Source organism: Paenibacillus sp. FW101-FHT12H11, from assembly GCF_058790355.1.
Genome location: NZ_JBYTCO010000003.1, coordinates 727532 through 785202, shown reverse-complemented (window position 1 = coordinate 785202; position 57671 = coordinate 727532). Strand labels below are relative to the sequence as shown.

General features: G+C 47.4%; 42 protein-coding genes (2 of these 42 running past the window's edge). 6 read left to right on the top strand and 36 right to left on the bottom strand.

What is annotated here, in order from left to right; genetic code table 11:
- The 10 genes from AC3WTJ_RS13440 to AC3WTJ_RS13395 all read right to left on the bottom strand — a co-directional run.
- Window positions 1–3455, bottom strand: partial view of a discoidin domain-containing protein gene (locus AC3WTJ_RS13440; protein ID WP_492522177.1) — the 5' portion only. It extends 1714 nt beyond the left edge of the window; the window shows 3455 of its 5169 coding nt (coding positions 1–3455); its start codon is at window positions 3453–3455; its stop codon lies off the left edge, out of view.
- Window positions 3456–3521: 66 nt separating this feature from the next.
- Entirely contained in the window at window positions 3522–4370 is an 849-nt protein-coding gene (locus tag AC3WTJ_RS13435) for a carbohydrate ABC transporter permease (RefSeq protein ID WP_492522176.1), read from the bottom strand.
- A gap of 13 nt (window positions 4371–4383) precedes the next feature.
- Window positions 4384–5337, bottom strand: coding sequence for a carbohydrate ABC transporter permease (locus AC3WTJ_RS13430; protein ID WP_492522175.1), 954 nt, complete (start codon window positions 5335–5337; stop codon window positions 4384–4386).
- An 82-nt stretch (window positions 5338–5419) separates the two neighbouring features.
- Window positions 5420–6808 carry an ABC transporter substrate-binding protein gene (locus AC3WTJ_RS13425; protein ID WP_492522174.1) on the bottom strand — a complete coding sequence of 463 codons (1389 nt, stop codon included), beginning with the start codon at window positions 6806–6808 and terminating at the stop codon, window positions 5420–5422.
- A gap of 222 nt (window positions 6809–7030) precedes the next feature.
- A complete protein-coding gene (locus tag AC3WTJ_RS13420; protein WP_492522173.1) occupies window positions 7031–8305 on the bottom strand; it encodes an ABC transporter substrate-binding protein in 1275 nt (424 codons plus the stop codon).
- Between the two features lie 28 nt (window positions 8306–8333).
- Entirely contained in the window at window positions 8334–9323 is a 990-nt protein-coding gene (locus tag AC3WTJ_RS13415) for a substrate-binding domain-containing protein (protein ID WP_492522172.1), read from the bottom strand.
- On the bottom strand, window positions 9313–11109 hold the full coding sequence (locus AC3WTJ_RS13410; RefSeq protein WP_492522171.1) for a cache domain-containing sensor histidine kinase: 1797 nt from the start codon (window positions 11107–11109) through the stop codon (window positions 9313–9315). The genes AC3WTJ_RS13415 and AC3WTJ_RS13410 overlap by 11 nt, the downstream gene beginning before the upstream one ends.
- On the bottom strand, window positions 11106–12728 hold the full coding sequence (locus tag AC3WTJ_RS13405) for a response regulator (RefSeq protein ID WP_492522170.1): 1623 nt from the start codon (window positions 12726–12728) through the stop codon (window positions 11106–11108). The genes AC3WTJ_RS13410 and AC3WTJ_RS13405 overlap by 4 nt, the downstream gene beginning before the upstream one ends.
- A gap of 313 nt (window positions 12729–13041) precedes the next feature.
- On the bottom strand, window positions 13042–14253 hold the full coding sequence (locus AC3WTJ_RS13400; protein ID WP_492522169.1) for an MFS transporter: 1212 nt from the start codon (window positions 14251–14253) through the stop codon (window positions 13042–13044).
- Window positions 14254–14305: 52 nt separating this feature from the next.
- Window positions 14306–15487: a glycosyltransferase WbsX family protein gene (locus AC3WTJ_RS13395; protein ID WP_492522168.1), complete on the bottom strand. Its 1182-nt coding sequence runs from the start codon at window positions 15485–15487 to the stop codon at window positions 14306–14308.
- 139 nt (window positions 15488–15626) lie between these two features.
- On the opposite strand from AC3WTJ_RS13395, the gene AC3WTJ_RS13390 reads away from it, so the two are divergent.
- Window positions 15627–16565 carry a helix-turn-helix domain-containing protein gene (locus AC3WTJ_RS13390; protein ID WP_492522167.1) on the top strand — a complete coding sequence of 313 codons (939 nt, stop codon included), beginning with the start codon at window positions 15627–15629 and terminating at the stop codon, window positions 16563–16565.
- A 54-nt stretch (window positions 16566–16619) separates the two neighbouring features.
- Here AC3WTJ_RS13390 and AC3WTJ_RS13385 read toward each other — a convergent pair whose 3' ends face one another.
- The 13 genes from AC3WTJ_RS13385 to AC3WTJ_RS13325 form a co-directional block, all read right to left on the bottom strand.
- The gene (locus AC3WTJ_RS13385) at window positions 16620–17738 is read right to left on the bottom strand and encodes a PepSY-associated TM helix domain-containing protein (protein ID WP_492522166.1); all 1119 of its coding nucleotides are present in this window, start codon (window positions 17736–17738) and stop codon (window positions 16620–16622) included.
- 20 nt (window positions 17739–17758) lie between these two features.
- A complete protein-coding gene (locus AC3WTJ_RS13380; RefSeq protein WP_492522165.1) occupies window positions 17759–18592 on the bottom strand; it encodes a beta propeller repeat protein in 834 nt (277 codons plus the stop codon).
- 17 nt (window positions 18593–18609) lie between these two features.
- A complete protein-coding gene (locus AC3WTJ_RS13375) occupies window positions 18610–19311 on the bottom strand; it encodes a hypothetical protein (RefSeq protein ID WP_492522164.1) in 702 nt (233 codons plus the stop codon).
- 171 nt (window positions 19312–19482) lie between these two features.
- Entirely contained in the window at window positions 19483–19950 is a 468-nt protein-coding gene (locus AC3WTJ_RS13370; RefSeq protein ID WP_492522163.1) for an SRPBCC family protein, read from the bottom strand.
- Window positions 19931–20794 (bottom strand): sugar phosphate isomerase/epimerase family protein, encoded by an 864-nt coding sequence (locus AC3WTJ_RS13365; protein ID WP_492522162.1) that lies wholly within the window; start codon window positions 20792–20794, stop codon window positions 19931–19933. The genes AC3WTJ_RS13370 and AC3WTJ_RS13365 overlap by 20 nt, the downstream gene beginning before the upstream one ends.
- Before the next feature lie 22 nt (window positions 20795–20816).
- A complete protein-coding gene (locus AC3WTJ_RS13360; protein ID WP_492522161.1) occupies window positions 20817–21776 on the bottom strand; it encodes an acetylxylan esterase in 960 nt (319 codons plus the stop codon).
- Window positions 21777–22180: 404 nt separating this feature from the next.
- On the bottom strand, window positions 22181–23917 hold the full coding sequence (locus AC3WTJ_RS13355; RefSeq protein ID WP_492522160.1) for an AAA family ATPase: 1737 nt from the start codon (window positions 23915–23917) through the stop codon (window positions 22181–22183).
- Between the two features lie 49 nt (window positions 23918–23966).
- Window positions 23967–24257 carry a hypothetical protein gene (locus AC3WTJ_RS13350; protein WP_145655719.1) on the bottom strand — a complete coding sequence of 97 codons (291 nt, stop codon included), beginning with the start codon at window positions 24255–24257 and terminating at the stop codon, window positions 23967–23969.
- A 339-nt stretch (window positions 24258–24596) separates the two neighbouring features.
- A complete protein-coding gene (locus AC3WTJ_RS13345; RefSeq protein WP_492522159.1) occupies window positions 24597–24914 on the bottom strand; it encodes an NIPSNAP family protein in 318 nt (105 codons plus the stop codon).
- A gap of 56 nt (window positions 24915–24970) precedes the next feature.
- Complete coding sequence (locus AC3WTJ_RS13340) at window positions 24971–25714, bottom strand: SDR family NAD(P)-dependent oxidoreductase (protein WP_492522158.1); 744 nt, start codon at window positions 25712–25714, stop codon at window positions 24971–24973.
- A gap of 725 nt (window positions 25715–26439) precedes the next feature.
- Window positions 26440–27606: a YbfB/YjiJ family MFS transporter gene (locus AC3WTJ_RS13335; RefSeq protein WP_492522157.1), complete on the bottom strand. Its 1167-nt coding sequence runs from the start codon at window positions 27604–27606 to the stop codon at window positions 26440–26442.
- A gap of 523 nt (window positions 27607–28129) precedes the next feature.
- Window positions 28130–29281, bottom strand: a complete 1152-nt coding sequence (locus AC3WTJ_RS13330) for a glycoside hydrolase family 88 protein (RefSeq protein WP_492522156.1) — start codon at window positions 29279–29281, stop codon at window positions 28130–28132.
- A 49-nt stretch (window positions 29282–29330) separates the two neighbouring features.
- The gene (locus AC3WTJ_RS13325) at window positions 29331–31838 is read right to left on the bottom strand and encodes a glycoside hydrolase family 2 TIM barrel-domain containing protein (protein WP_492522155.1); all 2508 of its coding nucleotides are present in this window, start codon (window positions 31836–31838) and stop codon (window positions 29331–29333) included.
- A gap of 121 nt (window positions 31839–31959) precedes the next feature.
- On the opposite strand from AC3WTJ_RS13325, the gene AC3WTJ_RS13320 reads away from it, so the two are divergent.
- Entirely contained in the window at window positions 31960–32874 is a 915-nt protein-coding gene (locus AC3WTJ_RS13320; protein WP_492522154.1) for a helix-turn-helix domain-containing protein, read from the top strand.
- A gap of 195 nt (window positions 32875–33069) precedes the next feature.
- Here the strand turns inward: AC3WTJ_RS13320 and AC3WTJ_RS13315 are convergent, their stop codons facing one another.
- The 10 genes from AC3WTJ_RS13315 to AC3WTJ_RS13270 all read right to left on the bottom strand — a co-directional run bounded on the left by AC3WTJ_RS13315 (window position 33070) and on the right by AC3WTJ_RS13270 (window position 44935).
- Window positions 33070–33396, bottom strand: a complete 327-nt coding sequence (locus tag AC3WTJ_RS13315; protein WP_492522153.1) for a hypothetical protein — start codon at window positions 33394–33396, stop codon at window positions 33070–33072.
- 20 nt (window positions 33397–33416) lie between these two features.
- Complete coding sequence (locus AC3WTJ_RS13310) at window positions 33417–34115, bottom strand: pirin family protein (protein ID WP_492522152.1); 699 nt, start codon at window positions 34113–34115, stop codon at window positions 33417–33419.
- A gap of 28 nt (window positions 34116–34143) precedes the next feature.
- Window positions 34144–34557: a DoxX family protein gene (locus tag AC3WTJ_RS13305; protein WP_492522151.1), complete on the bottom strand. Its 414-nt coding sequence runs from the start codon at window positions 34555–34557 to the stop codon at window positions 34144–34146.
- A gap of 108 nt (window positions 34558–34665) precedes the next feature.
- Entirely contained in the window at window positions 34666–35556 is an 891-nt protein-coding gene (locus tag AC3WTJ_RS13300) for a GDSL-type esterase/lipase family protein (RefSeq protein ID WP_492522150.1), read from the bottom strand.
- Window positions 35557–35640: 84 nt separating this feature from the next.
- A complete protein-coding gene (locus AC3WTJ_RS13295) occupies window positions 35641–37317 on the bottom strand; it encodes an extracellular solute-binding protein (RefSeq protein ID WP_492522149.1) in 1677 nt (558 codons plus the stop codon).
- Between the two features lie 117 nt (window positions 37318–37434).
- Complete coding sequence (locus tag AC3WTJ_RS13290) at window positions 37435–38331, bottom strand: carbohydrate ABC transporter permease (protein ID WP_492522148.1); 897 nt, start codon at window positions 38329–38331, stop codon at window positions 37435–37437.
- Window positions 38332–38349: 18 nt separating this feature from the next.
- Window positions 38350–39246, bottom strand: coding sequence for an ABC transporter permease (locus AC3WTJ_RS13285; protein ID WP_309491892.1), 897 nt, complete (start codon window positions 39244–39246; stop codon window positions 38350–38352).
- Between the two features lie 233 nt (window positions 39247–39479).
- Window positions 39480–41609 carry a helix-turn-helix domain-containing protein gene (locus AC3WTJ_RS13280; RefSeq protein WP_492522147.1) on the bottom strand — a complete coding sequence of 710 codons (2130 nt, stop codon included), beginning with the start codon at window positions 41607–41609 and terminating at the stop codon, window positions 39480–39482.
- A gap of 371 nt (window positions 41610–41980) precedes the next feature.
- Window positions 41981–43573 carry an ATP-binding protein gene (locus AC3WTJ_RS13275; RefSeq protein ID WP_492522146.1) on the bottom strand — a complete coding sequence of 531 codons (1593 nt, stop codon included), beginning with the start codon at window positions 43571–43573 and terminating at the stop codon, window positions 41981–41983.
- 255 nt (window positions 43574–43828) lie between these two features.
- Window positions 43829–44935, bottom strand: a complete 1107-nt coding sequence (locus AC3WTJ_RS13270) for a glycoside hydrolase family 172 protein (RefSeq protein ID WP_492522145.1) — start codon at window positions 44933–44935, stop codon at window positions 43829–43831.
- 121 nt (window positions 44936–45056) lie between these two features.
- Between AC3WTJ_RS13270 and AC3WTJ_RS13265 the strand changes: the two genes are divergently transcribed.
- A complete protein-coding gene (locus AC3WTJ_RS13265; protein WP_492522144.1) occupies window positions 45057–45920 on the top strand; it encodes a helix-turn-helix transcriptional regulator in 864 nt (287 codons plus the stop codon).
- A gap of 273 nt (window positions 45921–46193) precedes the next feature.
- Here AC3WTJ_RS13265 and AC3WTJ_RS13260 read toward each other — a convergent pair whose 3' ends face one another.
- Both AC3WTJ_RS13260 and AC3WTJ_RS13255 read right to left on the bottom strand, forming a co-directional pair.
- A complete protein-coding gene (locus AC3WTJ_RS13260) occupies window positions 46194–47480 on the bottom strand; it encodes a Gfo/Idh/MocA family protein (protein ID WP_492522143.1) in 1287 nt (428 codons plus the stop codon).
- A 38-nt stretch (window positions 47481–47518) separates the two neighbouring features.
- On the bottom strand, window positions 47519–50221 hold the full coding sequence (locus AC3WTJ_RS13255; protein ID WP_492522142.1) for a family 78 glycoside hydrolase catalytic domain: 2703 nt from the start codon (window positions 50219–50221) through the stop codon (window positions 47519–47521).
- A gap of 353 nt (window positions 50222–50574) precedes the next feature.
- On the opposite strand from AC3WTJ_RS13255, the gene AC3WTJ_RS13250 reads away from it, so the two are divergent.
- The 3 genes from AC3WTJ_RS13250 to AC3WTJ_RS13240 are packed head-to-tail and all read left to right on the top strand — an operon-like array spanning window position 50575 to window position 56137.
- The gene (locus tag AC3WTJ_RS13250; protein ID WP_492522141.1) at window positions 50575–51534 is read left to right on the top strand and encodes an OmpL47-type beta-barrel domain-containing protein; all 960 of its coding nucleotides are present in this window, start codon (window positions 50575–50577) and stop codon (window positions 51532–51534) included.
- A gap of 21 nt (window positions 51535–51555) precedes the next feature.
- On the top strand, window positions 51556–53496 hold the full coding sequence (locus tag AC3WTJ_RS13245) for a hypothetical protein (RefSeq protein WP_492522140.1): 1941 nt from the start codon (window positions 51556–51558) through the stop codon (window positions 53494–53496).
- A 16-nt stretch (window positions 53497–53512) separates the two neighbouring features.
- Entirely contained in the window at window positions 53513–56137 is a 2625-nt protein-coding gene (locus AC3WTJ_RS13240; RefSeq protein WP_492522139.1) for an Ig-like domain-containing protein, read from the top strand.
- Between the two features lie 71 nt (window positions 56138–56208).
- On the opposite strand, the gene AC3WTJ_RS13235 is transcribed toward AC3WTJ_RS13240, so the two are convergent.
- Window positions 56209–57671, bottom strand: partial view of a hypothetical protein gene (locus AC3WTJ_RS13235; RefSeq protein ID WP_492522138.1) — the 3' portion only. Its footprint extends 706 nt past the window's final position; the window shows 1463 of its 2169 coding nt (coding positions 707–2169); its start codon lies off the right edge, out of view; its stop codon occupies window positions 56209–56211.

The following is a 57671-nucleotide window of genomic DNA, read 5'->3' as shown; positions in this document are numbered from 1 at the left end:
TTTAGAACTTGAATCCAATTGCTGCTCCCCGCTTCACGGACTTCCAGCTTGTATTTGTACACTTTATCGCTTTGTCCGAACGCGATCTCCAGCCCTTGAATGGCATGCATGCTGCCCAAATCAGCGGACCATACGTGGTTAGCGTTCGCATCACCCGCCACCCACATCGTATCCATTTGGCCATCGTTGGCGTTACTTGCCGCGAAGGATGGATCTGAGCTGTCTGCCGATGCCGGTTTACCTTTCAAAATATCTCCCAAGGTTGGCGGTGCCTGCGGCGTTTCATACACATCAAGTTCAGATGCTGAGGCGAACCCGCCTACGGCGACTACAGCCTCTAATTTCACATAGCGGGCGTCAACCGCTTCGAATTGAACATACTTTTTGATATTATTTCGAGTCCAAGAACCCGAACTAATTTTTGTAAAATTTGTGCCGTCGGTGCTGACATACAGATTATAGGTTTGAATTGTGCCATTCCCAGCGTCAGTACGCGGTGCATAACGGAATTGGCTAATGTTGCGCACCTTGCCCAAATCAACAATAATCGATTGCGGTAATTTGTCAGAGCCGTCCCATTTCGTGTGCCAGACGGAGTTGGCGTCGCCATCAATGGCTTTGGACGCTTCGCTGCCCGGCTGGAAACTTAACGCTGAAGCCTTCAGCTGAGTTTTCGGAATCGCCAGAGGTACAGGCACTGTCCCATCCCGGTACACATTCAGCTCAGCCGCTGCCGCAAAACCATTAACGCCGGCTGTTGCTTCCAATCTGACATATTGCGCTTCGGCGGTAGGGAACGTCACGGTTTTCTCCTGCTTATCCGCCGTCCATGTGCCGTTGGTTACCTTCGTATAATTGGTTCCATCTGTACTCACATAGATGTTATAAGCTGTAATAATGCCATCCGTGCCCAGATACTGTCTTGGCAGGTACTTCAGTTTATTCACAGAGAATTTCGTGCCTAAATTCAGTGTAATGGACTGTGGCAATGGTGCGCTGCCGTCCAGTTTCGTACTCCACACTGTTTCCGTGCTTCCGTCAAGTGCATTCGCCAAAGGAGAAGTCGCATCTGTACTTGTTGCTGTTGCCACAATGTCTCCTTGCGGGATTTTCGTTGGATCGTTATCCGGTTCCGGCAGTGTGATGACCGCTGCATCGGTCAATGGTGTCGTATCCGCTTCAAAGCCGGCTACTTTCAATTCAAATCCTTGATTCGACGGCATATCCGGCGTTTTCACATAGAGGATGCCGCCTTTGTCTGCCGCATCATAGTACCAGCCGCTTGCTGATGCCCCCAACTCCGTTTTACTTGCACGCTCCGTATAAGCGGAACCGCCAACAGCCACACCAGCCGGTTTCATGTGCATGTGAATTTGGAATTGATTGGTGCGTGCCGCCAGCTTGCCGTTATAATCGCCAACGCTTGCTCCTACTTGAACCTTCAAATCACCGGTTCCAGCTTCCGGAGCAACGGAAGTAATCAACGTTTTCGCAAATTTGCCATTGCGGTGTTCTCTCGTTACCCCATCATCCTCGTACATCGTGAAAGATGAAGTTTTGTAAGGATAGATATCGTACGTAATCGGATTAGGCGGCACTTGGCCGTCATATAGCGTTTCCGGATACATAGGGATAATGGCGCCGGCTTTGACGAGCAATGGCACACGGCTCAACGGAGCGCTGTATTCGTCCAGCATTTTGGAACCGTAATGCTCCGCACCCGTCCAGTAGTCGATCCATTTGCCTTTTGGCAAGTAAATCCCATTTCTAACGGTCGTATCTTTGTAAACCGGTGCTACGAGCAGGGACTGCCCGGACATGAATTGATACTGTGTTAATGTATTTTTCGTATTCGGATCGTTCGGGAATTCATAAACCATCCCTCTCGTGAACGGCGCTCCCGATTCATAAGCTTCATTCAGATAGGTGTAAAAATAAGGCGTTAAACGCTGTCTAAGTTTTAAAATATCACGGTTATAGCTTGTATAAGGCTCCCCATAGCGCCATGGCTGTTTATCTACGGATGCCCAACCGGACATGCTCATCAGAATTGGTGTAAACGCTTTCCATTGCAAATCGCGGACATAGGTCTGCGCGCTGCCGCCGAAAATCCCATCCACATCACCGGTTGCGTACGTCATGCCTGACAAACCGGCGCCGATCATCGAAGGAATGTGGAAGCGGATGTATTCCCAGTTCCCGGATTGATCGCCGGACCAAACGGTTGAATAGCGCTGTGTGCCTGCCCATCCGCCAACGGACCATACAAATCCGCGAGAATCGGAGTTGCTCTCAACGCCTTGATGCGCCTGCTTCGTTGCATCCAGCGCAAAGTCGTACCCAGGTCCGACCCAAGCTACGTCCAGCTTATTCAAACGCGTACCGGCCACGCCTACTTCGGTGGCGATATTCGCAAGACCGTTTTGCGTCCACAAGCCGGTGTAAAAGCCCAAATCATGAAGCTGCGCTACAGTGCTCGGCAGCTGCACATACCCGCAGCCATAACCGTCGTTCGGCAGCAGCCAACCGCCCGGCATGTCATTGTCGCGGAAGCCTTGCGCCACCTTCAGAACATCCGGCGTCGTCAGCTTATTCGGCTTGTTCGCACCGGTATTGCTTGTGTTGTAACAATCCGCATCCCCCATGCTCATTCCCCATCTAGGAATCAGCGAAGGTTTGCCTGTCAAATCGGTATAACCGTTCAAGATATCCTTCATCGTATCGCCGTAAAAATAGTACGCATCAAAACGATTTTCATTGTGCGTCAATTGTGCGGGACTGCCGAAATCGTAGGTACCGTCTTGGAACGTATTCCGCAGTGCGCCATAACCAGCTGTGCTCAAATAAAACGGAGATGGATTGGAGACCGTACCACTGCCCCAATCGCCAAAGTTTTTGGCGATCTTGATCGTCTTATCCCGGTGAGAGAAAAATCCATTTTGCATGCCTCCGCCGTAGTAGTATTCATCAGTACCTCTGACAAGCTTCTGAGTTGTAGAGGATGAGCTGTAGTTTAACGGCGACTCCTCTTGCCAAACAACGGTCGCGTTGTCGCTTTTGTACATCGCGAATTTCAGCGGGCTTTTGTAAGCACGTAAAACGAATTTACCTGTTGTGATTTTGTAGTAGCTGCCCTCATCTGTCCAATCCACAGCGACCGGGCCGAAATCTTCCTTAACCACGATTGGCTCTTTGGGTGCTGACGAGCTTCTGCCCGCTAGCGTTTGAAAATTCCCGCCTACACCAAGCCAGATTCGAACCATGTCGTCGCGATTAAAAATGACCTTCACCTTATCGGAGCCCGATGTGATGGTGAACGTCTTCGCGTCCGTCTTCTCGAAGTTCGTGATGTCGCCAACCGCTGCCGCATGTGTCGTGGTCCCGCCCAAGAAGATGATGGCTACGACGAACATCAGGCAAAAAACAAAACCGAATGCGTGTTTAAGCGTCTTCACTTCCTACACTCTCCTCTTCATTTTCAACCTCATATGGCTAAACGACCGAGGGATACCATGTTGCTGCTAACCCTTTAATGCCCCAGCCGTAATTCCTCCTGTAATCTGCTTTTGAAAAATGCTATAGAATACAATGGTCGGCCCCATGGAGATAATCAGCGCTGCAAAAAGGGGGCCCCACTCCGTTCTGTACTGCATTTCCCCCTGCATAACCGCAATGGCTACCGGGATCGTATATTTGGTTGGATCATTAATCAGTACAAGCGCGAACACATATTCATTCCAAATATTCAGCACCGTAATGATCGCTACGGACATCAATCCCGGTTTGGCAAGCGGAAGCATAATCCGGAAGAAGATGCCATAATGAGAAGCCCCGTCAATCGCAGCTGCTTCTTCAAGTTCGCTTGGCAGCGATTTAAAAAAACTGACGAGGACAAAAACCGCAAACGGCACGGCAGTAACCATGTAGACTAACATGAGACCGAATAAATTATTCGTTAGATGAAGATCATTCAGCAAAAAGAACAAGGGAATGATCCCCAGAAACGTTGGTATCATCATGTAGGAAAGGTACGAATAGTACAGTAAACCGTTTCCTCGAAAGGTAAAGCGGGCAATGACATAAGCGGTCGTAGCTGACAAGAGGACACCCAGGACTGTGCTGACTACGGTCACAACAAGGGAGTTCATAAAATTTTGGCCAAAATGATATTTTCCCCATACGAACGAAAAATTCGACCAGAGTAAAGGGAAGTTTGGCAAGTCCCACGGTTTGCCAATAAAGAACTGCTGATTATCTTTCAAGGAACTAAAAATGGTCCAGAGCAGCGGATACAAAATGCAAATGGACCAAGCGATCAGACACACTTTGAAAAACACGCGAAATGCCGGATTCATCATACGTTGACTCATAACCATTACTCCTCTACGTTAATTCAATGGTTTCTCTCTTCATTAGTCTCTGCAGGGTTGCTGTCGTGATTAAAGAAAGAACCAGAATGAGAACGCCAATCGCAGACGCATAGCTGAATTTGCCGAACTTGAAGGCATTCAAATACAGATAGGAGCCCATAACCTGTGTGGCATTATCAACTCCGCCTTCAAAGGTCATGATCGTCACGATGACGAACGAGCCGTTCAGTGTCGTCATCACAATCCAGACCACGGATGTCTTGATCTGCTCCCACGAAAGAGGAAGAGTAATGAGCCAAAATTGCTCCCACTGCGAGGCGCCGTCGATGTCTGCGGATTCAAACAAGGATGACGGAATGCTAAGAATACCTGCGACGAGCAAAATGATGGTAAATCCGATCCCTGCCCAGATGGAAGGCGGCAGAAGCGCGAATATCGACCATTTATCGCCTAACCAAGCGAAATCGAACTTTTTATCCGTAAATAAAGAGATAAAGGAATTCAGAAATCCCAGGTTCGGATTATACACATACCGCCAGAGAACCCCTACAACAACGACGGAGAGCACATTGGGCAAAAAGAAAATGATCCGATAGAAGCCTGAACCTCTGATGTTGAGCCGAGTAAGCGCTACCGCGAAGAACATGGACAAAACCATAAAGCCAATGACTTTACCGACGACTAGAATGTAGTCGTTTCGAATGGTTTTCAAGATCACACTGTCATGGACCATATCATAAAAATTGCCGAGACCAATAAAATTATAGGTCTCCGAACCGCCCGACCAATCAAACAAGCTTAGATAAATGCCTTTGAACATCGGGTAGACGGTAAAAATGAGATAAAGTAGCAAAGTCGGAAGGATAAAGGAAAGAATGAACATATTCCGCTTCATCTTCGCAGTTCCGGTTCTACCACTCATTTTCCGATCCATTGGGCCAGCTGCCGCTGTCTTTCTCTCTTTCATACTTCCCTCCTATCTAAGATTCTGACTGATAAGTGGTAAGATGGCATGCTTCCCTGCTTATCAGCCAGATCTTTATGGTGACTTATTTCTTTTCTTTGGAGCGAATTTTGTCTGTCGCTTCTTCCATACGATCCGCCCACTGCTGAGGCGTAATTTCACCTTTGGTAAGCGCGATCGTTGCATTGTTTCTCGCTGTTACCAGCTCTTCTGGGATCACGATTTCAGGTGCAACAACGGTGTTCGGAGAGTTATAGAACTTGGCTGCTTCTTTGGTTAAAGCCGGTGCATTCGTACCTTCCAGATCTGCTTTAATGTTGGAAGGAGCTTTGGAAAGCTCTGCCCATGCTTTACTTTGCTTTTCAGTGAAAATGAATTGCATGAAGGCTTTGGCTGCGTCAGGATTTTTCGCTTTTTTCGCGATCGCCACTGTGGAGGTGTAAGGGTTCGCTACGAACTTGCCGCCTTTGTCTTGGCCGATGGAAGGCAGGAATCCGAACTCGAATCCAGCTGGAATATCCTTGGCCATCTCGCTTTCAACCCAGATGCCTGTCGGGATAAATGCTGCTTTATGCTGCAGCCATTGGGACTGGGAATCCGTGTGATTCAGCGCCGGAGACCCTTTGTCGATAAGCCCTTTGTCTCTCATTTCCACGATTTTGGCGAGTGACTTCATGACCGGTTCGCTCTTCCAAACCCCTTTTTCAAGACCATTAATTTTCTTGAAAATTGAAGTATCGTAGTTGTTCATAGCGATAATCGTCGGGTCCAATAATCCCCCATTGATGTAGTAAGGGTACACCCCTGTATGAATGTAATCGCTCATTTGACCGTCAGCTTTAATTTTCTCTCCTAAAGCCATGAAGCTTTCGAAGTCAGCAGGTGCTTGCCATCCCTTGCTTTTAAATAATGCTTTATCGTAGAACGTGCCCCATGATCCAAAAACAAGCGGTACAGCAAAGGCTTTGCCTGGTTTATACTCTTCCGGCTGAGCGATCAATAGATCGAGAATCTTTTTGCCATCTACGTTTTTGGCATCCTTCAGCCAGTCCGTAATATCCATAAGCTGATCGTCCGTTACCATTTGCCTTGTGTTAGAGCCAGCTCCGTCGATGTAAACAAAATCGGGCGGGTTGCCTTGCAGCCAACGGGGCTTCATTTGATCATTAATTTTCGCTCCTGCGGATTCTTTAATCTTCAGGTTCGGATTTTGTTTTTGGAAATCGGCAATGGCTTGTTTCCACCAAGCGTCGCCATAGCCGCCGACAAAATATTGAATTTCAAAGTCACCGGCAAGCTTCGTTCCCTCCGGTTTGGCGCTGTCAGCCGGCTTCGCGCTTTCTACAGGCTTAACGCTTTCAGCTGGTTTCACAGATGCCATAGTCGTATTCGCGTTATTACTTCCGCAGGCCGTTATCAGCAGCACCGTCGATAACACCATACCCCAAGTCATTGCTTTTTTTGGCTTCATCATCGTATAGACCTCCCAAGAGTTTTGCGGAGCAAACGTGCAGGAAAGCGTCCGCTTCTGGTATTTGCAATTCCTTTACACACTTTAATCATAGTAATTTCCAGCCTATACAACCATTGAATTTAGTACTGTAAATAGGTGAAAATGTACTGTCTTTTCTTTGTTTTTGGACGACGAAACAAAAGCCAGGAATCATTTCCTGACTTTTGTGCAACATGTATAAAATTAGCGGCTCTTCTCGAGCGCGATATGCTGCAGCCTGTCAAGTGCCTGTTTGGGCGTCATTTGTCCAAGCAGCACCGTCTGCCCCATATTTCTAGTTGCGTTAAGGACCGCAGACCACGCCGGATGATTAATCGGGTAGAACTTCGCATGTTTAATCGCATTTAAATTTTGTTTTATCAAGGTATCATCTGCCGCCATTTTATCCCCCACTGTCCGAATCGTAGGCAGAAATCCCTCCCTGAGAACAAATTCTTCATACCTGGCATCTTCATAAATAAAATCAAGAAATTTAGACAACGCGTCCTTATTGGTATGATCGGTTTTGAACGACATCCATACATCCTGTACGCCAAGCACCATAGGCGTCTGGCCTTCTTTAACAGGGATCGGCCCTTTGGCCCATTTTAATCCGGGGAACTCCTGCGGTACGACAGCCTCGAAATAATTACCCGAGATCAGCATCCCTAGTTTGCCGTTCCCTAGAATTCGTTGTTTTTCATCACGCGTCGTAATCGCCGGCTCTGGATCCGTCAAGCCCTTGTCATACAAGCTCTTGAGGAATGTCAATCCTTCCACATTTTCGCGTGAATTGATTGTCCATTCGCCATCCTTCATCCAGCCTCCTCCGGCACCGTAGAAGAAATAGGAGAGGTAAGCCCAGATTTCATTATCCGTCAGGTCGACGCCAAAACCGTCCACTTGCTTCCTGTCTTTGATGAGGCGTGCTCCTTCTTCTAGACCCGTCCATGTTGTAGGAGGCTCCGTCAGACCGACATCATTGAAAATATCTTTGTTATAATACAATTCCCGGAGTGTTGTTACATAAGGAACCGTATATTGCACGCCATTCATCTTGCTGCTGTCCATCAGATAGGGGTAAAAGTTATCCTTCAATCCCGGGGAGATAAGTTCATCCATGTTGTTGAGAAGTCCATCTTTCGCGAAATGTGCGTAAATGTTCGTGAGCAGTAAATCCGGAGGTTGATTGCGGCTAATCATTGTATTGTAGGCACTGTCCAGAATGTCCCAATTGATAACCTGCAGCTCCACCTTGATAGTGGGATACTTGACTTCGAATTCCTTCACGACATTTTCAAAATAAGGTCTCGTAGACGCGCTATATTCAGGGGCCACAAACGAAATAGTCGCTTGAGCCTCATGATCGGTGGAGACTGGAAGGCGCGCATCTCTCCACATACATCCCGTTACCAGCGTGGTCGTCATTTGAAGGAGTATTAGCAAAGATACTTTTGTACGTCTATGTAAGTTTCTCACCGGTTCGACTCACCCTTCCGTTCTACCCCTATTTTTCTACCAATGGAAAGAGAAGCTCTTGATTTTCCTGCGTATACATGTTTTCTTTCGTGATAACAACAGCATCTATATTCACCTTTGGATTCACTTTAATCCCGTTTAAAGCTTGTACAGCCGTTTCCAGGGACAAATACCCCATATTAAATGGCTTTTGAACGATCGTTGCCTGTAAACTGCCTTCCTCCAATAGTTTGATCTGGTAAATGGAGCTGTCGAAGCCGACGATGTTAATTTGATTTAACCTTTGCTTCTCCTTCACAACCCTGGCTGCTCCCAGAGCGGCAGTTTCACTCAAGCCAGCAATCCCTCGGATGTCCGGATACTGTGCAAGCAGATTTTTCACACTGTCATAAGCACCATCTTCCGTCCCGTCAAATGCATAATTTCCAGCGTATTCAACTCCCGGAAAGTCAGCGATCGCGTCTTTAAAGCCGTCCTCACGATCCTTTTCGACCATGGAGCCTTTACGGCTGCTGAGTGTCATAACACGGTATAAGCTTCCGTTCTGCCCACCGGCCAATATCTTGCCAGCCTTTCTTCCCGCTTCGATATTGTCAGTAGCAATAAGACTTGCTTCTACGTGCGTTTGAATCGGGGAGTCAATCAGAATCACCTTGATGCCGGCCGCTCTTATTTTATCCACCGTTGGCGTAAGTCTTTCGTAATCGGTCGCTGCCAGGATCATCGCATCAGGTTTCTTCGCAAGAGCCTCGTCCAAATTACGAATTTGGCCAGCTGTGTCCGTTTCCGATAACGGCCCCGTAATATCAATGTTGACAGCCAACTCCTTGGCTGCCGCCTTTACCCCTGAACTCACCATCTGCCAGTAATCCGAGCGAATATTGTTCGTTTTCAATACGACGGCGATCTCAAACTTTCTCTGATTCGTAATGCGCAGCATCTCCACACTGTAGACCACTAAGAAGCCAATCACAATGACGAGCAGCACGGCCAAAAACACGGGCTTTTTAAGAACCATCTAGCGCTCCTTTCTGGACACATTTGGGAAGCACAATCGTAACCTCCGTCCCCTCCCACTTCTCACTGCGAAAACTTAAACCGAACTCATGGCCAAAAAGTTTAATGCGTTCATGAACATTGCTAACCCCAATCCCTCGGACGATGCCATCTTTCATTTTCAAAATCTGATCCAGCTTCTCCGGCTCCATGCCGACCCCATTATCCGCAACCACAAAAACAATCGTATCCCCGTCTTCTTTCCCCGTTATGTGAACCAAACCAGGCTCCAAGCTATTTTTAATGCCATGATAAATCGCATTTTCAACAATGGGCTGCAAAATAATTTTGGGGATATGAATATCAAGAATCCCGGGATCTACGTCGATTTGAAAATCAAGCTTATCCTTGTAGCGTAACGTTTGAATCAATAAATAGTTGGTGATATGTTCAATTTCCACTCGAACGGGCACGGTTTCATTATTTTTATTAATAATCGCGCGAAACAGCTTAGCTAACGATGAAGTCATCAGAACGACCTCCTCGTGTTTTTTTCGCTCCGCCATCCAGATAATCGAATCCAGTGTATTGTATAAAAAATGAGGATTAATCTGCGCTTCCAGCAGCTTCATTTCGCTTTTGCGTTTGCTTTCTTCGTTTTGAATGATTTGATTCATCAAATCTTTGATACGGCCAACCATGATATTGAAAGTCTGACCCAATTGTCCGATTTCATTCCCGCTCCGAAATTCCGAACGGATGCTGAAATCTCCTTTTTCCACTTGTTTCATGCTGCTCTGAAGAAGTTTGATCGGTCTGGATAGATGGCGAGAGATGAAAAAGGAGAGGTATAACGCGATGACTAAAGCTAGAATCGTCCATAAAAAATAAGACAAATTAATTTGATTCTGATTGGCGATCAGCTCACTGGCATAGGCGACCCCCACGATTTTCCAGCCAAAATGTGTTTCTTGGATCGTATAGATCCGTTTCTTGTTCCCTTCCCCCGTAACAAAGCTGCCGCTGCCGGACTGCTTCACCTGATCGATCATCTCCGTCTTGAGATTACTGTTAATCAGCTTCTGCTGGGGGTGGTACACGAGGCTTCCATCCTTGTCGATGATGAACACATATCCTCTTTTGCCCAAATTAATATGGCTGCATATTTCATTCAAGACACTCAAATTGAGATCAACAAGGAAAATACCTTCTCCCGTTATACCGTCTGCACTCTTTAACTCCCGGCTGAGTGATACCACCCAACGATACTCGTTTTGGATAAGGTTCTGGACATGCGGTGCAGAGATGACGGATTTGCCGCCTTCCGCTTTCGCGTTTTTGTACCACGGCTGTTCCTCGAACCCGGAGTTCGTATTCAAACTTGTAATCCTTCGGTCAGAAACAAAACGGTTGTTATAGCCAAAAACCATGATCGAGGCAATATCTTTGCGTGTAATTAAAATCGATTGAAATAAATCCGAGATTCGTTTCTCATACGGTCTGCGTTCCTCTTCGCTAATGAAGCCGTTTCCCGTTATATAATACTTCACATCTTTGTTCGTGGAGGCCAGCATAGAGATATCTTCCATGTTGGTTATGTAGGATTGAATGTTGATATTAACCTGTTGAATAATTTCAGCTATGTAGTGCTTGGAATTCATTTCTACCGCGTCAGCCGAGAGTTGATAGGAAATATAACTTGTAATCGTTATCAAAAATAAAATCAAGCAAGAAAAGACGACAGAAATACTGGATTGGATGCTTCTGAATTTAAAAAGAAACATGCCGACATCCTTTTCTTTTCTCATTGGATTTTCTCCCTTAACAGCTTATCTCGGAACTCCTTAGGGGATGTTCCCGTGTTTTTCTTGAACAACACACTAAAGTATTGCGGATCGGAATAACCTACTCTCGCCCCAACTTCATAGGATTTCAGCACCGTATGCTGCAGCAAATCCTTTGCTTTTTCAATGCGGACCCGCGTTACATATTCCATGATCGTCTGCTCTTTGTGCTGCTTGAAAACGGTGCTGAAATAGCTTCGGCTCAAATGCACATGGCGGCAGAGGTCATCGACCGTGAGATTCTCTTCGGAATAGTGCTCGTCGATATATTCGGTTACGCTGCGAACTTGCATTTTCGTCTGATCGTTTCTTTGCTCCGAAATATACGAAATGGCTTCCCTGCAAATCGACTTCAGCCAAGCTTCAATTTCATCCAGCGTTTTGAACCGATTAATATCTTTGATCACCATATCATGGCCTTGAAAATGCGCACTGTCATGTCCAGCAAGCTCGTGAATAGTGGTCATAATGGCAATAACTATCGCCTGAATTTGGAGATAACAAGCTCCTATCGGCATTAAAGATGCCTTTAAATTGTTTATTAACTGCCCCGTCAATAGGTGGGCTTCCTCGAACGTCCCCGTTTTGATTAGCGTTGCAAACCTGCGATTCCACTCGATATCCAGCTGTTGTGCCGGTTTCTTGACGCCTTCCATGTCCTGGATGGAAATAACCTTATTTTTCCCATGCAAAAACCGGTAATCCAGTGCAGAAATCGCTCCGTTATAAGATTGCGGGAGCTCATGGAAAGATCTGCACAACGTGCCTACACCTACAGTGACCGTGAATTTCAAGTATTTCTCCATGCAAAAACGGATCACTTCCGATACATGAAGCGCAGTTCCATAAGTCCCTTCTTCCGCTTCACCGGAGAAAATAACAACCATTCGCTCTTCCCTCGTCCGAAAAACGATGGCATTTTTCCCCTCCGTCACTTCTTGCACAATATTGAAGGCTGCGGATCGGAAAAGCTCCGGATCGTTTTGCCATTTCTCTTTCTTGATATCGTCAAAGTCGTCGATGTCAATCGCAACAACCAGATAAGGCGGGGCAATTGGTGGCAAGCTGAAATACGCGAATCTCTCTTGTACCCGGTCATCCCGCATTGTACCGCCCACTAACTGCTCAAGAAACCGTTCTCTTAACAAAGGCAAACTTTGATGAAGCTGCATCTTCAGGAGTGAAAGATTCTCACGATTTTCAGCTTCCTTATCCATCTCATCTTTGACTTTATCCAGCAGGAGGCGAAGTTCGTTTGCCGTTATTGGTTTGACGATATAATCATGCACCTTCAAGCGCAGCGCTTTCTGGGCATAATCGAATTCGTCATGACCCGTTAGAATAATCACCTTCATATAAGGATAATTCAAGTGGATCTGCCTGGTTAATTCAATTCCGTCCATAAAAGGCATGCAGATATCCGACAAAACGAGATCTGGCCGAAGTTCTGCGATGGCTTCCAACGCTTCGCTGCCATTTCGGTAGTCTCCAATACATTCAAAGCCGTGCCGCTCCCAATCGATGCTCTCTTTGATGCCTTCTCTGACTTCCGCTTCATCATCAACGATCACGATTTTATACATCGTATACACCCCTGTCTCTACATAAAAAAACGGATTTCCGATCATGTCAGGAATCCGGCCACAGCTATGGATGCTTCATTTCCTAATATTATACAAGTCTTTACTTGTACCGGAAAGGAGTCTAATTTGTATGATTTTGTCGATCTATCACAATAAATGTGCGACTATCCAAGCGGAAGCAAGTGAACACACAAAATCAAGCCTTATTTTTACTTATTTGTGCACGATTTTTACCTTGGTCAAGAAAAACCCTGACGGATTAAATCCGCCAGGGTTTGGTGTTAGCAGGTTCTATTAATTCTAACGCTCAAGCTCACTTCGTCAACGATGGACTCGGCACATTCTGCTTCCTCCGCAGCCAAACGACGAGCCCGAATACAACCACAGTCGCCATAGACACCCATGAGCTGTATAGAAAAACTTGTCTCATCCCGTAAGCAGCGCTCATGATTCCACCGAAGAAGCTGCCGATGATACGGGCGGCTCCAAGGCTGAGCAAGCCATTCAGCGTCTGACCGCTGGCTTTCCACTCGGCAGGCACTTCACGGTTAATGAATGTCGCCAAGGTCACAGACAATACGATGAAAATCACACCATGCAGCGCCTGTACCGGCAAAATCCAATGCGGTTGGTCAATGATGGAAAATAAGAACCACCGAATGCCAGACGCGAGTGCGGCAATGATCAAAATCATCGAGATCGAAACGCGCTTGAAGATCCAGCCGGAAAACAGCAGGAACGGCAGCTCGCTCATCGATGAAATGACCATCGACCAGCCGAGCAGCAAGCTATCGGCCCCCATTTCCTTGAAGTAAATGGGGAAAAAGGCATAATAATAGCCCAGTGTAACTTGTACAATGAAATTAATGCCCAAATAAAACATCAGCTTGCCATTGCGGAAAAGCTCGCGAAACCGTTTGCCGGTTACGTTGGCCTGACGGCTCGCCGCTGGCGGAAAACACCATAGCAGCAGCAACCCCGCAAGCATAGTTCCTGCATAGACAGGGAACATGGAGTTAATATGCGATTTGGCGACGATCCCGAACACCAGCGACATCGTGGCGAAACCGATGGTCCCCCCAAGGCGGATCCAACCAAAATTCCATTTAGGACGCCGGTCCAATTCTTCCAGTGTAATCGCATCGCTTAACGCGAAAATAGACGTTTGAAAAAACATAAACACGCAAATTAATATAAGCAAATAAATGAACTGATGTGAAAGCGGGAAAAACATAATGGAAATGCCGCTCCCGATCAAAAGCAAAGCAAGCACACTATTTTTGGTTTTGGAACGATCACCAAGCGCTCCCCAGATCGGTTGGCCTAACATGGCAACGAGCGGTCCAAGGCTGAGCAGCATGCCGATTTGCTCCTGAGAAAATTTGACGTTATACAGGTAGACCGGTAAAAATGTGCCGTATACCGCATTCCCCATATAAATAACTGCGTAAAACAACATAAATGCGTAAAGTCTCGTTGTAAGCCCCTTCTTTCCTTCTAGAAATATAAATAGCCAGCCCTCCAAGATGAAGGGCCAGCTCCGACTTAAGGTTATTAAAACTGTACGACAAGTCCACTTAGCGTTCAAGTGTTTTTTTCGTAGAGGCTCCTTCTTCCTCTTGCGCCCTGCCGCCGAATACATCTCGGATCGCTTCCAAATAGGCCATTCCGTTGATCGTATCCGGCTCCAAATAGCTGCCCTCCGTCCATTCGTTCCACGCATTGATGGTGAAGATGGGAGGTTGCGTCATGCCGCGATCAAGAAATGCTTTGACACCCTCCAAGGCTAGCTTAAACGCTTGCGGTGTATTCCCAGCGAGGGTTGCCATGTAGGGATACCCCAAATCTTCAAAAGTTTCCGATTGCACCGTTCGCGGAGAGGAGTCCCAGCCCATCGTTACATTCGGATAATAAGGCAGCTTGTAGTCTGCCGTGAACTTCTCATAATCAAGCTGCGACTTCTCTTGAATGGCTGCATAATCGGTCTTCGGGAACAGATCCAGAGGTTGATGATGAATCCATACATACGAAGAAATACTGTCCAGACCAAGCTGTTCCAGCACCTCATGGATATTCGCAATCTTTTGCTCCGTAGGCAGAATTTGCAGCCCCCAAACGACGACATTTAGGTGCAGCTCCCCTAATCCGGCCGCCCGTACTCTTTCACGGAACTCTTGTAAAATTCGCGCCGTTTCCGCAATTCCGCCTAAACCACGAATCAGGCTGTGAATTTCGTAGAACGAGACATAAAGCCCTTCATTTACTCGCCAATAGGAAGGATGTGAAAAGTAGTTCTGAATCATATGGTTCGTCGCTTCAACGAAGCCTTTCTCACTGATTTGGCCTTCGGCCTGCACGTTGTAAGGTCGGCTGCGCTGAGCGGGATGAATGTCGATCCAATCATGGTTCGCCCACATCAGGGCAAATTTCAACCGGTCATTATTCGGGGCTTGCAGGAATCCTTCATCCAGCGCTCGCTGCAAGAAGGGGCCATCCTCATACCAGTACCAATCAAAGATGAATGCGGTAAGGCCATGATCGGCCGCTGCTGCTATTTTACGAGCCATGACAGCCGGATCCGCTTCATCCTCGTAACCCCATAAAGGCACTTTGGGCTGCTGATGGCCGGGGAATTTAGGCTCCGCACGTTTCACAAGTTCCCATTCCGTCCATCCTTCTCCGTGCCACACATCATTTCGCTTATCCCGATGGTAATTGGGAAAATAATAGGCTGCTGCTTCGTAAGTCGCCATCGTCATCGCTCACCTCTCCGACCATCCCATAGTCTCGAAACCTGTCTATATTGTATAATTGAAGCAATCTTGCAACCACTTACAAAACAGACCTGCCTACCACCATTTCGGACATCGTCCCAAGAAATGAGGGAGTTGAATGACCATGCCAAGAAAGCTGGGTTCCTATTCTGCCGCCGAATACATCGAAGAGAACGGATTTCTCTATGTGAATGAAGTGAAAGAAACCCAATGGCTGCTAGAGCATGTTCACGATTTCATAGAGATCGTTGTTGTGCTTGACGGCAAAGGCATCCAATATATCGATAGCCAGCCTATGCACGTTCAGGAAGGGGATGTCTTCGCCCTGCCCATCGGTGTTTCTCACGTTTTTCGTCCTTCGCCGGCCAAGGGTGCCGCCCCACTGATCGTCCGCAATATCATGATTCGCTCGGAATGGCTCGAACATCTGAAGATTTGCCTTCCCGATTTATCCATCAAGCAATTGATCGATTGGTTGATTGGTAAGGGGAATCACACCGACTCCCTGCAGCGCTGGGCCAAAGCAACCGATCACCTGGGCACCATTCGCAGGATTAGTGAAAGCATGCAGGACATTCTGGCCAAACGAGATGCAGCTTATTTAACGCAGGCCATGGCCTTGGTTACTGAACTGCTCGTATTGTTAATTCGCTGCAGCGAATGGCGGTTTGCCCCTATCTTGGCGCACATCAGTGACGCCAATAAGGAGCCATTGCCCCTTCCCCCAACTAGAAGCTCAAACCGCAACGTTGAACAATTCCTTGATTATCTTACTCATGCGATGCCGGGTGACTATACGTTACCGATGTTAGCTGAGAAATTCCAGCTGAGCGAGCGCCAGATTCTGCGGATTTGCCACCGGCATCTGGGAACCAGCTACATGCGATTCGTTCAAAAGCAAAGAATAACGCATAGCTGCCGCCTTCTGGCATCTCCGGATTTGAAAATCTATGAAGTGATGCACGCTTCAGGCTTTCAGAATGCCGATTATTTTAACCGGCTGTTCAAAAGGCACACCGGCCTAACCCCAAGCGCCTATCGCAAATGGCTCCTGCATCAATGAGAAATCCCCCTGCCAACGGAATCGTTGAGAGGGGGATTTTGTATGTAGGTCGTGTTATGCCGCCGCCGTAGCCGCAGTTTGCTGTTTTTTATTACGTTTGCGTCCGCGCGCCTTAAGCTGCCAAATGACGATTCCCGTAATCATCAGGAAAAGGGGCATCATGCCAAACACAAAAGCAATCAGTTTCGTCGTTTCTCCACCCCAGGTAGCAAAATGAAGACCTTTGCGCCAAGTATTGTAGAGGTTGATGATCAGATGCGGGTTCGTTTTGTATAAAACAGATCCATTAGATGCATCCATATATACCGTGCTATTGCTGCCGCTAGAAGCTCCGAGGCCTTCTTTTAAGCCGATTTGATACGATTGACCGGGTTTCTGGGGAAACGTAATTTTAATCAATTTACTGCTCGGATAGGCTTGGTTGATGAGGTCCACGACACGGTTTACAGGAAGCGGAGTCCCGTCCTTGCTTTTGGACTGCAGGGCGCTTGCCGGAATTTCTTCCTTCGCTTTAAATCCGACGATGGTTGGAATCGACTTTTCAAAAGCATTGACAACCCCCGTAAGCGCAGCAAACAGCAGAACAGGAATCGAAATAATACCAATTACCTTATGTAGGCTCATATTGTGCAGCAGCTTGCTTCGATTGCTAATAATTTTAAAACCAGAGGCCATTCTACGAATGCCCGGCCACCACAGATAAGCGCCTGACAGCAAAATGAGAATCAGTCCAATCCCTAAATATCCTACAACGGAAGCGGCATTCGCTTTACCGATGACCGAGGTTAGCAAGAAATAACGATGCAAATTATAGATCGTTGCGAACGGCTCCTTGCGCTCCTCCAACACTTTTCCAAAGGCTTCGCCCGTGCCTGGATCCGCATAAATCAAACGGCCGTCCTTGCCTTCCTTGGACAGATGAACATGATAAAAACCATCCGCTTTCGTCATATCAATCCAATCCGTTTTAAAAGCCGGATTCAAAGCATCCGCGTGTTTCTGAATCTCCGCCACTCCGACATCACCCGGTGTAGGCGATTGGCCGATTGGATACATCCAGCTTTCCACCTCAGGCTCAACCATGATCAGACTACCCGTCGTGCAGGTTGTGACAATGAAGAGCCCCAATACTAAACTAAGGATTAAATGAATCCTTAAAACAACCTTGCGCATCACTATACTCCCCTATCTCCCTATAAAATGGTCTGAAATGCCGATTTATGCTCATTTTTATATTTAATCCCGGCTTGCAGCGTGGAGATCATCATGATACCTCTCCAAATCAGCAAATCGGTCACTTCAGCTTGCACATTATAGGAATGCAGCAGGATGCGCCCTTTTAAATCTATCAACTTATAGATCCCTGTATTGGCACATACGTACACATCTCCTTGATACGAGACTAACCGGTTCAAATGCATCCCTTCAAAACGTATTTGATGGAAACCGCCCATCTTATTGCCCATCACCAAACCACCACGAGAGGTTGTGCCTATCAACTTTTGGTTGAAGACAGCCAAACTGGTCACCGCTTGATTCAGCTGAAGGTCGCACCAGTCCCCTGTCAATAAATCATAGAATGCGACGCCATCTTCATAGCCAAGGAATAGAAAGTGAGGAGTTACCAACATGTCGAACGTTTTCTTGTTGTGGTAGGCAAGTGGCTGCCACTTGCCTTCACTGCCGCAAAGGAGCCCTTTGGAGGTCAGCACAAAACGATCCCCCCAGCCGATTACCCTGTAGCAGGGATCGACGACAGAGGTTTGTTTCCAAACCTCATCTTCCAGCACATATAAACCACAATTCGTAGAGGCGTATAATTGAGAATCCACCCAGTCCAAGCGGTGAATATGCAGATGATCAGGCAAACCTTGGGAAGCATTCTCCCAGGAGCGAAGAGGCGTGAATTGAAAGACACCCTTTCCATCTGTTCCCGCGTACAGAACCCCTTCGTTTGAAGCGGTCAATGTTGTGAAACGCAGCGGCAATAAATCATTGCTGGACTGCCAAAATCGGTTGCTATCCATGAAGCTCCCCCTACTTTTTACATGACTAACCGGCCTGAGCAGCACGGAAAGTTATCATTTTGCATATAGACTTCTGAAACAAGTTTTAAATAGTCCATGGAGCTGCTTACATCCATATCCTCCGGATTCATCCGGTATTGCTTGCCATTCATCAAATTCCACACTTGCAGACGCTCCGGCAATTTGCCAAACGCTTTATAGCAATATACGACTGTCATATGGAAAAACATCTGCACCGCTGCCTCGTTTTCTTCCATCATATATTTATGAATGGCGAACGAATCTTTCGTCGGCTCCATGACTTGCATAATCATCGACAAACCCAAGTTAAGTTCTTCCACCCACACATTGCTGCTTTCAAAAAGCATCAGCGGGCATTCCACTGCATTTGGCCCGGTAAGCGCTTTGTACAGATGCATAAGCACGCTCCGCTTAACATCTACATAGAATCCAAGTGAATCAAACTTGCGAAATTTATTCGTCCAGCGACGCTCAAATAAGTTCATTAAGGTCAGAAACGTTCGAGATTTGAGCGGCAGCGAGTACCATTCGTTAATCGCGTGATAGGCGGCATATTGTGTAAGCTGTTTCCAATCCGGTTCATCCGGCCGGGCCTTGCTGATCACTTGCGTATGGCTCCGAATCCAACGCTCCAGTTGATAATCAGCGAGCACTTGCATGGTTCCCATGCCCATTCCGACTTCATTTGCGTTAATCATATGTATGGGACACCCCCGTGATGTGGTTGATAGCTCGAACTAATTGATAATGATTTTCAATTTCACTTAATATATCAAATGATAATGTTTCTCAATATAACTGTCAAGATATCTGCAAAAAAAAGTAAAAGGGAATCCCCAGCCCCTTATCGCGGCTTGCGGGATTCCCTTTTATTTCTCCTTCATTGCTTTCTCAGCTTCAGACTTGATATACAGGTTCCTCTGCAATAAAAAGTCACGCATATAAGCTTCCAAAAACCATTTGTCCGCTAATTTCCCCAGAACGCCCAGCGGAGAAGAATACTCAAAAATATCAATCATCCGCGTTTTTCCGCCTTCGGCCGGGATAAACTCGTGGGTATGTTTGAAATGTTTGAAAGCACCGCGGACTTGTTCATCAACAAAATAAGATGGGCGCTGCATTTCCGTTATTTTCGCGGTCAGCTTCTGTTTGATCCCAAAATGAATCGCTTCCCACGTCACAGTCTCTCCCAGTTCGATCAGTCCGCTTGTGCGGCCTGCTATCGGTCTTTCTCTGGTCTGAGCGGTTGACTTCGCATGGATATCGATGCTTCTGGCCAAGTCAAAGATGACTTCTGCCGGTGCGTGAATGAACAGTTCAATTCGAATGGACGGCATGCCATAATTCCTCTGCAATTTTTTTGAAAACGAGCGCTTGCTCCCACCGATTGGAGATCTCCTTCCCATCTTCTCCGACCATCGCGTAGGAAGCCGGTCCCAGCTCACACACAAACGGGAATGAATCCCCTTCGGCAGCTGTTTGCGCCCAATGTCTCATCCCTTCACGCCACCACCCGGCAAAATATTGCACCATGGGATGCTCGCCACGCTCCCCGATATCCACCTGAACTTGGTTGCCGTTCGATACTCGGGCATGAATGCTTGAAGTGCGCTGGAGCAGTTTGGCAAATAAACCTTCTGTCACCGGATCAACCCCTTCTTCGCCAATGGCTGAACCGACGATGTAGTGAGACAGATCGTTCGTTAGTCGCAGTTTCGGAAGCGCCTCAACATAGTCTGCTGTCCGAAGCAGATCTTGAGTCACACGTCCGCGGTGCGTTTCAACGAGGAAAGGGATGCCTACTTCCTCGGCTTGCTGAATGAGACTATTCAACCCGGAGATGGCTTCGATACCGACCGTATATTGATCCAGCACTTGCGCGTTGATATACCGGGCTCCGAATTGTTTGCTCGCGTGCAGGAATACCCTGATATCCTCTCCTGCACGCGGGAAGGGAACCATTTGTACCCCAAAACTAAAACTATACTCCTGCAGCAAACGATGCCATTTATCCGCTTCTTCCCCTTGGGGTAATCTTCCTAAAATACCGGTAAAGCCGGCTTCCGCCAGCTTCTCAAATTTCTGTTCCATGGACCATTCGGTCTCACCGTTTCCTAGTCCCGACATCGCCCACCAGGATTGTTGAACATCTAATCGTAAATGGCTGTTAACTGTCATCATTTTCGCCTCCAACAAACTCGATTCACTCACTAAAGCATTCTTGCAAAAAGCGAATAACTTTTCTGTGATGCTCTTCGCTCGTTTCGTGCCCCGAGAATGGATAATCGTAGATAAGTTTTGAACAAGTCAACCGGTTATAGGCGGCATATATCGTATCCGGCATGCAGACGGTATCCTTCCAACCGGCCGACATCAGCACAGGAGCCTGAATACGATGAGCAAGGTTCACGATGTCGAAATAAGCCAATGACTCCAGAGCCTGTCCCAACTTATCCGGATGGCGCTTCAAGTAGTTGGCAATCTCGGTAAGGGAGCCTGTGGAATGCAGAATGCCATAATCCAAATGGCACATATTCGGAATGTCGGCAACGACTGCCTTGACATGAGTGCTGAGTGCTCCGGCGAGCAGCGCCATGCCGCCGCCCTGGCTAGCGCCGACAACTGCGATTCGGTCGGCGTCGATTTCAGGCTGCTGCCGTGCGGCATCCACGGCGCGAACGACATCCAGCGCAAGCGCCATATAATAGCTGCGCTCCTTGGTGAGCAGGTTCTGCGAAACCCAGCCTTTTGCCGAACCGGCATCATCCTGAAGGTGATTGCCTGTTTCTCCTGTTTGGCCTCTGGCGTCAACGGCCAGAACAGCATAGCCGAGCAGCAGCCAGACGGCATACCGCTCAGGAAGGCCTCTGTCTCCGGTGTAACCGGGGAACATGACGACACAAGGCGGCTTCTGGCTTACACCCAGACTATCAGGGACGAGAAACCACGCGTGAATTGGCGTGCCGTCATGTCCGAGATAGGTCAGCTTGTCCATCCGTACAGAAGGAAAGAACGGGGATTGCTGTTCCCTTCGGATCGATAAAGGCTGCCGGGATGCCGCTTCGAGCGTGCTGCTCCAAAAAGTATCGATGCTGTTCCTATCAAGCGTTGGTGCTGGAGCGTATTGTTCCAGTTCTCTTTTGCGTTTCGTGAAAACATTCATTTTATGACATCCTCTCCAGATCGACAGGGTTCCTCTTCATGCTACCTCTCTTGAGTGATTATGTATATAGGTGTGGTGTGGCACGACTGTGATGCGCTGTAATCTCCCTCGCTCCAAGCGCCGCTAAAAATTCAGTCTTGCTGGTTGGTCAACGATACACCTTTGAGGAACCACAGGTCGTTATTCCAACTGATTCAGCCCGTTTCCGCGTTCAAGCGGAACTACAGGGCTTTATTTGACTGCCAAATCCGGTTTTCTTTAAGAAAACGAACAAATAACAGCCCATTGTTCCTCTCCACGCGAAAAAGAGCCTATTTCGATGAAATAGCGCCCTGTCGTTCCCTCTTTGTCAGGGAGTAGCAAAAATGCCCCAGCGGTACCAACCTTCCGCTGGGACAACTCATTTATTCGGAATCCTTGGATTCTTCCTCATTCTTTTCGAGCAATTTTGCCGGTGTCTCTTTGCTCGGCGCATTGAGTACCGGTGGCTTCACATCAGGCATAATAGGACGACTATGCCCATACAGCTGCACGAAGATTTCTTCAATCTCATCTCCGGTCAAGTCACCGCGCTGCAGCAACTGTTCCGCAATGGCATGAACGAAACTGTCGTATTCCTTGACGAGTTTCTTCACTTCGAGCATCTGATCTTTCAGCAGTTCATTAATTTTAGGTCGGAGCGCCTTCAAACCTTCAGCATGGGAGCCGACAGCGAGAAAACTGAACAGTTCATCGCCCATCCCAACCATGCCCAAGTATGAACCTGCCAGCAATGTTGCCTGCTGGAGATCCGAAGTTACTCCGTTCAATTTCTTGTTCAGGAACTCCTCTTCCACGGCACGAGCGGCCAGACAGACTTGAATTTCCGCTAAAATCTCGCTGTCGCTTCGGTTATAACGCTCATGCGTCGGTTTGGTCGCAGCCAGTCCGAGCGCACCGCCACGGCGAATAATCGTCACCTTCCACACGCGTTCGTGCGGCTTGAGCAGGAACTGCGCCACCGCATGGCCAGCCTCGTGGTAAGCCACATTCCGCTTCTCATCGTCTCTCATCGAACGAAGCGGCTGTTTGAGCCCCCACTCGTAGGTCTCCATCGCAGCTCGAAAATCTTCGTAACTAGCCACTTGGGCGCCACGCTGATGCGCAATGACTACGGCTTCGTTCACGATATGCTTGATCTGTGCGGGGCTGTACCCGATGGAGTCGAGTCCCGCCGCTTCCGCAGTAAGCGAAGCGTCCGTTTTCACTTTTTTCAAGTAATACTGGAAGATGTCTACCCGCCCGTCATAGTCGGGAACATCGACCCACAGCTGCCGGTCGAATCGACCCGGCCGCAGCAAAGCGGAGTCTAAGACATCAGGCAGGTTCGTTGCCGCAACCGTCAGCACCGCTGGACGCTCCGCCTTTTTGCGGCGCAGCCCCAACGAACGGAGCAGCTTGGCGATTTTAGAACTGTCGATATTCGGCGGGTCCATCTGCAAAAGCAGCTCATTGAGCAGGCCGGAGCCTCCGCCCATGCCCATCATTCCCATCATGCCTGCGCCAGCGCCTCCTTGGCGGCTCATGCCGATCGCATCGATCTCGTCAATGAAGATAATGCAGGCGCCGTACACTCTCGCGAGCTTCCGCGCCTTCCGGAAGATACCCATTACTTTCAGGTTCCCTACGCCGAAGAACATGTTCTGAAAGCTCGGAGCTGAAGCGTAAGCGAAAGGCACTTGCGCTTCGTTGGCAATTACCTGAGCCAAGTAAGATTTTCCGGTGCCGGGAGGCCCGCATAACAGCAATCCACGGATTGCCTCCCCACCCATCTCCTTGAACTCCTTGACCCCTTTGAGCAGGGTCACAATCCGCTTCGCATTCTCAACAATTTCGGGGTTCCCCCGATAATCGTCCCAGGTTGCGCCGGTCTCGCCTGGCAATATCCAGTAGGTGCGTCCCCTGGCAAGAAACCAGAAGAGTGCTACGAACTGGATGATCATGAATAGTACTGCGAATAACAACTGGAATAACAAGCTGGCGATGGTTAACGCGGCATTCCAATAGGTCGGCCCTCCAACGAACAAAACTAAACCGATGATAACGAGGGCTGCTAGCCAGAGGATGAATTTTCGCCACCTAATCCACTGATATCTCCTCATGGCTTCACTTCCTTTCCTGGGACCAACTTAAAGAAGGCCCGCTAGTTATTTATTGGAAAATTCTTTTGATATCCAATAAATATTTGAGAATGACAGCGAGCCCACAGATGAAATAAAAAATCACAAGAATCCAACCTGTGGGATCGATTGAAACTAAATTTACAAGCACATTCAAAGGTAAAACATAATAGAGGACATCTTTTAAATAACCTAGTACAAATGTAACATCGAATGCTCCTTCCCAGAACATTTTGAAGAAGGAAATTAGAAAATGGATAATCATTAGCCCGAATATGGCCCATAATGTGTAAATCATCCAGCCCGCAACTGTTAATATCATTTTTCACCACCACCTTCCTACATCGTATGCTAGGAATACTGACAGGTGAAAATGATATGAGATTCAGTTTCGACACTAGATTAAAACCAATATATTCTATTTATTTCATATTAAGACCGAGTGCGGTTTAAAATCAAGCACAATGTTAAGAGGGCTCCATTTCAGAGTATGCGGATGAAAAAATTGGAATTTCACTATAAGAAATAACAGTAAACATGTACATAAATGTTACCATTTCTTCGGTTGATTTCCATCATTGGATGAGGGATGGACGAACGCAGAAAAGGTCAACCAGACATCCCGGTTGACCTACGATTTCATGTTTTGCCATGGACTTCTTTACTCGAAGAAAGACGCTTTTTTCATGTAGACGACTTCTATTTTCTCATGCAGCGGTCCGTTTACTTCAGATTTTGACTTAAGCTCTAACCACTCCGGATCTTCGAAAAAGGCTTGGAAGTTCCGTTCACGAGAAGCCATGTCCGCATGCTCCAGTACGTAATACAACCGCTCTTTGGATTCGTCCGCGTCTACCCAGAAATTCGTTACCTTCATCTCATGTTTAGCAAAAATGCTAATCGTACCATCCCGAAACCGATTCAAAATAGCTTCCATTTTCCCGGGAGTCACATCGTAGATCCGCAGTTCATATAGCATAATCCATCCCCCTATATCATTCAGTATTTGTCTTGGTGCAGAAAATTATTTACAGCTTACCACTGCCCAGCATTTTGGCCGCCATCGACATGAAGAATCTCGCCTGTTACGAATTGTGCTGTTTCCAGATAAACAATAGCGTCAACAATATCCTGAGCCTCGCCCATTCGGCCTACAGGGTGCAATTGAGCCAAATAATCATGGGTCTCAACCGCATGCATCGGCGTTTTCGTAACCCCTGGAGCGACAGCATTCACACGAATCCCCTTGTCCGCATACTCAATCGCCAGTGATTTCGTGGCAGCGTTCAATCCTCCTTTGGAAAGTGCAGCAAGGACGGACGGCACAGTTTTAATCGGCTGCTCGGCAGCTCCGCTTGCCGTAATGTTGACGATATGGCCGGAACCTGCTTTCTGCATTACCGAGAGCACACGTTGGGTAACATGGAAAAATCCTTCCACATTGGTCGCTAGAACCGATCCAAATTCGTCTTCCGTAATTTCCGTGAATGGCTTAGCAATAAAGATACCTGCGTTATTTACGAGTGTGTCGATACGTCCAAAGCGAGCAAGCGTTTCGCTGATTAAACGTTCAGCTGTTTGAGGATCTGAAATGTCGCCAGCCACATATCCGATTTTAGCCCCCGTTGGATCAACCTCTCTTGCTGTTTCTGCCAGCTCTTGTTCGCGGCGCCCATTGATAACTACGTTAGCTCCTCGTTTAACAAATTCCATTGCGGCTGCTTTCCCAATACCACTGCTTCCACCTGTAATGACTACTGTTTTGTTTTGAAAATCCATGAGTATATTCTCCTTTGTATACCTATTAAAAGGTAGGTATTATTTAAAAAAAAGATCTGCTGAGCTGATCTACTCCTTCATCATATAACAAGACGGATATCCTGAATAATATAGATTCGTGATACCCAGTATCTCAAATACATATAGCTAAACGAAAAACGTCGTACTATAACTTTTGTAAATTGAAAAAAATAGAAAATTCGCAACTCCCCCTTACCGCGTTGCACTTGGTTTTGAAATACCAGTCGCAAGGTTGGCACTGAGCAGATTGGTAACTTGACGCGAGGCGGTCATACAGATGGGGATGGTCACTTAGCGCAGGAGGGCTCCGTTAGAATTCATTCAATCGCAGCCTTCAATAATGGCCAATTTCTTCTCAGCGTAGAAAACAGAATAGAGCGGTTTTCACGCTATTCTGATTGAATACATTGTATTTTTTGCAATGAAGAGCTGTGTGGTGGGATTTTAAGCAGTTTTATATTGTAGAAAGTGCAATATAACATTGTGCGAGGACCCGCCGCCAGGGGAGGGAATATCGACACTTGACGCAAGGCCAGCACGCAGAGCGGAGTTGTCAATTGGCGCGTGGCGGCCAAACGCCAAGCTATGATTGCTTAGACCGAGATGCTCATTCCTCGCTTAACTCCGCTTATCCAAACCAAAAAACTTATATGTAAAAAAACCGCGATAAATCGCGGTTACAATGGCATCATTTCATTTTCCCATTACCGAATCAGTTTGAGCTGTATCCGATCAGCCTTGCCAATGCCCAGCGGCAGACTCACCGCGCCCAAGAGGACGATGAGAGCAGCTCCAATTAAAGCGGATAAGTAGCTGCCATTTCCCGAAATCAGATGACCAGCAACAAGGGGTCCGATGATTTGCCCCAAGCCGAAAAAGGTGGTTAACAGCCCAATTATTTTCCGGTTATTCTGCGGATACAAATCTTTGGCAAAAGAAACGGTCAACATCGTGATTCCCATAAAAGTTGCCCCGAACAGAAAGGCGCCGACAAATACGGCCGTTGATGAATGAATAAGCACCGGAATCGCGATGCCAACGGATTGTAAGATCATAGAGACGGTCAATGTCCACTTTTTTCCCCATCGGGTAGCTAACTTCGACCACAAGAGGCATGAAGGCGCTCCAGCGATACCAACCAAAATCCAGCTGAGTGATGCGATATTGGGAAGGTTGGAAACCGTCTTAGCGTACGCTACAAGGTAAGTCCCCGTAACAATATAGCCCAAGCCTTCCAATCCGTATGCAATCGTTAACCATATCAATATCCGACGAACCCCTGACAATTGCTCGTTACGAGGCGACTGAGCCATTTTCGCTCCGGAATGCTTGTCCCGCAGCAAGTACCAGGCTGCCAAACCCAGGAGCAGACTAATCAAGCCCAATCCCTTCCATACTTCAATCCAATCGCCGGTCTTAGCAAGCAGCGGAACAGTGACTCCGGTCAAAAGAATGCCCGCCCCCACACCACCATAAAATATGCCAGCTTGGAGCTGCGATAAGCGATCCATAACCATGCTGGAGGCGATGACAAACACAACCGCGCTGGCAAGACCCGACAAAAAACGGAGCAAGAGCCAGATCTCAAGAGTGTGGAATTCCCCCATTCCCCAAGTCGTTACAATGCTGGCGATTAACCCTACAAATAACAGTCTTGAACGATTATTCACTTGAACCAGGGTCAGAAGAAACGCGCCAATCAAATACCCCAAATAATTGCTTGAAGCCAGATAACCCGCTCCGGCTGGTGAGAACAGATGGTTTTCCATCATCATCGGCAGGATGGGGGTAAAGGCGAATCTTCCGATTCCCATCGCTACCATCATTGCCGCAATACCTCCTATAAGAACAATAACCGTGTTTCTTTTCATTACGCGTTCCTCCTTTATTATTTGTGGACCGCGTAACCATGATACTTTGATTTTTGCTCTTCTGCATAATACAGAATAATGATGTGAAATATCTTGAATTCAGATATCCATTGGAGGAGATAACTTCTCCTCCGCAGTTTAACTTGTTGATAGCCCGGTAGGAGCGAATTTTGGGGAGTGAAGAACGCCAGCGCAGCTAAAAATATCAGCTTTATTGAGACGCTTGGTGGAAAAGGGAACCTCTTACTTGAGTTAAGCTAACAAACGGTACACCTTTAAGGAACTACTGGTCGCTATTCTTGCAAATTAAACCGTTTTCGCGTTCAAGCGGAACTACAGGGCCTTATTTGGCTGCTCATCCTGTTTTCTTTAAGAAAACGGACAAAATAGCAGCCCATAGGAGGCTGTCGATTAACTGATCATAACTTCGGGGAGTGCTTAACCCTAATAAAATGTTAAAAGCCGTCAGGGAACTTCCCTGACAGCTGCTTTTACTCATGTATGTTGGGAAAAGATCTATCCCCTAGAAAATCCGCTGCTTCCAACCCAGCAGCTTGGCGATTGCCTCAACGTAATAGTAGTCGCCGTAGATAAGTGATACATTAATGTTTTGCCCGGCCGGTTTGTTGCCAGTGCCTTCTAGCAAAATAGCCTGATGCTCCGGCTGATCCCATGTCCCGTAATTCTGTGTAAGCGACAGCAGGATGCGCTCCGCGGCACGGCGGTATATATTGCCTTCAACGGCCGGCAAGAAGTCTGCCAGCTCAATCAACCCCGATGCGGCGCAAGTAGCAGCCGATGTATCCCTAGGCTCAGCATCCAGTGATTCAGCCGCGCGGAAATCCCAATGAGCAACATGATCTTCCGGCAGGCACGCCAGGAAATAATTCGCTACACGCTGTGCCGCACGCAAGTAACGCACTTCTCCCGTGTAACGGTAGACGTTCGCGAGACCATTCAGCGCCCAGGAAGCTCCGCGGCTCCAGGCTGACTGCGGCCCTGCCCCTTGGCCGCCTAAGGATTCAATCAACTCTCCCGTCTTCGGATTGAAGCTAAGGATATGATTCACAGAACCGTCTTCGCGGATAAATTTATCAACAACCGTATCCGCATGGGCTCTGCCGATTTGCTCAAAACGCGGGTCGCCCGTCATTTCCGCCGCCCAGAACAGGATGGATAAGTTCATGGTGGAGTCGACAATAGACCAGCCGATTTTCTCCTGATTCCATGCACGAAGGAAGCTGCCTGCCAGGTTAAACCGGCCTGCCAAGAAATTAGCCGCCTGCAAGCCACGGCGCAAACCATCGCTGTCGCCAGTCAATTTATGCTTGATAACCGCTGTAGGCAAATATTGAAAGCCAACATCATGATGAAAATTGTTGGTCCGAATGCTAGCTTGCTCCAGCTTTTCATCCCAGCGCCATGCGGCTTCCTTATAATGTTCTTTCCCTGTCAGATCATGAAGAATCCAAAGAATTCCGGGCCAGAAGCCGGATGTCCACCAATCGATCCGCATGTCATCGTACAGTCCATCTTCTTTGGCTACATGCGGTGATTTGTCTCCAAGCTGCTCAATCATACGATCGACTTTTACCTGCAGCGCTTCCCAGACTTGGGGTAAAATTTCTTCAAACTTTTGGGCGCTATTCCATGTTGCTGTTTCGTTCACACTCATCGTTATAACCTCCTATTAATTGGTTTCAACTCTTCAACCGTTCAACCGTTCAACCCTTCACTACAACTACCTGAGTAACGGTAGGCATTCCCTCACAAGCCGCGCTGATAACAGATGTATACGGGCGCTGCCCATCACGACCGGACTTTGAAATCAAAGACGAAGCCGGGCCACCTGCACTTACAAAATCCGTCACCGTAATCCCAGCCGGCAAACCGCCATACGGATCTACATAAATCCCCGCACGGCCTGATGCTAATTGTGTAAGCCTCGAGCCGCGAATCGTGCCTAGATTGTCCAGCAGTTTGCCGTCACCGGCTAATCCAAAACGTACAAAGGACGCTGCATCCGGGCAAAATACACCTGCCGCATCATAGGCGAGTACTTCTGCGTATATCCTGCCGTCTTCAAGCGTTGTTGTCGTCAGCTCCAGCTGCGCCGGCTCGCCCCATGTCTCCGTTTGATAATGGAAACTCAGCTCGTCGCTCACTGTAACCCCGCCACGAACCGCTTCTGCGCGCAGGTGGTTTTCACCAACATGCAATGCCGTCTCCCAACGCAAGCCTGCGCATGGGAAATTTTGCGAGTCGCGGCGCTTCACGCCAAGGCTTTCGCCATTGAGGAACAACTCTACTTCCTCCGCATTGGAATACACCTTGATCATCTTCCGCTCGCCTTCGGCTCCCCAGCGTACCGGCATGGTATGACCATATAAGCGCACCATCGGTTTCTCAGACCAATAGGATTGAAAAACATAATAAGCCTCTTTCGGCGTCAGATCCCGCTCAACAATCCCTTTCATATTCAAATAAGGAATCGGCGAATCCGGCCGCACCGGCGTGGAGAAATCCTTAAACGACCACTGTGCCGCTCCCGTCAACCAGCTCATATTCTCTTGCGATTTCAAGTACCAATCGATCATTTCGCAGAAATAGGTCTCTGACCAGTCGCCGTCACGAGATACACGTGGCTCACCGCCGGTCAGCAAGTAATCCCCGTCCCGCTCGTCTGTCTCCCCTTCGGATTGTTTCATAAAAGTAAAGCCCGTGTAGGTTTCCTCAACATGCCGGGTCGGCAAATTATCTGCGCCCCATTCCATATGGAAGAAGGAGTCCACATTCTCGAAAGCTGTTTTACTGCTTGTCTCATAGTCCGTATAGACACCGCGGTACCAACCGGCCCAAATCGAAGGCGAATAAACATCAACGATATCCTTGCAAAACTCACAGCGGCGAATCGACGTTAATCGGCTCGGGTCGAGCTTATGCGAGAGTTCATGCAATTCCTTCATGAAGGCGCGGATTTCCTGCTGATCGAAGTAATCGAAATCGCATTCCCAATCATTCTCATTCCCAAGACCCCATAGGATAATCGAAGGGTGGTTGTAATGCTGTTCAATCATTGCTGTGAGCATGTCGGTGCACTGCTGACGGTATTCCGGCCCGCCAAGGCCTCCGCGGCACCAAGGAATTTCTTCCCAGACGAGGAGCCCAAGTTCATCGCATAAGTCAAGCACGATTCGCGACTGTTGATAGTGGCCGAGGCGAATAAAATTAGCGCCCATGTCCTTGATCAACTGCATTTCTTCACGAATCAAATCCTCGCTCATCGCTGCGCCTACGCCTGCATGATCCTCATGGCGATGCGTTCCTCGCAGCAGAAGCCGTTCGCCATTAAGCTTAAACGGTCCCCGTTTGACAAACTCGAAGCTGCGGAAACCAAATGGCTCCGTCAACACCGATTCGCCATCTTCACAAACCAGCGCCACCGAACAGTGATATAAGTTCGGTTCGGACACCGACCATAGCTTCGGCCCAGGTACTTCCAAAGCTGCGAGCTCTTTCTCCCCCTGCCATGCCGGTAAAGTCACTTCGGACTGCCCGATAACCAAGCCATCCTGCTGCGTTACCTTAATCGTTAAAGTAACATTTCCGGCTATGGCATCCGGATTATAGAGCTTCGCCCGCACTTTGACTTTCCCGTTATTCGCTTTTCCACCAACAATCGCATCTAAATCAGTCTGAACATGTACGTTGGACAAGGAAATCTGCGGCACATACACAAGGTTCAAATAGCGATACACGCCGCCATATAGATTGAAATCGCTTGCATCAGAAGGAATCGTCTCTAACTCCCTGCTGTTATCACACGCAATCGCCACCGGAACTTGCCCTGCGTAACGCTCTATTCCCTTAGCCCGCTTCACAGCCTCCGTAATGTCCACGGTAAATTCATCGTAACCGCCCAGATGCGAATCTACTTTCTCTGTGTACACATAAACATCCGTACGCTGCCCGGCACCTTCAAAATGCAGCAAGGTCCTCCCCTTCGGATATGGGTTATCGACCTCTAACCGGCTTCGGTACCAGCCTTGTCCTTGATAATACTTGCTGTCCGGGTCCATTACATCATACCCATTGTAGGTGTGGGGAAGCGTGACTGTTTCCCACGGCACATTATAGTGATTTTGCAGCTTATCTGACCGCCAAACCTCCCAAGCACCTCCTAAGGATCCACGGTAATGCTCCCAATTTTCGTTTAACCTGCGCTTTTTCATGAACGAGTCGTTCCTCCTCTAGCTGCTCCATTACCTATCCTCATCGTACCAAAAAAAAAGCGAATAATGTGTAGCCCTCTTATGATAAAATGTTGTTAGATTACGATGAGGAGTTTTCGTTATGAAGCTAATGAACTACATGAATTTAAATGTTCATCCAGTGCAACTATCATTTTTTAAAAATAGAACGCATGAGTTTGAGGAAATCTTTCACGCTCACCAGGGGATGGAACTTCTTATCGTCCATGAAGGCAGAGGCATCGCCATAATTGAGCAACAAATCGTTGAAATGACGCCGGGGGCTATTTTTTGCTTTCGACCGTTTCAGCTGCATCGACTTCGTATGTATAACCTTCCGCAGGAAAGTTATGTCCGCTCGCTTTTCGTGCTTGAGCCGGCGGTCTTAGAGGCAGCGCTTGCCGCCTTTCCTTCGCTGCAAGAATTTTTGCACAAATTGTGGAAAGATCCGTTATCTCCGCAATCATTCCAGTGTTCGGATCTTACGGCACTCGAACAATTATTCCGCCTTTATGCGCCTAGAATCGAGGCCGCTATTGATCAAGGCACAGAAAGGCTGCTTGAAGAGCAGCTGCTTTTCCTAACGGCATTTATCCACCAAGTGCGCACAGGGTTTGAGACGACCATCACCTCTCAAACAGACCTTCCACAGGTGCATCCGCGCAAAAGCTCAACAACGGCTGAACGCATGCTCTCTTGGATCGAAGAGAATTACAGCAAGCCGTTCAAGCTGGAAGATTTAGCGCAGGCCGTTCATCTTACTCCGAACCACGTGTCGGCAACTTTCCGGCAATCGATCGGCAGTACGATTACCGAGTACTTGACCGCCAGACGTATTCGCCAGGCTTGCTGGCTGCTCAAAACAACCGACATGTCTGTTCAAGACATTGGGGAAGCCGTCGGGCTGGGCAATTTCTCCTACTTTTGCCAGCTGTTCAAAAAACATGTCGGCTACACGCCTTACACGTTTAAAGGCATGCATCGTTACGAGGATCTCGCTTCATTAACTCAAGAGTAGCTGCTCTTGGGGCGCTATCGGATTGGTTCCAATGGATGAATTCCAATGGGATACGTTAATCGCGGCGCTAAAGCGGCGGAAATGGCAGTTAGCAAATGACAACTGGGGTTCTCTTGATAAATCAAAAAAAACTGTCACCAAAGCAGAAAATTCTACTTTTGCGACAGCTTTCTTCTATATATATGGTTTTACTTTTCACATATCAAACTCATCAGGCACATAATCGATTCGGGACTGAGCCCTGATCGTCAATTGCTCAAGCCCGTCTACATATTCTACCGGCCCCTCTTTGACGTAAAACCAAATCTTCCGTGTCGGTTGATCGTCAAACTCCTGAAAAAGAAAAACATTAAGCTCACGCTTCCACTTCAGCAGCTCCTCGACAGCCGCGCTCTTCGGTGTAGATACCGTGATCCGCCAGCCATCACCATCCGGAAGGACATTATAACGAAGCGCATCTGTTTCCGAATGAATAAAGGTACGGCCTCCGACGGCATGTTTAACAATGAGTACTTCTTTCATTACATCCCTCCTCAGCACCATTATGGAAGGTCGATCAACATGAAAAAGGCATCTTTCTCTGCCTCAACCATGAGATTGGATTCGGACTCAATGCGAGCCGTATCTCCTGCACTAAGCTGTTTTCCGTTCACCGTAACTTGCCCTTCGATGGCAAACATAAACACTCGACGCCCTTCCTTTTGCTCAAAAGACAGCGTATTTCCTTGATCAAGCCGACTTAAGTAAAGCGTCAAGTCTTGATTGATCATCACCGCTTGCTCGGATCCTTCCGGCGTCACTACGGGCAGCAGCGCGTTTCGCAATTGCTCAGCGTCGTAGCGGCGGGTTTCGTACGTTGGAAACAGCCCAAGCTCACGCGGCTCAAACCAAAGCTGGAGAAACCGAGTCGACTCAGTTTTGGATGCATTAAATTCCGCATGCACGATTCCCGTGCCAGCGCTCATCCGCTGCACTTCGCCTGCAGAAGTAATCTCCGAGTTGCCGAGATTATCCGAGTGCTGAACAGCTCCTTCAAGGACAATCGTAACAATTTCCATGTCACTGTGAGGATGGGCGCCAAATCCTCTGCCCGGCGCAACAACATCATCGTTGCATACACGCATAACCCCAAATTCGGTATTATTCGAGTCATAAAACTCTCCGAAAGAGAAACTTAATCGGCTTTGAAGCCATCCTGCATTGACTTGATAACGGTTCTCTGCCTCATAAATCTGAATCATAGGATCCCTCCGTTTTAAAGTTAAATGCTTATAGCGCTGTTGATTGACCTTTATTAAATAGCGAATCTATGGCAAGCCGTTGGCTTCCGTTGATTAGCAAATATACCGCCATGCCGATTAAAGCAAGATCAAGCTCGTATCCTGCCATTTGGCCATTTCCCAGGAATCCGACAGCCAGCTTCACTTTGAAAGTTGCAATCAGCAGGATAATTGCCAATATGGCGGACACAATACGTGTACCTAGTCCTAGAATCAGAGCAATCCCGCCTACCAATTCGATAGATGCCACGACATAAGCCAAAGATCCGGGAATGCCGATGCTTTCAAACCAACCTGCAATATTGCCGATTCCACCTTGGAATTTGGCAACACCATGGGATAAAAAGATAATTCCGAGCAGCACTCTTAATAGTAATGCCCCCAATTGCTGATAATTCTTCACTTTACATACTTCCCCTTCCAAAGCTAACTTTTTTAAAGTATTGAACTTTATGTTCGTATAATATCGTTATAGACTTACTTTTGTCAAGCAACTAAATAAAACCACCATCTAGTACATAGAAAGGTGGTTTTTAATTTGCTCTGCCAGCTTATCGCCTACTAGCAATGCCTCATCCAGAGGTAAAGCTGTTGCTTTGTTCGGATTGGAATGTCCGATATGTTCTTTCCAGGCTGCACTTAGCACTTTTTGGCGCTGCCAAACAAGCTGATAGAAAGGCGAGCACTCCGGTTGCCTGACGAACCGCGGCGTTGTTTTACAACGCACTTGAAATAAATGACGGAGAAGCGTTTCGGCGATGACCCAATGCCCGTCAGCGTGTGGATGAATTCCGTCTCCTGAACGGTAGTCCGGATCGTTCATTCGCGCTTTTTCCCTGGCTTGCAGCAGCGGATCATAAATATTCACCACTTCATCAGCGATCCCCTCCTGCCGAAGCAGCCAGTGCGTATACGTTCTAAGGACATCGTTGTAATGTTCATAGGGAGTTAAGTAGCTGTATGCTTGTTCATGATGGCAATCAGCAAGAAGTGTTTCTTGTCTAATTGCGGATGAATCAAATGGAGGTGGCGTCATCACGATCGCCTTGGCACCGCTTGAATGCACGATCCGAATGGCTTCAAGCAGCCCTTTTTGATAAGCTGAAAATCTTTCCTGGGAAAAAGGCGAATAGATCCCGTCATTCATGCCGTAACCTAATACGACCCAATCGGGCTTACTTATTAGCAGCGCACGTTCAATCCGTTCATGCACACAAGGCCGCGCAAATGGATGATCCCCCTCTGTTAAACCTGAAGCTGTCTCACTAGGCACACCTATGTTGATTAATGTGATCCCCTGTCCAGGGGAGTGTTGAAACAAAATTGCCTCCAAAAAAGCAATAAACGTTCCATCAGCCGTTATGCTATCTCCCAGGAATAGGATTCTCTTGTCTTCCGTCATTAAATGATCCCTCCAGTCGTCATTCAAAAATGAGGCTATCCGACAGATCATTCCTGACCTATCTCGATAGCCCCATCTCACGCCTTATTTTTTAATTGCTGCCGTATCGTACGCTTTTTGAAGAATTTCAAGATATCTGCCTAGCTTCAGATTGTCGAGCCCTTTCACGTATGCGTCCCAATCCTTGTTCAAATCTTTGTTCCCCGTAATAAACTGGAGCGCGCTTTGCTCGATATAGTTCTTGATGTTGGTTTGAAGAATGCTCGCCTCATCGGTCAGCGCCGGATCGATCCAAATCGCCCACATCGGGAACAGCTCTTTCGGTTCATGCCCTTGGTACAGCAGTGTCGCGTCATACAATCTGCGTTCGTAATTGGCGGAATCGTAAACATCCGTGCCTTGTACGATGCTATCGCGATATTCTTTCGGCTGGTAAAAATGGCCCATGCCGCTCCATCCCGCATTGCGAGGCGGCTGCCCATCAATCGCGGGAATCGTCGCGATTTGTGGTGCAACCCCTTTGCCCAGCGCCACTTCGCCTTCCTTCGGCTTTCTCCAGTCAATGCCTTCCATACCGGATGCCGCATTCGTTTGACCTTCCATTGTGAACATATAGTCGACCATTTTGATTAAAGTAACTTGTGCTTCTTGGCTCGCTTTATTGGTGATGACAAACTTCGCCCCAGGAATCAAGCCGCCTCCATCATGTGTGGACAATGAACCGTGGGGTCCTGTAAGAGGTGGAACCGGGTTATAATCGGCTGAGTTTTTATTGCCTTTATCAATATTAACGAAGATGGCTGGATGCATCCCCGCGCCTGCACCAAGAATCTGCCCTGAACCGTTCTCCCCAATTTTCTTAAAAGCTTCCGCATTTTGAGTAAACGCACCGGGATCGATCAGACCCTCGTCATATAAGGATTTAATATACGTAAGTCCTTCTTTCCACTCCGGTTTATTCGCCACAGTATCCGCTTTCCCGTTAACCAGATTCAAATAATTACGGTCGTCATCATAGATGAAGCCGTTCATCAGGAACGGGATCACACGTACACCGAAGTCCTCGGTTGAACCGCTAAGTGGCACCTCATCCGCCTTGCCGTTGCCATTCGGATCATTTTTCTTGAAAGCTTGCAGCACTTTCCTGAAATCTTCCGTCGTTTTCGGCATCTCCAGGTTCAATTTTTTCAGCCAGCTTGTGTTGATCCACATTTTGTTCGGGTACGAGCAGTGAAAGCATTGCGTATAGGAACCGAGACCATAAATCTTACCGTCCGGCGCTGTAATAAAGCTTTTAAACGTGGGATCCTTCTCCATGGCTGCTTTGATGTTAGGTGCATATTGATTAATCAAATCATTCAGCGGCAGCAAGACACCTTGTTTGCCGAATTTCAAAAGATCCGCTTGCGAGAACTGGTCGATATAAGCCGTTAACATGTACGCTTCCGGATAATCGCCGCTCGCTAATGAGATTTGGCGCTTTTCTTTGGCACCGTCATAGGGAATTACATCGAACTTGAATTTCGCATTAAATTTACTTTCCAAATGCTTCGTAAACAGGTTCGTATTTAAATCAATATCGTTCGCCTGCTGCGCAAAAACGCTGATTTGTACAGGTTTACCTGTTTGCCCAGCACTTGGCGAGACAATATCTGTAGTAGGTTTTGACGATGGCGATGCCTCTTGCGTACTCGTGCATGCGGCAACAACCAAACTGAACATGATAATAAAAATCAAAACGCTGACCGATCTTCTTTTCAATGAAATCCGCTCCCTTTACTGATTTGAAAAGCTGACTTATAGGTTGATCTATAACCTGCAAGTTCTCGTCGATCACCCCTTTCATTTCTTCAGTTCCCTGCCATATCCCTTTTTCCGTTACCCTTTCACAGATCCCACTAACATTCCCTGTACAAAATAGCGTTGTACAAACGGGTAGATGATAAGCACTGGAATCGTCGCAACAACAATCAGCGAGTATTTCAGAAGTTCTGCCAGCTGCTGTCTTTCAACCAGTTTCAGGGCATCCGTCGCATTCGAGCTGTTATTCAGAATAATAATGCTCCGCAAAATAAGCTGCAGCGGGAACAACTGGGCGGTTTTGAGATAAATAAGCGCATCGAAGTAAGCATTCCACTGACCCACCGCGTACATGAGGAATAAAACAGCGATGATGGGTTTCGATAACGGGATCACGACGCTCCACATAAATCTGAGGTCACTACAGCCATCAAGCTCACTAGAGTCAATAAGTTCATCAGGTATTGATGTTTGGAAGAAGGTTCGGGCGATGATAACTTGCCAGACCCAGATGGCATTGGGAATTATTAAAGCCCATCTGGTATCTATGAGGCCCATCTGTTTCACAACTAAATAAGTTGGAATAAGTCCGCCGGTAAATAACAACGTGAAGGTGACTAACATCATGAGGACGTTTCGGCCCTTAAATGTTTTACGTGATAGCGGATATGCGATCATGATCGTAAGCGCTACCGAGATCAAGGTCCCTGCCGCCGTATAAAACAAAGAGTTCGCATAGCCGGTAATGATTTTCGGATTGTCCATGAGCTGGGCGTATCCCTTCAGAGAAAACTCCACCGGCCATAACCACACACGTCCCGACGTCACAGCCGCCGGTGAGCTGAACGAGGAGCTTACAATATAAATCAGCGGGTATAAAACGATCACTAGCAGAAGACACAGGATCACATAGAGGCAAATTACAAATATTTTATCGCCCGCCGATTCACGGATCGTTGTTTTCACGGTGTTCATCGCATGGTTCCTCCATTCTCACCAAATACTCGTATTCGAGAGCCGTTTCGCAACCCGATTAACGACTACGAGCAGAATTAAGTTGATACAGGAATTAAATAAGCCGACCGCTGTAGCAAAGCTATAGTTCGCGTTTAAGAGGCCGATTTGATACACGTAAGTCGCTATTATTTCTGAATTTATTTTGTTCAACGGGTTTTGCAGCAAATAAATTTTTTCGAATCCTAATGACATGACACTGCCCACATTCAAAATAAAAATGATCGTGATCGTCGGCAGAATGCCCGGCAGATCAATATGGCGGATTTTCTGAAACCGCGACGCTCCATCCACTTTGGCTGCTTCATACAGCGAAGGATCGACACCGGCCAGCGCAGCCAGAAAAATAACAGCGGAATAACCGGCGGTCTGCCAAATATCCGACCACACGTAGATCGAGCGAAACATCCCCGGTTGCCCGAGAAAATTAATCGAATCCATCCCGAAATAATTCATGGCCACATTCACGAACCCCAGTCGAGGTGCCAGAAACAGCATGATGATGGAAACCATGACAACGGTGGATATAAAATAAGGAGCAAACGAAACTAATTGCACGAACCTTTTAAACTTGCCATTGCGTATTTCATTCAGCGCCAGGGCTAATAGAATAGGAATCGGGAAGCCGGCGAGAAGCAAATAACCGCTGATAAGCAACGTGTTTTTCATTAGAGTCCAGAAAATCGGATTTTCGAAAAACAGCTCAAAATGCTTAAAACCTACCCAAGGACTTCCCCAGATCCCTTTGGTCACGTTGTAATCCTTGAAGGCAAGGACGGCATTTAGCATTGGATAATATTTGAAAATAAGAAAAAATAAAGATGGTGGAATCACGATCAGATACAGCTGCCAATGTTTGATAAAACTCTTTTTCACATGCTCCCTCCTACAATCCGATAAAATGTGATAGCGCTTTCTATATGGCTGATTATAGGTGGTTGCCACGGCCATCGTATAGGTACATTTGCGTCAAATTCCGAACATAAAGCCCGAATCAGGCCGGGCATTTGCCTTATGAAACGTCCATTTAACCCTCATCACCTGTGCAATCAAAAAAGAGGCTTTCTCCCATGCATCATGAAAATGACGGAAGAATAGCCTCTTGAATATTATTCCTCGACAGATTGTCGGAACGAGCTTGGCGAAACGCCCATTACGCGTTTAAATGCCCGGCGGAAAGAATGCGAACTGTTATAGCCGACATGGGAAGCAATTTCGTCGACGTTGTACTGGTTTCTTTTCAGAAGACTCGCCGCGTGATCCATTCTTACTTTCTCCAGTTGGTCGGATAAATTCGTCCCCGTCACCTCTTTATACAGCTGGGAGATGTACTTCTCCGGCCTTTCGACATGTTCTGCAATCCGGTATAAGTTAAGGTCCGGATCTGCATACCTGGCGGCGATAAATTCATTAATTTGTTTCACTGTTCGAGAGTGAGCATCGTTCTTTTTACTCGTAATCAGGCCGCACATGTCCGCAATAATCCCATTTATTTCTTGGGAAATAATTTCAATGGATTCACTGGTCACAATAGCAATGATCCGATTTTTGATTTTCTCGAATGATGTGGATTCCATAATCGCCTTCTGATCGAGCAGTTTGAGCAGCGTTCCCTTCAACTCCCCGATGAACTGGTGCTTCATCTCCATAGAAAGCTCGCGATTTTCCGTGTTTTGCTCAATCATCGATTTGACGATACGCCTTGCTTCCTCTTCATCACCTGCTCTAATAGTACTAATTAATCGTAGCTCCAAGTCGATCGGATAATAATACGTATTGCTCTCAATTCGTGTATCGCCTAACCATACGACTCCTTTTTTGTTCATATAAATAGCGTTTTCCAAGGCCTGCCTTGCTTGCTCGTAGGATCGGCTAACCTCCATAACGGAGTTGAAGGGGTCGCTTAACCCTGCCGTTATCGTAATGCGATACTCGCCAAAAGCCAGATTAACTAGCCTGTTCACGAGCTGCTCAACCTCATCTTTATTGACTTGCTCCCCAGCTTCTGGATCCCCGGAGGTAAAGAGGAGAACCACACGATCCGAGCCCAAATCGGTCATATGAACAAAGACGCGACTTTCATCTTCGATCACAATTTGCTTCAGAATCAATCGGGCAGCGCTCAGCTCGTTCAAAATTTCAACGCTTTCCATGTCTGAATACCCGTTGATTTGCAAAATACCTGTGTAGCCAGCGTTAAAGCTAACACCCGTGCCCGCCTGAGCAGCAGCAGACATGATCTCTTCCCTGGTTTGAAATTCGCCCGCAATCAGACGCTTATAGAAAGCATCCCGAATCAAGGGAAGCTGTCGTTTGAGCTCAGATTCTAGGTGTTTGCTATTCATCAAAATATTGGAAATATTCCCCTGTATAAAATCATATTCATTACGCGCCAGCGCCGCTTCCTTGCCAAAATGCTCTTTCATGACCTGAAGCAGCCGAGTAATTGGAAGCGTATTGCGGTACGAAAGCAAGTAGCCAACAAGAAGACCAATCAGCAGCGCGGCACCTGTCACCGACCAGGTAATGTATTTGATCTTATTCGCATTTTCCATCAAAACATGTCTTGGAATCCCTGTACTGTAAACCCAACCCGTTGTTTTGGAGCGAATGTTGATCACGAGATCATCTTTATAAAATTGGCTGACGGACGCTTTATCGAACTTCGGATCCATCGAGAGCTGATCAATTTCCTGCTGGGTAATGCCTTGTAAACTAATGGTATGTCCTTGTGCATCACGGATATACATCCAGCTGCCCGATTCATTCCGCAAATCTGATAACACGCTGTTGATCGTTTTTTCATCTATAATCGTTACCACGGTTGCCGGAGATGAATCACTGAAGCTATCCAATGGAAGCGATTGCATATAAGTGATGACGGAGGTTTGGTTCCCACCTGCAACGAAAGGACTCAACGGCAGGATCTCACTGCTGTGCGTTTTATCTAAAATTGTCTTTTTCCATTCATCGAATGAAAGATTGTTGTAATGCGAAGCCTCATAATAATGTTCCGGTCGAAAATAGGCGTTGCCAGGCGTTACCAGCACATTAAAGTTGGTGAAATAAATAAAAAAGTGCTTCAAAAAATCATTGGTCTGACTATAAGCCTTAATGTCCCTTGAGATTTTCCAAATCCCATACACATTCGTTTTCTGATCCACTACGCTTTCATTTAATAGCACACTTAAATCTTGATTCAGAGCCAACTGCCTAGTGAAACTTTCCACCTCAGCCATCCTGCGCTCCAATATTTCCTGACTCTTCTGCAGTTGTGTCACATTGTTCTCAATGGAAATGGACTGCGTGACAGCAATGGAGGGTGCGGTATGACATATACCCCGCAATGCTAGGAATGATTAAAATAAGAATGTAGGAAAAAAGAAACTTACGAAACACGCCTGAGAACTTGGGCACTGGTTACTCCCCCTTCTATGAGAGCGCTTACTCCCCAACTCATTATATAAAATCAGAACATTATCGCCTAGGGTACAATTAGGGAGATGACCATACATATTTCCTTTTTCATGCACACGTATGGTCGTATCGCGGAAACAAAAAACTCACTTCAACGTGAAGTGAGCGTGCCTATTTCTCGGTTATCGAGCCGTCATTCCAAAGGTAACGTAACCTCAAACCGCGTCCCATAGCCTTTGCGAGAGGTTGCCGTTATGGTACCTTTATGATTCTCAATAATTCGGTAACAAATCGATAAGCCAAGTCCTACTCCATTCTCTTTGGTTGTAAAAAAGGGATTCAAAATTTGATCCAATTCTTCCTTGGTCATGCCAATGCCATTATCTTCAATGCTGATTTTGAAACTTTGATTGTCATGCGCCAATTCTGCGCACAGCTGAATGATGCCATTTTTCCCTATTGATTCGATAGCATTTTGGAGAAGGTTAATGAGCACTTGTTTGATTTGAGAAGGGTCAATCATGGCAACCAATAGGGCATTATCCGTTATCGCCGTAATCGATGTGTTTTTTAGAATAGCCTGACTATCCATAAATCGTACAATGTCTTTCAGAAATTCCTGCATGTTCACAGCTCTTCGTTCCGGTGTGCTAGGCTTGGCCATCACGACGAAATCGGATACAAGCTGCTTCATGCTTTCAAGCTCTGTTTCGATTAAATGCACGTAACTCCATAGTTTGGTAGGGTCGTTGGACTGCTTACTCAGCTGAAAAAAACCAATGATGGCCGTAAGAGGATTCCTGATCTCATGCGCTAAACCTGCCGCCAACTTGCCGATGGCCGAGAATTTCTCCGAATTAATCCACTGGCGCTCCAGAATTACACGATCGGTAATATCACGAAACTGTGCGAAGGCACCTAGCAGTTCGCCATGCTCATTAAGGATGGGCAGCACATCAAAGAGACACACACTCTCTTGATCCAAGGAATAGCGGAAAGTAAGCTCAATATTCTCACTTTGCTTGCGATACTTCAGCGCTTGGTAGAAATAGCTGCCAAAATGTTCAAAAGGAAATACCGGCGTGCCTGTCACACTCTTCCGGTTTCTTCCCGTAATTTTCTCCGCATACGCATTAAATTCGGTGATGATTCCCCGTTCATCCGTCATTATGATCCCATTGCGCATATTATTCACCACAAGCTGCTGAATCAGGTTCTGATTATGATTAACGAGGCGCAGCGACAGTTCCCGTTCGATAGAATCTACCATGTTCGCTAGCAAAGCTAGATACGTAGGATGGTGATGCTCAACGGACGTCATGATGGAAATCGCACCTGATAAGTTGTGGAAATTGGAAAAATGGAAGGGAACGCAATAACAGGCGCTATCCTCCAACATCCTATGATAATGCTCTTTCCCAACAATCTGAATCGGTTTTTGTTCAAGGAGCGCAAGCGCTACCACATTGGTCCCCATAAATTCTTCATCACACTTGATGCCTTCTTGAATGCCCAACCGATTGATGGTCGTCTTCATGGTCTCATCGCCATAATTATCCAGGATATAACCTGTATCATTCGTTACGACTATGAGATGAGGTGTCCCTGACAAGAAGGCTAATAATTTTTCTGCAAAATAATTAGTTACCACTAGAATCTTTCGATACTTATGCTTCTCTTCTTGAAGCTGTTTGGCCGTCAATTGAAAACCTGGTAGAGGTATTTTGGTAGGGTCCAAACCTTGCTGCAAGCACCTTTGGCGGGATTCTTCGATCCATAGTTCCATATGATTCTCCTCATTTTTCACTCATCATTCGGTACGGCACTGATTCAGATCTTGATTTCAATCCTGTTTTAGTAAATTATACCATAGTTCTCTGCTCAATAAATATAAAACCAATGTACTAAATTGGGAATGAGGTTTTTTGTCATACGCAAAAAAGGTTCTCTCCTAGGCCATGAAGACCTTCAGAGACAACCTTATAGCGTCTATTAAATAACTACCAAGTATCGCGGCTCAAAATAAGTGCCTGCTGCAATTTTATCTAGGCCATCTTTGCTGCACCGGCAGCAGCGCCGGAAAATCTGCATGAGGCTCTATTTGATACCAGTAAGCAACGGAAGAAACATCATCGGATCTTTCAAATAATCGCGAATGATCGTGGCCAATTTGCTGAATCGTTACTTTCAAATCGCTTTCAAAACGGATAGGATCGGGCAGATGCCAGCGGTACATTCCATGCATAGGCACCTGATGACCGGACCATGGATCAATCTCTGTCGTGTCTTTGTAGTACGTATATCCTAAATAAGGCGTTGAATAAGATTCCGGCTCATTGGTCTTCAAATTGGAGAAACACCAAGCACCCCCGACATAATCCTCGGTTCCTGTCCCGCAAATCGTCGGCCACTCGTCATCACCATCCATATAAAACTTCATCTCGCCTTCTCCCCACCAGTTCCTTTCCAGCGCTGCCCATGCCAAATAGGTACCCACATATTGCCCGGCCCCTTTGACATTGTCTAATATGGTGTAGTCTTTGCCAGTCTCGGTTAAGCGCTCTCGACGCCATTGCGCATGAAAATAAGCCGCGTTATCTAGCAGTTCGTCAACAAGCGTATAGTTGAATGTATAGAAAAATCCGCCAATGTCATAGGCGTGTTGGTTTTCAATCGTAATTTTCGCAGAGGTGCGGAACGGCATGGCGAAATAACAATTCATCCCGCCGGTCGGGTTAACGGAAATCGGAAGTGAATTGACGTTGCTGCGTCTGGCGAAACCATTGCAAAAGAAGTCGCCAAGCGGTACTTCAACGGATGGCGTTTCTTCGTCATCCCAATACATTCTGAGCACGAGGTCACGAAGTACGTACTGTGCTTGAAATCCTTTGGCACTTGTTTTATCGGTCACCGTGATCCAAAAGTGCTGAAGCACGCCAGTGCCCTGTATATGTGCGAGCGTAACCGTTTCGCCTTGTTTTAAATCGATGCAAGGTCGCCCTTTTCTGGCCGTTCCCAGATTGCTGGCGGCTTTGCCTCCCTGCCCTTTCTCTCCTTTTGGATTTTCCGCTGTAATGGAACGTGTCCGCCCGTTTGTCACGAGAGGAGCCGTAGATAAGCCATTTCCCAAACCATGCAGTTGCAGCATGTCCATCACCTCTGTATCATATATTGTTGTACCTACCTCCATTATAAAGCGTTTTATCCACATTTATTTAGCATAGATTGCCGATTTACTTACCATATATTGCTGAGGTGCCATGATGGAATTGAGTCAAATTTCCCCTTATATCCGTGTTGCGATGGATAGTGCCATCGAAACACCATGGACGATTGAAGAACGTATGATTTGGGATTATGAGCTGCTGTTTCTGATGGAAGGTCAGTTGGAAGTGAGGGTGGAAGAGCGAGTTTACGAAGGCCGCCCAGGGGATTTTTTCTTTTTTAAACCGGGAGAGCGACACGCCATTCAATCAAAAGGGGCACAAACGATTCGCCAGCCACATGTCCATTTCGATCTTAACGTTTTGCCGGATAGCCCGGATGTTACCGTATCGTTCAAGTCCATCGAGCAGATGAGTGAGAAGGAAAAAGAATGGTTTCGAGCGGATCTGCTCTCCACATCTCCGTATTTCATTCCGAATCATTTTCGTCCACGGGATTCCGCTCGCTTGGAACGGGTGCTGTTCGATCTCATCCGGGAGCATGAAACCAAACCACCCTATTACGAGTTCCGCGTCAAAAGCGCTATGCTTGATCTGCTTGCGATCCTGCTGCGCGAACAATATTATGGCGGCAAAACAAACAAAGACGGCCAGGTTGAATTCCTATCCGAAATTCGTACCTATATTGACCGCCATGTCAATCAGAACGTGACACTCGAGGAGTTATCCGAGAAGTTTCATGTCAGTAAATTTCATCTCATTCATCTATTCAAAACGATGTTTCAAATGACTCCCATTCAATACCACCAATACATTCGCATGGAAAGAGCTAAAAATAGCATCCAATTTTCCAACACACCTCTAAGTCAAATTGCTGAGCAGCTGGGGTTTGCGAACATTCATACGTTCAGCCGGGCGTTTAAAACCGTTATGGGCAAAAGCCCCTCGCACTTTCGGATAAACCGATAAGAGGTCACCACTTGGGTCGGCTCGGCTCGGTAATCTAGAGGAACTACAGTCCGCTATTCCGCGAAACTGAAGGGTTTTGACGTCGTGACGGAACTACAGGGTCTTATTTCAGGGCTTTTGAGCACATTCCAGCTCACAATGAGAAAACAACGGCTGCCGGTTCCCATTCGTTTGCCTAAATGGCTGCTACCCATGAAATAGCGCCCTGTAGTTCCCTCCGCCACCACCCTCCCCCGAGATTCATAGAGGCGGGCCATCCTTTATAGCCATCTTTTATCTTAGCAAATCTGCAACTCTGACGGGTTGTCCTGTCCGGATCGCGCGATTCGCGGCAATGCCGACCAGAATGGACCGGGCTCCGTCCATATGATTCGCAGCCCTCTTAAAGCGATCCTCAGCCGGCTCACCAAAGATATCGTTCAGCAGCACAGGATCTCCACCGCCATGGCCGCCAACACCGGTCTCTACGTTCACCTCATAAGGACGGTCAAACATAGGAAAGACGCGGATCTCCTTATTTTTTATCGCTCCTTCGAGCGCCTTGTCTCCACCTGAGTTAACATAGGATTGTTCCATAATCGTCATCTCCAGCCGGCCTTTCGTTCCATTAAAAGCTATCCGATAACCTTCCCAAGGGGAATAGGCATTTAACGAATAGGTCAAAATCGCTTTGTTTTGATAGCGAACCATAACGCCCATCGTATCCTCAATGCTGATGCCATCTCCGAAAACGTTCTGATCGCGAAGATAGCCATCCTCGTGCTCTGCGTCTAAATACAACGCCTTCAATCGCCCATTACGATCCAAATGGAGTGCAAAAGGATCATCTTCAGCAAGCGGATTCCCCGTAGCTCTATCGTAAAATTGAGTTACCCCGCGTTTTTCAGCGTTTTCACGTCCATAGAAAAGCAGATCGCCAAGAGCAAACACTGTATCCGGCTCTGACCCGATCCAGAAGCTGACGAGATCGAAGTGATGCGTCGATTTGTGTACGAGCAGTCCTCCGCTGTTTTTCTTGTCACGATGCCATCTACGGAAATAATCAGCCCCGTGTTTGGTATTCAACAGCCACTCGAAATTGACCGAGTTAACCTGCCCGATTGCCCCTTCTTCAATCAACTCCCGTACTTTCGTATGATGAGGTGCGTAGCGGTAATTGAACGTAACGCGCACGTTCCGTCCCGTCTTCTCCACCGTTTCAAGAATTTGACGGCACTTCTCCTCGTCAATTGTCATCGGCTTCTCTGTTATCACATCGCAGCCTAATTCCATCGCACGAATGATATACGTGTGGTGCGTACGATCAACGCTCGTGACGATAACTACATCCGGCTTCTCGATTTCGATCATCCGGTCGAACGATTCCGGTTTGTAGGTGCGCACCTCCGGATAGTCAAACTTCATCTGCAATTGCTGCTTCGCATAATCCATCCGCGTCTGGTTAATGTCGCATAATGCCAGTAGCTCCGTCGTTTCCCGGAAGTTCTCCGCCATGGCGGAATAAAAAAACCGCGCACGCCCGCCGGCGCCAACCAATACGTACTTTTTCCTCGTCGTCATGCCTTTCACCCTTTTTATATAAATTATAAAAACCGATTCTACACGGATGCCTTGATGACTAGAAACTCGCTTTCAAACGTGTATCGACCCGCTCCAAGCCTGAACCAGCTTACGTCATCGGTACTGCCAATCGGCTGGCAGCCTTCGATCTCCCATGTTCCTAACGTTTTTTCGACGCCATCGATGGTACAAACCCGGCCAGGCACATAAATCGTAGCCGTCGTATTAACGGGAATCGACACTTCGATTCGGAGTACTTTTGACAACACAGATAAATGCCAAGCCACCTCGATGGTTCCGTACAAGGAATCATAGCTTGCTTTGACCCGATCCAATTTTCCTCCTGGCCTTGGCCGTATGATTGCGTGTTTAAACCCTGGCGCCGCAGGATCAGCCTCGATGCCGGCCATATATCGGAACATCCACTCCCCTACTGAGCCAAGGGAATAGTGATTAAAGGAGTTCATAGACGGCGTTTGAAACCCTTTGTGTTCCGTCCAGCCATCCCACCGTTCCCAAATAGTCGTTGCCCCGTGTTTAATCGAATACATCCAGGATGGGAACTCCTCCTGAGTAAGCAGCGTATAGGCAACATCCAGCTTTTGATGATCCGTTAATGCAGGCAGTAAGTAGCCGACTCCGAGAAAACCCGTTGATAACCGGTCTCCACGCGCGGAAATATCATCTGTCAGATGCTCGATAGCCATCCTATTCAATTCTTCGGTTAGCAAGTTGAATTGAAGCGCAAGGACATACACCGCCTGCGTCTCCCCGTGAATTCTGCCGTCACCGCTGACAAACGCGTCCCGGAAAGCTTTGGCAATCGAGACAAACAAGTTCTCATATTGCATCTGATCTTGCTCGCGTCCCAGAACGCCGGCAATCTTAGCCAATAGCTGAGTGCTGTAAGCAAAATAAGCCGTAGCCAGCACTTCTTTCGGCGTATCCGCATCAATGGATAACCAATCGCCATAGTTGGCATAATCCGGACGCACGAGATCTTCCGTGTTGTCCCGAAGATAACTCACCCAATCCGCCATTGCTTGGTAGTTATTTTCCAATATGCGAATATCCCCATACATGAGATACAAGGTCCATGGAATGATAACCCCGGCATCTCCCCATCCCGCATTATCGGGTGCGAACCAATTCAGATTCGCATTCCACATTTTGTGGCGAATCCAACCGGCGTCAGGCGCCACATCCGTGAAAGCCCCCGACGGCAGCTGACTGTCGATCATATCCTGCATATATTTCGTAAAGAAGCGAGATACATTCATATTGTAAGCGGCCGTGCGGGCAAAAATTTGCGCATCACCGGTCCAGCCCAACCGCTCGTCGCGCTGCGGACAATCCGTCGGCACCGAGAGGAAATTCCCCCTTTGTCCCCAGGTAATGTTGGCATACAGCCGGTTCACCATCTCATCATTTGTCTCCAGACTCCCCGTCTCGGCCATTTCGGAGTGAACGACTTTTCCAACAATTGTATCCAAATCTGGTTCGCCTGGGTAACCAATCAGTTCAACGTAGCGGAATCCGTGAAATGTAAAATGCGGTTCATATTTTTCTTCCCCGGTCCCTTTTAACACATAATGATCCTGCTGAACAGCGACCCGCAAGTTGTCCAAATATAGGCTGCCGTCTGGATTCAGCATCTCGGCATGGCTGACGGTGACTTGGTGGCCTGCCGCCCCGCTAACTTTGAACTCTGTCCAGCCCACCATATTTTGTCCCATATCATAAATGAAAGTCCCTTCTTCCGTGCGGCGGAAAGAGACGGGTTTACGTACTTGCATGATGCGAACCGGCGGTTCAATCGTTGCCACGAGCAATCCATTGTAGCCCGTTCGCACATCCGGAACCTCCCACGAGGCGGCTGCTTGATAACCGGCTTGATCCCATCCAGTCGGCTCCAGACGAGCATCGTAGGCTTCACCTTTGATCAGATCCGAATAAAGAATCGCTCCCTTGGCTGCCTGCCAAGACGAGTCAGACATGATGAGCTCACTCGTGCCGTCGTGGTATTCAATTCGTGCCTGAAGCAGTAAAAACGGCCTTTCCCCATACACATTTTTCCCGAGAAAACCGACCGTACCCGCGTACCAGCCATCTCCTAAAATGGCTCCAAAAACATTTTCGCCTACTGTTAAGTGGTCTGTAATCTCATAGGCTTGCACTTGCACGCGTGTCTCATAGTCAGTCCAACCAGGCGCAAAGAGAGCTCCAATTCTGCTTCCGTTAAGTCGAAGATCATACAAACCAAGCGCAGTCGCATAAACAAAAGCTCGTTTCACCTGCTTGGCAAGCTGGAAGCTCTTCCGCAAGTATGGAGAAGGTTGCATATCAACGCCTTTTTCTGCTTTTCGGCCGATCCACTTGGCCTTCCAATCCGCACGTGACAGCAGCCCCATCGACCAATAAGCCGTTTGACTCCAGGCAGATGCTTCTCCCTGCGTATCCCACACTCGGACTTTCCAATAATACGTTTGCGCAGAGATCAGCTTATCTCCCGCATATTCAATATGAATCGATTGATCGGACGCTACTTTGCCGCTGTCCCATTGGTCAGCCACACCTTGATCCAACCGCTCTTGTGATGATGCAACCAACACTTGATAATAAGCTTGAGCAGCAGATCGGTCGTTCGACTCCAATCTCCAGAACAAACGAGGCCGCCTGACATCAAGCCCAAGCGGGTTATTCGCATACTCCGTTAAACATTCAATAATGGATAGGCTCACTGTTATCCCCCTTAAGTTAAGATCGTACTAGTTTGTATTATAAAAGGATAAACCTGCTCCGATATGGGGGGTTCGAGAACAGTTTATAGGGCAAAAACATTAACCTTATGACGTAATGCCCTACCTTGCTTCATTGAATGCACCTAAATGAAAGAAATAACCTATAAAAATGAACTCATTCCCCTAATGTGCCTGGAGCAATATGTATTAAAGTTAACTAGAATAGCTATTTTCACGCTATTTTTTCCACTTGCTTCATTGAAAACGATTTCACTTTTTTTGACGAAAAATTCGAAAGGGGATGAATGACTTAGGCATAACCAACTCGATAACAAACCAGAGGAGGAAGTAACTTGAGAAAATGGACACTATTCCTGCTGTCACTCCTGATGTTCTTCAGTCTATCGCTGCAAATCGCATCAGCATCCCCCGCGGAAGTAACAGCATCGTTAGACTCAGCTACAGGTATTGTGACGGTTTCCGGCAACTCGGGGTTGACGGGAGAACACCTCATTACGGTGCAAGTCCGTGATCCACACCATCGTCTTGCCTATTTGGATCAGAGCCAAAGCAGCGCAAACGGTGACTACCTGTTTCATTTTAGAGTGAATACAAGATTTGCCGGTACCTATGCCGTTTCCGTCGCAGGTGATGCCGATATCGCTGTTTCCCAAACGGCCTTTACCGTAAATTCGCTGGATACGACAGCGCCAGTAACAACCGCCGTAGCAAGCCCGGTTGACGGCAGCAACGGCTGGTATGTTTCCGCACCGACTGTCACACTTTCCGCAACAGACAACGTTTCGGTCACCCAAACCACCTACCGATTGAATGAAGGCGCTTGGAGCCCATATATCCAGCCGATTACATTACCTGAAACTGACGGTATTTATTTATTTGAATACAAAAGTATTGATCAAGCTGGAAATGAAGAGGCTGTCCAATCCCTAACTCTACGTCTGGACAAAGAGGCGCCTTCCATCAAAGTAACTTTGGATCAGGACACCATCTGGCCGCCAAATAAGAAAATGGTTACTGTGACCGCCGATGTGTATGCAACTGACGCCATCTCGCAAATCGATAACATTGTCCTTACTTCTATTACTTGTAATGATTCCATCCAGCCGGATGATATTCAAGACGCGCAGTTTGGCACTTTGGACAAGACGTTTGCTCTTCGTGCAGAGAAATCCAAAGAGCATTCCGAACGCGTATATACCATCACTTACACGGCGACAGATAAAGCAGGAAATCGTTCTACGGCTACCGCAACGGTAACTGTACCTCATGACCAATCCGGCAAAACGAAGTAATGATCTTTCGGAGGTGTTATTTTGAATAAGAAGTTCAGACAGATGATACTCCGCCTCACACTCGCTTTACTGCTCACTAGCGGGGTTTACGGAAGCAATCCATTTGATACAAAAGCGATGGCGGCAGAAACACCCGTTGGCGATGGATGGCAAGTGCTCGTTGACGACAACTTTGAAAACAACTCGCTCGGCACAAAAGCAGAGGATCAAGGCTATGATGTATACAAGCCCATGCTTGAGGATGGGAACGCCGGCGGCCTTAAAGGTGACGCTTATGTAGCCAAAGCTCCCGGTAAAGCAGGCAACAGCCTCTATGTTTACGACGACCATAATTCCGTCAGCAAGGTTGCCTATCGCAACACGACGAGAATTGTCAAAACGTTTGAAAAGCAGGAAGGTGTGGTCGTAGCTGAGGTTTCCTTCATGCAGCCCGGGCCGCAGCGCGAAAGAGCGAAAGTCTTGAATCTATTAAGCAGCAACGGCGACTACATCGCCAGAATCACAGCAGATCCTTCCCAGGCAAAGTTCGTGTTCGATGCCAAAACAGGTCCGGACAACATGTATCCGTATGAGCCGAATCGCTGGTATAACATCAAGGTTGTTGTCGACATCGTCAATGATCAAGTGATGGTTTATGTGGACGGTAACCTGTGTTTCTCCAAGCAGCCTACGGTCGAGGTTCGGAGCGCCGGCACCACGACGAGTGAGAAAATAAAGCAAAACATTGCCATGATTGAATTGCTTACAGCCGGCGAATCACCTAATCCAATTAACTCCTTCTACGTATCCCAAATCAAGGTCTCTGCGAAGCCGCCTGCCGACACGCCGGAAGCACCTGCTGGACTTACGGCCTATCCAAGGGATAAAGAAATCTATGTCGAATGGGCGCCTTCACCAAGCGCCAGATCGAACAATGTCTACGTGGCCACCAAACCCGACGCTGCTGATTCAGAGTATGTGAAGGTCATGGACAAATATAATAAAAAGTTTGTGCCAAGCGATTACGTATCGATCACAAAGCTTGGGACATCCTCCACCAGCCCGCTGCTTGAGAACGGGAAAACATATTATGTTAAAATTACACAAAACACCAGGCTGCTGTCCAAAGGCACCGACACGGAAGTAGAAAGCCCTCTCTCCTTGTCTCAAGCCGTTGCTGTTACGCCTAATCCTAGACAAGCATTAGAATCCGCCACGACGAGCATCATCCAAAACGTGTATGTAAACGATACCAAAAACATGTCAGGATGGTCCGTGCAAAGTGGTCTCGCTGTAGGCAGTACGCCTTATGGCGATTCACAGAGCACCATAACCAAACTCCCTTCAAATTATACAGGGATTGATTGGATTCGCACCTCAAACGCATCAGGTGCTTACACAGCGAGTGATGTGCTCACCACTTTTGCGGTAACGAATGATACGGATGTTTTTGTCGCTGTAAGCCGTGAAACGATGGAAGCCAACTTGGCTTGGCTGTCAACCTGGACCAAAACAGCGGATACCATCGAACTTGACGGAGGCGCCAAAGTATTCGATTTGTATAAGAAAAGCTTTGCGGCCAATTCGCAGGTTACTCTGAACAAAATCGCGCAATCCGATAGCAACGGCTATTTTATCCTCGTTAGGGGGCGTTCTGTCCAACTGAACTCTTTTGAGTTTATCGATTGGAACGGCAACAAGCTATCCGCATTAACGCCGGGGATGAACGCAACCGCCAAAGTCGAGGTCACGAATAACACCGCCGAGGAACGCTCCTTTGTAGTGATCTGTGCATTATACGACGCCAATCAACGCTTGGTTACGTATACGTCCGCATCTGTAACGGCGCACGCCGGGCAAAAACGTACGTTAAATACCGGATTTAAGGTTCCACAAAACCTATCCGGCTATCACGCCAAAGCTTTTATCTGGGACAGCTTGATCACCATGAAACCATTGTCGAACAGTATATCGATCCAGTAGGCACGAGGAGGCAACGATGAAAAAGATAATTGCTATGCTATCATTCCTGTTTATTGCAGCAAGTCTGGTCCCTCCGCTTGCGGCGGCGGCAGAACCTATCACGGCCTTTCCCGGAGCGGAAGGCGCCGCTATGTATATAACAGGGGGACGCGGAGGGGACGTTTACGAAGTCACCAGTCTCGATGATTACACGTCCTCAGAGAGCCCGATCCCCGGAACGCTGCGCTACGGGCTTGTTAAAGTGGCGAACAGCACTTCCAAATCGACCGTTATTGTCTTTCGGGTTTCCGGCACCATTCATTTGAAGGAGAAAATTAAAACGAATGTCTACAATCTGACGATTGCCGGACAGACCTCGCCTGGAGACGGCATCGCCATCGGCAACTATTCGGTATCCTTGGGCGGATCCAATATCATCCTCCGTTATCTTCGCTTCCGCGGAGGCTTTGCCGAGCTGGACGACACCTTTTCACCCAACGCTCCGAAAATGATGATTGATCACTGCTCTTTTAGCTGGAGCACGGACGAGGTTCTTTCATCCAAAGATAAGAGCAGCATCACCGTGCAATGGTCAATCATTAGCGATTCTCTGAACATGTCGATTCACGACAAGGGCGCCCACGGGTACGGCGGTATTTGGGGCGGCACCAATATGACATTTCACCACAATTTAATTGCCAACAACAATAGCCGGAATCCTCGATTAGACCGTGACTTTAGACTTGAAAAAGACGCACCTCTGCTGTTCGACTTGAGAAACAACGTCTTCTATAACTGGGGAGCCAACAGCGGATATGGCGGTGAAAATGCGACTGGCGTCAACGTCGTAAACAACTATTATAAAGCGGGTCCCGCTACCTTTGATGATGTGAAAAACCGGATTTTCAATCCCTGGTCCGAGCAGCCTGGAAACTACTATATTGAAGGCAACTATGTAGACGGCTATCCGGAAATCAGCGCAAATAACTGGGCCGGCGGCGTTCAACCCGAGTATGGCTTAGGAACAGTCAATCGCTTGCAAAGCCCGGTACCTATTACTTATAAAAATACCGATGGCACCACGGTCGATACTTCCGTGACCACGGACTCAGCGACGGACAGTTACAGCAAAGTCCTTGAGCACGCAGGAGCCATTTTACCAAAAAGAGATTCTCTCGATGCGCGTATCGTGAACGATGTCAGAAACGGCTTGGGGAAATTCGCCAATACCCCGGATGGGGACGGAGGGTTCCCGGCATTAACGGAGACGACTTTGTCAGCCGATTATGACAGTGATCACGACGGCATTCCGAACAGCTGGGAAGAAGCCAACGGTCTTGATGCCAGTAACACAGCTGATGGTAAAGCCGATAGCGGTGACGGTTTTACCTATTTGGAGAAATATTTGAACTCACTGCTTGGCAATGGGTCGGGCAATCCAGCTGTAGCGATCACAAGCCCATCTGCGAACGAGATGCTGCAAGCGAATCAAGATATTGTCATTGATGCCACAGCTTCTGACAGTGATGGCACCGTAGTCAAGGTTGAATTCTCCTACTATGATACGCAAGCGATGAAACTAATTCCGTTAGGAACGGTTACATCCGCACCTTATTCGTATACATGGATAAACGCTCCGGAAGGAACTCATTATTTGTATGCCAAGGCAACTGACGTCTCAGGAACTCAAACACTTTCAAGTATGGTTGTTATTCATGTCAATGGATCAGGCGGGATTGGCGCATGGACATCCACAGACGTAGGCAGCGTGACAATACCAGGAACTTCAAGCGTATCAGGGGCTGAGAACAGTTCTTTTATCGTAAAAGGTACCGGCAAAATTGGCGCAACGAGCGATGGCATCCAATCGAAAGATGCGTTTCAATACACATACCGTGATATTTCAGGTGATATGGAGTTAAGCTCTACGATTAACTTCCAGAATCCTTCCGAGTACGATAATGGTGTAAAATCAGGGCTTATGATCCGTCAGGATCTGACGGCCGATTCTCCTTTTGCCATGATTACGGTGATGAAGGAAGAATATTACGGGACACGGATCCATTTTATGAGCAGATCTGCCCGAGGGGATTTGGTTGTAACAACAGCCAAGCCAAATGTAGAATTGCCTGCACTCTTGAAAATTACTAGATATGGGAATGAAGTCAAAGGTTTGATTTCCATTGATGGCGGAGCTAACTGGGAAGTGGTCGGTTCTGTCACGCTGGATCTGCCGGACCATGCTTACATCGGGATGGCCGTCGATGCGACGAAGAGTACGAACAATTTTAATTACTATAATTCCTCCCTATTTGGGAATACGAAGCTGCGGACAGATAATATCACGGGAGCAGTCTTCACTACCGGGAATTTGCAGCTGAATGAAAATGACGGTGATCCTTCGGTCAGTGTGCAATTTAGCAATCGATCCGAGCTTGATAAAAACGGCGTACTGGTCATCGCGCTCTATGATGCGGACGGCAATATCGTCAACTATTCCTATACCAGCGACTTAGTCGAAGGCCAAGGGATAAGAACGCTAATGGCAAACTTCCAGCTGCCCGAAGATGCGGCCGGTTATAAGCTGAAGGCTTTTGTCTGGGATGAGCTTGCCGGCAAGCAAATAATTTCTAATGTTGCTGAGCTGGCTTTGACGCAGTAATAAAGATCTTGCAGCTAAAACGAAAGCCTGACGGAGTGTATTCCGTCAGGCTTTGATCATTGAACAAAGTATCACTCCGAAGTGACGAACCAATCATTCTTCATAGTCCCCACCAAGCGCCGATGGCCCTGATACTCTTCGTAAATGTTAAAATCATATGTCTTCAGGAAGGACAACTTGTAAAGTAAGTCTCCGTTGGCCAAACTGATTTTGAAATCCTTATGCTTGCCAACTTTCAGCTTGGATTGCGGCGTCTCAGGCGTTTCATTGGTGCGGGGCTCGAAACTGCTCAAATCCGCCGACCATTCAATTGCCCTCAAGCCGTTCGTGTCGTTAATCTGAAAGACGATTTTACGTCCCTCCGTATTTATGCTCGTACTCATATCTTTGATAATCTCGTAGTTAAACTTCAAAGATAGTTCGTTATTATCCAGTGCTGTGCTGACATGATCCATGGAGAGCGTATATGGGGCAAGGTATACCCCCTTTAGTGGTGTCCCTACTTCCGTCTTCTCTTGCGGGAGCCAGAAGGCAAATGGCTTCACATACATGTCAGCGTCGTCTGAGTCTTCGCTATCATCATCGTCGTCGTCATCGTTTGCAGGTTCTTCCGTCAGCAGTTTGCCGTCTTTAACGGCCTCCCCGAGCAGAAGATTCATCCCGTTCTTATCAACGCCCTTAGGAAGCATGCTTGAAACGATAAGCAGTGCTTTCCCCCCGGGACCCACTTTCTCTTCCACATCCAGCACATTTGCCGGATAAACGGTTCCGTTCGCCGCTCGAAAGCTGGCAACCAGCTTCGCCAAGTTCGTGAATCTCTTCTCCTGATTCTCAATCAGCACCCGCACGGTATATTGTTCCGTGGATTGCGCTTGATAGCTCACAACGTTTTGAATGGAAAACTTGGATTGATAGCCCACATCCGTCAATTCAAAGGAAGAAGCCGCATCAAGGATCGCCACATGCAGGAGATCCGCCTGCGACTCAAAATCCAACACATCGATGATTTTCCCATCGGACGTTTTTTCCTGCAACACGAGCTCAATGTTTGAAAATGCATATGTATACGGCACTTTAGCCACCATCTGCATACCGACGGAGCTGTCTTTCGAAAGCCCCAGCACTTTTGCCGGAATAATGACTTTCGCCTCTACCTTCACTTTTCCATCCAATAATAAGTAACCAGACAACTGTGGAATTGGCAGCGAATCCGAGCCTTTATTCATCAGCGTGAAGTCTATAGTCAAAATGTCCGTGTCTTCCCAGGGTAACCGGTACATCCCGTTCATCCTTGTCGTGTACAAGCCATTTTCGTCCGTAAACGCAACTTCCTCGCCTGAGCTTCTCACCTCTTGCTCCGATTCTTTCGGCAGCTCCAAGTCAGCGATTGGCACATTCAATTTCAAATCGGGCATGTATTGTGTAACAACTATCTCCCAGCCTTCGGTTGAAACGTTCGCCGGGACACTTCCCGTCAGCGTAATTTCCTTCGTTTCCTGCGAGTTGATGAGGAGGTCGGTTAACCCTTTTGCAA

Coding starts and splice junctions, on each gene's coding strand:
- AC3WTJ_RS13435 (WP_492522176.1), bottom strand. CDS start 4,370: ATGAGTCAACGTATGATGAATCCGGCATTTCGCGTGTTTTTCAAAGTG.
- AC3WTJ_RS13430 (WP_492522175.1), bottom strand. CDS start 5,337: ATGAAAGAGAGAAAGACAGCGGCAGCTGGCCCAATGGATCGGAAAATG.
- AC3WTJ_RS13425 (WP_492522174.1), bottom strand. CDS start 6,808: ATGATGAAGCCAAAAAAAGCAATGACTTGGGGTATGGTGTTATCGACG.
- AC3WTJ_RS13415 (WP_492522172.1), bottom strand. CDS start 9,323: ATGGTTCTTAAAAAGCCCGTGTTTTTGGCCGTGCTGCTCGTCATTGTG.
- AC3WTJ_RS13410 (WP_492522171.1), bottom strand. CDS start 11,109: ATGAGAAAAGAAAAGGATGTCGGCATGTTTCTTTTTAAATTCAGAAGC.
- AC3WTJ_RS13405 (WP_492522170.1), bottom strand. CDS start 12,728: ATGTATAAAATCGTGATCGTTGATGATGAAGCGGAAGTCAGAGAAGGC.
- AC3WTJ_RS13395 (WP_492522168.1), bottom strand. CDS start 15,487: ATGACGATGGCGACTTACGAAGCAGCAGCCTATTATTTTCCCAATTAC.
- AC3WTJ_RS13390 (WP_492522167.1), top strand. CDS start 15,627: ATGCCAAGAAAGCTGGGTTCCTATTCTGCCGCCGAATACATCGAAGAG.
- AC3WTJ_RS13385 (WP_492522166.1), bottom strand. CDS start 17,738: ATGCGCAAGGTTGTTTTAAGGATTCATTTAATCCTTAGTTTAGTATTG.
- AC3WTJ_RS13380 (WP_492522165.1), bottom strand. CDS start 18,592: ATGGATAGCAACCGATTTTGGCAGTCCAGCAATGATTTATTGCCGCTG.
- AC3WTJ_RS13375 (WP_492522164.1), bottom strand. CDS start 19,311: ATGATTAACGCAAATGAAGTCGGAATGGGCATGGGAACCATGCAAGTG.
- AC3WTJ_RS13370 (WP_492522163.1), bottom strand. CDS start 19,950: ATGCCGTCCATTCGAATTGAACTGTTCATTCACGCACCGGCAGAAGTC.
- AC3WTJ_RS13365 (WP_492522162.1), bottom strand. CDS start 20,794: ATGATGACAGTTAACAGCCATTTACGATTAGATGTTCAACAATCCTGG.
- AC3WTJ_RS13360 (WP_492522161.1), bottom strand. CDS start 21,776: ATGAATGTTTTCACGAAACGCAAAAGAGAACTGGAACAATACGCTCCA.
- AC3WTJ_RS13355 (WP_492522160.1), bottom strand. CDS start 23,917: ATGAGGAGATATCAGTGGATTAGGTGGCGAAAATTCATCCTCTGGCTA.
- AC3WTJ_RS13350 (WP_145655719.1), bottom strand. CDS start 24,257: ATGATATTAACAGTTGCGGGCTGGATGATTTACACATTATGGGCCATA.
- AC3WTJ_RS13345 (WP_492522159.1), bottom strand. CDS start 24,914: ATGCTATATGAACTGCGGATCTACGATGTGACTCCCGGGAAAATGGAA.
- AC3WTJ_RS13340 (WP_492522158.1), bottom strand. CDS start 25,714: ATGGATTTTCAAAACAAAACAGTAGTCATTACAGGTGGAAGCAGTGGT.
- AC3WTJ_RS13335 (WP_492522157.1), bottom strand. CDS start 27,606: ATGAAAAGAAACACGGTTATTGTTCTTATAGGAGGTATTGCGGCAATG.
- AC3WTJ_RS13330 (WP_492522156.1), bottom strand. CDS start 29,281: ATGAGTGTGAACGAAACAGCAACATGGAATAGCGCCCAAAAGTTTGAA.
- AC3WTJ_RS13325 (WP_492522155.1), bottom strand. CDS start 31,838: ATGAAAAAGCGCAGGTTAAACGAAAATTGGGAGCATTACCGTGGATCC.
- AC3WTJ_RS13320 (WP_492522154.1), top strand. CDS start 31,960: ATGAAGCTAATGAACTACATGAATTTAAATGTTCATCCAGTGCAACTA.
- AC3WTJ_RS13315 (WP_492522153.1), bottom strand. CDS start 33,396: ATGAAAGAAGTACTCATTGTTAAACATGCCGTCGGAGGCCGTACCTTT.
- AC3WTJ_RS13310 (WP_492522152.1), bottom strand. CDS start 34,115: ATGATTCAGATTTATGAGGCAGAGAACCGTTATCAAGTCAATGCAGGA.
- AC3WTJ_RS13300 (WP_492522150.1), bottom strand. CDS start 35,556: ATGACGGAAGACAAGAGAATCCTATTCCTGGGAGATAGCATAACGGCT.
- AC3WTJ_RS13290 (WP_492522148.1), bottom strand. CDS start 38,331: ATGAACACCGTGAAAACAACGATCCGTGAATCGGCGGGCGATAAAATA.
- AC3WTJ_RS13280 (WP_492522147.1), bottom strand. CDS start 41,609: ATGGCTGAGGTGGAAAGTTTCACTAGGCAGTTGGCTCTGAATCAAGAT.
- AC3WTJ_RS13275 (WP_492522146.1), bottom strand. CDS start 43,573: ATGGAACTATGGATCGAAGAATCCCGCCAAAGGTGCTTGCAGCAAGGT.
- AC3WTJ_RS13270 (WP_492522145.1), bottom strand. CDS start 44,935: ATGCTGCAACTGCATGGTTTGGGAAATGGCTTATCTACGGCTCCTCTC.
- AC3WTJ_RS13260 (WP_492522143.1), bottom strand. CDS start 47,480: ATGACGACGAGGAAAAAGTACGTATTGGTTGGCGCCGGCGGGCGTGCG.
- AC3WTJ_RS13240 (WP_492522139.1), top strand. CDS start 53,513: ATGAAAAAGATAATTGCTATGCTATCATTCCTGTTTATTGCAGCAAGT.